Source organism: Bradyrhizobium sp. HKCCYLS3070, from assembly GCF_051167575.1.
Lineage (GTDB): Bacteria > Pseudomonadota > Alphaproteobacteria > Rhizobiales > Xanthobacteraceae > Bradyrhizobium.
Window position 1 is genome coordinate 169,367 of the sequence record NZ_JBNPTI010000007.1, and the last position, 55,205, is coordinate 224,571.

General features: G+C 66.3%; 54 protein-coding genes (1 of these 54 cut by a window edge). 32 read left to right on the forward strand and 22 right to left on the reverse strand.

All coding sequences use genetic code 11. The features are described from left to right. From ACQR03_RS22160 to pdeM, 4 genes are all read left to right on the forward strand, one after another. On the forward strand, positions 1-696 hold the 3' portion of the coding sequence (locus ACQR03_RS22160) for a class I SAM-dependent DNA methyltransferase (RefSeq protein WP_316187871.1). It extends 231 nt beyond the left edge of the window; 696 of the gene's 927 nt are visible here — the last part of the coding sequence; the start codon falls outside the window, past its left edge; the stop codon is at positions 694-696. A 108-nt stretch (positions 697-804) separates the two neighbouring features. Next, positions 805-2,034 carry an ABC transporter substrate-binding protein gene (locus ACQR03_RS22165; protein WP_315717947.1) on the forward strand — a complete coding sequence of 410 codons (1,230 nt, stop codon included), beginning with the start codon at positions 805-807 and terminating at the stop codon, positions 2,032-2,034. A gap of 294 nt (positions 2,035-2,328) precedes the next feature. Next, on the forward strand, positions 2,329-5,061 hold the full coding sequence (locus ACQR03_RS22170) for a ligase-associated DNA damage response DEXH box helicase (RefSeq protein WP_315751270.1): 2,733 nt from the start codon (positions 2,329-2,331) through the stop codon (positions 5,059-5,061). Positions 5,062-5,110: 49 nt separating this feature from the next. Next, positions 5,111-5,764 carry a ligase-associated DNA damage response endonuclease PdeM gene (gene pdeM / locus ACQR03_RS22175; protein ID WP_316187201.1) on the forward strand — a complete coding sequence of 218 codons (654 nt, stop codon included), beginning with the start codon at positions 5,111-5,113 and terminating at the stop codon, positions 5,762-5,764. 246 nt (positions 5,765-6,010) lie between these two features. Here the strand turns inward: pdeM and ACQR03_RS22180 are convergent, their stop codons facing one another. Then, positions 6,011-6,877 (reverse strand): LysR family transcriptional regulator, encoded by an 867-nt coding sequence (locus ACQR03_RS22180; protein ID WP_316187868.1) that lies wholly within the window; start codon positions 6,875-6,877, stop codon positions 6,011-6,013. Positions 6,878-6,974: 97 nt separating this feature from the next. Here ACQR03_RS22180 and ACQR03_RS22185 point away from each other — a divergent pair, with 97 nt between their 5' ends. Next, entirely contained in the window at positions 6,975-7,895 is a 921-nt protein-coding gene (locus ACQR03_RS22185) for a DMT family transporter (protein ID WP_316187867.1), read from the forward strand. Next, positions 7,892-8,671 carry an MBL fold metallo-hydrolase gene (locus ACQR03_RS22190; RefSeq protein WP_315751272.1) on the forward strand — a complete coding sequence of 260 codons (780 nt, stop codon included), beginning with the start codon at positions 7,892-7,894 and terminating at the stop codon, positions 8,669-8,671. Before ACQR03_RS22185 ends, ACQR03_RS22190 begins: the two co-directional genes overlap by 4 nt. 11 nt (positions 8,672-8,682) lie before the next feature. Here the strand turns inward: ACQR03_RS22190 and ACQR03_RS22195 are convergent, their stop codons facing one another. The 5 genes from ACQR03_RS22195 to ACQR03_RS22215 all read right to left on the reverse strand — a co-directional run bounded on the left by ACQR03_RS22195 (position 8,683) and on the right by ACQR03_RS22215 (position 15,832). After that, positions 8,683-9,462 carry a TIGR02186 family protein gene (locus ACQR03_RS22195; protein ID WP_315717942.1) on the reverse strand — a complete coding sequence of 260 codons (780 nt, stop codon included), beginning with the start codon at positions 9,460-9,462 and terminating at the stop codon, positions 8,683-8,685. Further along, positions 9,459-10,385 carry a sulfite exporter TauE/SafE family protein gene (locus tag ACQR03_RS22200; RefSeq protein ID WP_315717941.1) on the reverse strand — a complete coding sequence of 309 codons (927 nt, stop codon included), beginning with the start codon at positions 10,383-10,385 and terminating at the stop codon, positions 9,459-9,461. The genes ACQR03_RS22195 and ACQR03_RS22200 overlap by 4 nt, the downstream gene beginning before the upstream one ends. Before the next feature lie 159 nt (positions 10,386-10,544). Continuing rightward, positions 10,545-11,378, reverse strand: a complete 834-nt coding sequence (locus ACQR03_RS22205; protein ID WP_316226709.1) for a hypothetical protein — start codon at positions 11,376-11,378, stop codon at positions 10,545-10,547. Between the two features lie 156 nt (positions 11,379-11,534). Beyond that, positions 11,535-15,056, reverse strand: a complete 3,522-nt coding sequence (locus tag ACQR03_RS22210) for a hypothetical protein (protein ID WP_434841884.1) — start codon at positions 15,054-15,056, stop codon at positions 11,535-11,537. A gap of 188 nt (positions 15,057-15,244) precedes the next feature. Further along, complete coding sequence (locus ACQR03_RS22215; RefSeq protein ID WP_315717938.1) at positions 15,245-15,832, reverse strand: PadR family transcriptional regulator; 588 nt, start codon at positions 15,830-15,832, stop codon at positions 15,245-15,247. A 137-nt stretch (positions 15,833-15,969) separates the two neighbouring features. On the opposite strand from ACQR03_RS22215, the gene ACQR03_RS22220 reads away from it, so the two are divergent. The 4 genes from ACQR03_RS22220 (at position 15,970) to ACQR03_RS22235 (ending at position 21,961) form a co-directional block, all read left to right on the forward strand. Then, positions 15,970-16,368 (forward strand): nuclear transport factor 2 family protein, encoded by a 399-nt coding sequence (locus tag ACQR03_RS22220; RefSeq protein WP_315717936.1) that lies wholly within the window; start codon positions 15,970-15,972, stop codon positions 16,366-16,368. Positions 16,369-16,497: 129 nt separating this feature from the next. Next, positions 16,498-18,288: an acyl-CoA dehydrogenase C-terminal domain-containing protein gene (locus ACQR03_RS22225; protein ID WP_315717935.1), complete on the forward strand. Its 1,791-nt coding sequence runs from the start codon at positions 16,498-16,500 to the stop codon at positions 18,286-18,288. Positions 18,289-18,371: 83 nt separating this feature from the next. Beyond that, positions 18,372-19,580, forward strand: a complete 1,209-nt coding sequence (locus ACQR03_RS22230; RefSeq protein WP_315717934.1) for an acetyl-CoA C-acetyltransferase — start codon at positions 18,372-18,374, stop codon at positions 19,578-19,580. A 167-nt stretch (positions 19,581-19,747) separates the two neighbouring features. Beyond that, a complete protein-coding gene (locus tag ACQR03_RS22235) occupies positions 19,748-21,961 on the forward strand; it encodes a 3-hydroxyacyl-CoA dehydrogenase NAD-binding domain-containing protein (protein WP_434841885.1) in 2,214 nt (737 codons plus the stop codon). A gap of 188 nt (positions 21,962-22,149) precedes the next feature. Here the strand turns inward: ACQR03_RS22235 and gstA are convergent, their stop codons facing one another. After that, positions 22,150-22,764 (reverse strand): glutathione transferase GstA, encoded by a 615-nt coding sequence (gene gstA, locus ACQR03_RS22240; protein WP_434841886.1) that lies wholly within the window; start codon positions 22,762-22,764, stop codon positions 22,150-22,152. 147 nt (positions 22,765-22,911) lie between these two features. Here gstA and ACQR03_RS22245 point away from each other — a divergent pair, with 147 nt between their 5' ends. The 3 genes from ACQR03_RS22245 to ACQR03_RS22255 all read left to right on the forward strand — a co-directional run bounded on the left by ACQR03_RS22245 (position 22,912) and on the right by ACQR03_RS22255 (position 25,768). Further along, on the forward strand, positions 22,912-23,400 hold the full coding sequence (locus ACQR03_RS22245; RefSeq protein ID WP_315717931.1) for a MarR family winged helix-turn-helix transcriptional regulator: 489 nt from the start codon (positions 22,912-22,914) through the stop codon (positions 23,398-23,400). A gap of 96 nt (positions 23,401-23,496) precedes the next feature. Next, entirely contained in the window at positions 23,497-24,867 is a 1,371-nt protein-coding gene (locus tag ACQR03_RS22250; RefSeq protein WP_316165580.1) for a glutamate--cysteine ligase, read from the forward strand. 250 nt (positions 24,868-25,117) lie between these two features. Then, entirely contained in the window at positions 25,118-25,768 is a 651-nt protein-coding gene (locus ACQR03_RS22255) for a PAN domain-containing protein (RefSeq protein WP_315828023.1), read from the forward strand. Between the two features lie 269 nt (positions 25,769-26,037). Here the strand turns inward: ACQR03_RS22255 and ACQR03_RS22260 are convergent, their stop codons facing one another. The 4 genes from ACQR03_RS22260 to tldD all read right to left on the reverse strand — a co-directional run bounded on the left by ACQR03_RS22260 (position 26,038) and on the right by tldD (position 29,257). Further along, positions 26,038-26,607, reverse strand: coding sequence for a nucleotidyltransferase family protein (locus tag ACQR03_RS22260; protein WP_434841906.1), 570 nt, complete (start codon positions 26,605-26,607; stop codon positions 26,038-26,040). A 76-nt stretch (positions 26,608-26,683) separates the two neighbouring features. Continuing rightward, positions 26,684-27,022 (reverse strand): MmcQ/YjbR family DNA-binding protein, encoded by a 339-nt coding sequence (locus ACQR03_RS22265; protein WP_316165579.1) that lies wholly within the window; start codon positions 27,020-27,022, stop codon positions 26,684-26,686. 10 nt (positions 27,023-27,032) lie between these two features. After that, complete coding sequence (gene lepB / locus ACQR03_RS22270) at positions 27,033-27,821, reverse strand: signal peptidase I (RefSeq protein WP_316204550.1); 789 nt, start codon at positions 27,819-27,821, stop codon at positions 27,033-27,035. Between the two features lie 11 nt (positions 27,822-27,832). After that, a complete protein-coding gene (gene tldD, locus ACQR03_RS22275; protein WP_316170721.1) occupies positions 27,833-29,257 on the reverse strand; it encodes a metalloprotease TldD in 1,425 nt (474 codons plus the stop codon). A gap of 84 nt (positions 29,258-29,341) precedes the next feature. On the opposite strand from tldD, the gene ACQR03_RS22280 reads away from it, so the two are divergent. After that, positions 29,342-29,842: a GNAT family N-acetyltransferase gene (locus ACQR03_RS22280; RefSeq protein ID WP_315751517.1), complete on the forward strand. Its 501-nt coding sequence runs from the start codon at positions 29,342-29,344 to the stop codon at positions 29,840-29,842. 84 nt (positions 29,843-29,926) lie between these two features. Here ACQR03_RS22280 and ACQR03_RS22285 read toward each other — a convergent pair whose 3' ends face one another. Then, positions 29,927-30,553 (reverse strand): invasion associated locus B family protein, encoded by a 627-nt coding sequence (locus tag ACQR03_RS22285; protein WP_315717926.1) that lies wholly within the window; start codon positions 30,551-30,553, stop codon positions 29,927-29,929. A 480-nt stretch (positions 30,554-31,033) separates the two neighbouring features. Between ACQR03_RS22285 and coxB the strand changes: the two genes are divergently transcribed. The 10 genes from coxB to ACQR03_RS22335 all read left to right on the forward strand — a co-directional run bounded on the left by coxB (position 31,034) and on the right by ACQR03_RS22335 (position 38,876). Further along, positions 31,034-31,870, forward strand: a complete 837-nt coding sequence (coxB, locus tag ACQR03_RS22290) for a cytochrome c oxidase subunit II (protein WP_315717925.1) — start codon at positions 31,034-31,036, stop codon at positions 31,868-31,870. A 67-nt stretch (positions 31,871-31,937) separates the two neighbouring features. Beyond that, positions 31,938-33,551: a cytochrome c oxidase subunit I gene (gene ctaD / locus ACQR03_RS22295; RefSeq protein WP_315717924.1), complete on the forward strand. Its 1,614-nt coding sequence runs from the start codon at positions 31,938-31,940 to the stop codon at positions 33,549-33,551. Between the two features lie 146 nt (positions 33,552-33,697). Further along, positions 33,698-34,636: a heme o synthase gene (locus ACQR03_RS22300; protein ID WP_315751287.1), complete on the forward strand. Its 939-nt coding sequence runs from the start codon at positions 33,698-33,700 to the stop codon at positions 34,634-34,636. A gap of 20 nt (positions 34,637-34,656) precedes the next feature. Further along, positions 34,657-34,833 (forward strand): CoxF protein, encoded by a 177-nt coding sequence (locus ACQR03_RS22305; protein ID WP_315717922.1) that lies wholly within the window; start codon positions 34,657-34,659, stop codon positions 34,831-34,833. A gap of 8 nt (positions 34,834-34,841) precedes the next feature. Further along, positions 34,842-35,501, forward strand: coding sequence for a cytochrome c oxidase assembly protein (locus ACQR03_RS22310; protein ID WP_409998642.1), 660 nt, complete (start codon positions 34,842-34,844; stop codon positions 35,499-35,501). 87 nt (positions 35,502-35,588) lie between these two features. Further along, complete coding sequence (locus ACQR03_RS22315; RefSeq protein WP_315751289.1) at positions 35,589-36,446, forward strand: cytochrome c oxidase subunit 3; 858 nt, start codon at positions 35,589-35,591, stop codon at positions 36,444-36,446. Positions 36,447-36,612: 166 nt separating this feature from the next. Next, entirely contained in the window at positions 36,613-37,002 is a 390-nt protein-coding gene (locus tag ACQR03_RS22320) for a DUF983 domain-containing protein (RefSeq protein WP_315717920.1), read from the forward strand. 205 nt (positions 37,003-37,207) lie between these two features. Then, on the forward strand, positions 37,208-37,969 hold the full coding sequence (locus ACQR03_RS22325; RefSeq protein WP_316170723.1) for an SURF1 family protein: 762 nt from the start codon (positions 37,208-37,210) through the stop codon (positions 37,967-37,969). Positions 37,970-38,053: 84 nt separating this feature from the next. Further along, a complete protein-coding gene (locus tag ACQR03_RS22330) occupies positions 38,054-38,533 on the forward strand; it encodes a MerR family transcriptional regulator (protein ID WP_316170724.1) in 480 nt (159 codons plus the stop codon). Next, entirely contained in the window at positions 38,472-38,876 is a 405-nt protein-coding gene (locus ACQR03_RS22335) for a carboxymuconolactone decarboxylase family protein (RefSeq protein ID WP_315827985.1), read from the forward strand. The genes ACQR03_RS22330 and ACQR03_RS22335 overlap by 62 nt, the downstream gene beginning before the upstream one ends. Before the next feature lie 25 nt (positions 38,877-38,901). On the opposite strand, the gene ACQR03_RS22340 is transcribed toward ACQR03_RS22335, so the two are convergent. The 4 genes from ACQR03_RS22340 to ACQR03_RS22355 all read right to left on the reverse strand — a co-directional run bounded on the left by ACQR03_RS22340 (position 38,902) and on the right by ACQR03_RS22355 (position 41,224). After that, positions 38,902-39,489 (reverse strand): NADPH-dependent FMN reductase, encoded by a 588-nt coding sequence (locus ACQR03_RS22340; RefSeq protein ID WP_315828026.1) that lies wholly within the window; start codon positions 39,487-39,489, stop codon positions 38,902-38,904. 86 nt (positions 39,490-39,575) lie between these two features. After that, the gene (locus ACQR03_RS22345) at positions 39,576-40,409 is read right to left on the reverse strand and encodes a PhzF family phenazine biosynthesis protein (RefSeq protein WP_315751522.1); all 834 of its coding nucleotides are present in this window, start codon (positions 40,407-40,409) and stop codon (positions 39,576-39,578) included. Positions 40,410-40,676: 267 nt separating this feature from the next. Next, positions 40,677-40,904 (reverse strand): hypothetical protein, encoded by a 228-nt coding sequence (locus ACQR03_RS22350; protein WP_315717916.1) that lies wholly within the window; start codon positions 40,902-40,904, stop codon positions 40,677-40,679. After that, positions 40,901-41,224: a heavy metal-binding domain-containing protein gene (locus tag ACQR03_RS22355; RefSeq protein ID WP_315717915.1), complete on the reverse strand. Its 324-nt coding sequence runs from the start codon at positions 41,222-41,224 to the stop codon at positions 40,901-40,903. The genes ACQR03_RS22350 and ACQR03_RS22355 overlap by 4 nt, the downstream gene beginning before the upstream one ends. 1,587 nt (positions 41,225-42,811) lie before the next feature. Here ACQR03_RS22355 and thrC point away from each other — a divergent pair. The 4 genes from thrC to ACQR03_RS22375 all read left to right on the forward strand — a co-directional run bounded on the left by thrC (position 42,812) and on the right by ACQR03_RS22375 (position 46,978). Then, a complete protein-coding gene (gene thrC, locus ACQR03_RS22360; RefSeq protein WP_315827987.1) occupies positions 42,812-44,227 on the forward strand; it encodes a threonine synthase in 1,416 nt (471 codons plus the stop codon). Continuing rightward, entirely contained in the window at positions 44,227-45,516 is a 1,290-nt protein-coding gene (locus tag ACQR03_RS22365) for a M16 family metallopeptidase (protein ID WP_315751523.1), read from the forward strand. The genes thrC and ACQR03_RS22365 overlap by 1 nt, the downstream gene beginning before the upstream one ends. Before the next feature lie 114 nt (positions 45,517-45,630). Then, positions 45,631-46,218, forward strand: a complete 588-nt coding sequence (locus tag ACQR03_RS22370) for a GNAT family N-acetyltransferase (protein ID WP_315717912.1) — start codon at positions 45,631-45,633, stop codon at positions 46,216-46,218. A gap of 142 nt (positions 46,219-46,360) precedes the next feature. Beyond that, positions 46,361-46,978, forward strand: a complete 618-nt coding sequence (locus tag ACQR03_RS22375) for a hypothetical protein (RefSeq protein ID WP_315717956.1) — start codon at positions 46,361-46,363, stop codon at positions 46,976-46,978. A gap of 107 nt (positions 46,979-47,085) precedes the next feature. Here the strand turns inward: ACQR03_RS22375 and ACQR03_RS22380 are convergent, their stop codons facing one another. From ACQR03_RS22380 to ACQR03_RS22400, 5 genes are all read right to left on the reverse strand, one after another. Further along, on the reverse strand, positions 47,086-47,577 hold the full coding sequence (locus ACQR03_RS22380) for a F0F1 ATP synthase subunit B family protein (RefSeq protein WP_434841887.1): 492 nt from the start codon (positions 47,575-47,577) through the stop codon (positions 47,086-47,088). Beyond that, positions 47,577-48,152, reverse strand: coding sequence for a F0F1 ATP synthase subunit B family protein (locus ACQR03_RS22385; RefSeq protein WP_315717910.1), 576 nt, complete (start codon positions 48,150-48,152; stop codon positions 47,577-47,579). The genes ACQR03_RS22380 and ACQR03_RS22385 overlap by 1 nt, the downstream gene beginning before the upstream one ends. Positions 48,153-48,180: 28 nt before the next feature. Beyond that, positions 48,181-48,408, reverse strand: a complete 228-nt coding sequence (locus tag ACQR03_RS22390) for a F0F1 ATP synthase subunit C (RefSeq protein ID WP_006615622.1) — start codon at positions 48,406-48,408, stop codon at positions 48,181-48,183. Positions 48,409-48,448: 40 nt separating this feature from the next. Further along, positions 48,449-49,192, reverse strand: coding sequence for a F0F1 ATP synthase subunit A (locus ACQR03_RS22395; RefSeq protein ID WP_315735910.1), 744 nt, complete (start codon positions 49,190-49,192; stop codon positions 48,449-48,451). A gap of 87 nt (positions 49,193-49,279) precedes the next feature. Beyond that, the gene (locus ACQR03_RS22400) at positions 49,280-49,657 is read right to left on the reverse strand and encodes an AtpZ/AtpI family protein (protein WP_315717908.1); all 378 of its coding nucleotides are present in this window, start codon (positions 49,655-49,657) and stop codon (positions 49,280-49,282) included. Between the two features lie 284 nt (positions 49,658-49,941). Here ACQR03_RS22400 and ACQR03_RS22405 point away from each other — a divergent pair, with 284 nt between their 5' ends. The 3 genes from ACQR03_RS22405 to ACQR03_RS22415 all read left to right on the forward strand — a co-directional run bounded on the left by ACQR03_RS22405 (position 49,942) and on the right by ACQR03_RS22415 (position 51,726). Next, complete coding sequence (locus ACQR03_RS22405) at positions 49,942-50,565, forward strand: 2-hydroxychromene-2-carboxylate isomerase (RefSeq protein WP_434841888.1); 624 nt, start codon at positions 49,942-49,944, stop codon at positions 50,563-50,565. Between the two features lie 102 nt (positions 50,566-50,667). Continuing rightward, positions 50,668-51,234: a hypothetical protein gene (locus tag ACQR03_RS22410; RefSeq protein ID WP_315717906.1), complete on the forward strand. Its 567-nt coding sequence runs from the start codon at positions 50,668-50,670 to the stop codon at positions 51,232-51,234. A gap of 24 nt (positions 51,235-51,258) precedes the next feature. Next, the gene (locus ACQR03_RS22415; protein WP_315751306.1) at positions 51,259-51,726 is read left to right on the forward strand and encodes a secondary thiamine-phosphate synthase enzyme YjbQ; all 468 of its coding nucleotides are present in this window, start codon (positions 51,259-51,261) and stop codon (positions 51,724-51,726) included. Between the two features lie 108 nt (positions 51,727-51,834). Here the strand turns inward: ACQR03_RS22415 and ACQR03_RS22420 are convergent, their stop codons facing one another. Then, positions 51,835-53,505: an MFS transporter gene (locus tag ACQR03_RS22420; RefSeq protein WP_315717904.1), complete on the reverse strand. Its 1,671-nt coding sequence runs from the start codon at positions 53,503-53,505 to the stop codon at positions 51,835-51,837. Positions 53,506-53,857: 352 nt separating this feature from the next. On the opposite strand from ACQR03_RS22420, the gene ACQR03_RS22425 reads away from it, so the two are divergent. Continuing rightward, a complete protein-coding gene (locus tag ACQR03_RS22425; RefSeq protein WP_315717903.1) occupies positions 53,858-54,532 on the forward strand; it encodes a response regulator transcription factor in 675 nt (224 codons plus the stop codon). Positions 54,533-55,205 lie beyond the last annotated feature (673 nt).

The window sequence follows — 55,205 nt, forward strand, 5'->3', positions numbered from 1 at the left end:
GATCCGGATGATCGTCACGGCGCCGCCGTGCATCTGATGCAGCTCGGCGCCGCGCCGCTGTCGGACATGCCCAAGGCCTATGTGCAGTCGCTGTTCGATCAGTATGCGCCGCGCTTCGAGGCCGAGCTGACCGAGCGGCTCAACTACCGCGCGCCGGCGATCCTGTTCAAGGCGGTGCTCGCGGTGCGCGCGGCCGAGCGCAAGCCGGCCTACTTCAAGCGCGCGATCGATCTCGGCTGCGGCACCGGGCTGGGCGCGGCGGCGTTCGCCAAGAACGTCGACAGCATCATCGGCATCGACCTGTCGGCCGGCATGATCGCGGAAGCGCGCGCCACCGGGCTCTATGCCGGGCTCGAGGTCGACGACATGACCGCAGGGCTGCAGCGCCAGGACGATGCGTCTGCGGATCTCATTCTTGCTGCCGATGCGATGGTCTATGTCGGCGACCTCGGCCCGGTGTTGCGCGAGGCGCAACGTGTGCTGAGGCCGGGCGGACTGCTGGCCTTGACCGTCGAGACCCATGACGGCGACGGTGTCATCATGGGCAAGGGGCTGCGCTATGCCCATGGCGCGGAATATGTCCGTGGCGTGATCGCAGCCGCGGGATTGAAGCTGGCCCATCTCGCGCCGGCGTCGCCGCGGACCGAGGAGCAGTTGCCGGTGCGCGGGCTGGCCGTGGTCGCGGCCAGGACTTGAGTCTAGACGCTATTGAATGCGCTGCACGCGGCGTCCAATGCGGCAACTTCGCTCTTGCCGCAGCTCTCCCGATGCCAAAAAATGTCGGCAGTCTAGGGAGAGACAAAAATGAAAAAACATCTGACGCGGCGCGATTTCTGCGCCACCGCGCTTGCGACCATCGGCGCCTCGACGATCGCTTCGCCCTATGTCTGGGCCGCCGAGAAGAAATATGATGCCGGCGCCAGCGATACCGAGATCAAGATCGGCCAGACCATTCCGCATTCCGGCCCCGGTTCGCTGTATGGCGTGCTCGGCCGTGTCGGCGAGGCCTATTTCCAGATGCTCAACGAGCAGGGCGGCATCAACGGGCGCAAGGTCAAGTTCCTGACGATGGACGATGCCTATAGCGCGCCGAAATGCGTCGAGGCGACGCGGCGGCTGGTCGAGCAGGACGAGGTGCTGGCGCTGTACGGCTCGCTCGGCACCGCGCCGCAGACCGCCGTGCACAAATACCTCAACTCCAAGGGCGTGCCGCAGCTCCTGCTCAACACCGGCGCCTCGAAGTGGAACGACCCCAAGAACTACAAATGGACCATGGCCGGCCTGCCGCTGTATCCGACGGAGGCGCGCATTCTCGCCAAGCATGTGCTGAGCGTGAAGCCGGAAGCCAAGATCGGCATCCTCTATCAGAACGACGATTTCGGCCGTGACTTCCTGGGGCCGTTCAAGAAGGTGCTGGCCGACGCCGGCGGCAAGGCGCAGGTCATCATGGAGCAGACCTATGATCTCACCGAGCCGACGGTGGACTCGCAGCTGATCAACCTGTCGAAGTCGGGCGCCGACGTGTTCTACAACATCAGCACGGGCAAGGCCTCGTCGCAGTCGATCCGCAAGGTGGCCGAGCTCGGCTGGAAGCCGCTGCAGCTGCTGTCGGCGGGCTCGACCGGCCGTTCGATCCTGTCTGCCGCCGGCCTCGAGAATGCCAAGGACATCGTCGCGATCCGCTATTCCAAGGACGCCGGCGTGCCGCAATGGAAGGACGATCCCGACGTCAAGGGCTTCGAGGCGCTGCGCGCCAAGTACCTGCCCAACATCGATCCCGACAACACCATCGCCTATGCCGGCTACGGCCAGGCGGTGTCGATGGGTGAGATCCTGCGCCGCTGCGGCGACACGCTGACCCGCGAGAACGTGCTCAAGCACGCCACGACACTCGCCGGCTTCCACTCGCCCTTCTTCCTCGATGGCGTCAATTACGCCTACACGCCGGACGACTACACGCCGATGAAGACGCTCTACATCTCGATCTTCGACGGCAAGGACTGGAGCATCTCCGAGAAGCCGATGACGGAGTAGGCGTGGCGCTGCGTCTCAGTCGTCGTTGCGAGCGAAGCGACGCAATCCAGACTTCCTTCGCGGACGCAGTCTGGATTGCCTCGTCGCTTCGTTCCTCGCAAAGACGATGGTGTCAGGGATGCAGCCCGAACCTCTGCTGTCGTCCCTGCGAACGCATAGCCACCGGCTCGGGTGGGACGATGACCGGCAGTTGCGTCTCACCGACCGATCCCGCTGCATGGGTCGCCGCGCTCGCCGGGACGACAGCAGAGGGCGGGGAGGCAGGCCGGTGCAAGTACTGCGGCCCTCGACGAAATGCGCGGGACTGCATACCTGTCTCTGGTGCCGCCCCGTACCTCACCAGCCTCGAATGAGCCCAGCGCCCCGCTGCCCGACCATTTCACCGAATGGTTCGCGGCGCGCGGCTGGGCGCCGCGCGCGCATCAGCTGGCGCTGCTGGAGAAGGCTCGCGCGCAACGCTCGGCGCTGCTGATCGCCCCGACCGGCGCCGGCAAGACGCTCGCCGGGTTCCTGCCGACCCTGGTGGAGCTCGGCTCCGCCGTCGCGCCGAAGCATCGTTCTGTTCTTGCCAAGACATCCGCTCTCTCCACTCCCGCTCCCCTTGTGGGGGAACGGCGGGGAGGGGGGCCTCCGGCGGCGGTGTCGATGGTGACACCCGGCACCGAGCCGAATGCACTGGTCGAACTCGCGAACACGGAAAAGAGCAAGCAGACGGCGAACCGCATCCCGCGACCCGCCGGCCTGCACACGCTCTACATCTCCCCGCTCAAGGCGCTCGCGGTCGACATCGCGCGCAATCTCGAGGCGCCGATCTCCGAGATGGGCCTGCCGATCAAGGTCGAGACCCGCACCGGCGACACGCCGGTGTCCCGCCGGCAGCGGCAGCGCCGCTATCCGCCGGACATCCTGCTGACCACGCCGGAGCAGATGGCGCTGCTGCTGTCGTCCGACGATGCGCCGTTCCTGTTTTCCTCGCTGAAGCGCGTCGTGCTCGACGAGCTGCATGCGCTGGTCACCTCCAAGCGCGGCGATCTCTTGTCGCTCGCGCTGGCGCGGCTGTGGCGGCTTGCGCCGGACATGCGCATGATCGGCCTGTCGGCGACCGTCGCCGAGCCGGAGCAGCTCGCGCGCTTCCTGGTGCCGCAGCCGTGCGGCGGCATATCCGCGGCCGACGTCGTGGTCGCCGGCGGCGCCGCGCCGCCGGTGGTCGAGATGCTCGATACGCAGGAGCGGCTGCCGTGGGCCGGCCACAGCGCGCGCCATGCGCTGGCCGAGATGTACGAGCTGATCAAGCGAAACAAGACCACGCTCGTGTTCGTCAACACCCGCAGCCAGGCCGAGATGCTGTTCCAGGAGTTCTGGCGCATCAACGACGACAATCTCGCCATCGCCCTGCATCACGGCTCGCTCGACGTCGCGCAGCGCCGCAAGGTCGAGGATGCGATGTCGGCCGGCAGGCTGCGCGGCGTCGTCTGCACCTCCTCGCTCGATCTCGGCGTCGATTGGGGCGACGTCGATCTCGTGATCAATGTCGGCGCGCCCAAGGGCTGCTCGCGGCTGATGCAGCGCATCGGCCGTGCCAATCACCGGCTCGACGAGGCTTCGCGGGCGGTGCTGGTGCCGGCCAACCGCTTCGAGGTGCTGGAATGCTCGGTCGCGATCGATGCCATCGCCGACAATGCGCAGGACACGCCGCCTTTGCGTACCGGCGCGCTCGACGTGCTGGCGCAGCACGTGCTCGGCTGCGCCTGCGCCGAGCCGTTTCTCAGCGACGAGCTCTATGTGGAGGTCATCACGGCGGCCCCCTATGCGTCGCTGTCGCGCGCTGATTTCGACGATGTCGTCGACTTCGTCGCCACCGGCGGCTATGCGCTGAAGACTTATGAGCGGTTCGCCCGCATCAAGCAGGATGCGAGGGGGCGCTGGCGCGTCGCCAATCCCAAGGTGCGGCAGAGCTATCGCCTGAACGTCGGCACCATTGTCGAGGAGGCGATGCTGAAGGTGCGGCTGGTGCGCTCGCGCGGCGGGGCCAAGGGCACGACCGGCGCGATCGCGCGCGGCGGACGGCTGCTCGGCGAGATCGAGGAGGCGTTCATCGAAGGCCTCACCCTCGGCGATACGTTCGTGTTCAGCGGCGAGATCGTGCGCTACGAGGCGCTGGCCGAGGACCAGGTCTATGTGTCGCGCGCCAATGATTCCGATCCGAAGGTGCCGTCCTACATGGGCGGCAAGTTTCCGCTGTCGACCTATCTCGCCGAGCGCGTGCGCGGCCTGCTCGACGACCGCACCGCCTGGAGCGCGTTGCCGGAGCAGGTGCGCGACTGGCTGTCCTTGCAGAAGGACGTGTCGCGCATCCCGGCCCGGCGCGAGCTTTTGGTCGAGACCTTCCCGCGCTCCAACAAGCACTACATCGTCTGCTATCCGTTCGAGGGCCGCCTCGCGCATCAGACGCTCGGCATGCTGCTGACGCGCCGGCTCGAGCGGGCGCGCGCCCGGCCGCTCGGCTTCGTCGCCAACGAATATGCGCTTGCGGTGTGGGGGCTCGGCGACATGTCGCTGATGGTCAAACAGGGGCGGCTCGATCTCGCCGCGTTGTTCGACCCGGATATGCTTGGCGACGATCTCGAGGCGTGGCTCGCCGAATCCGCGCTGATGAAGCGCACGTTCCGCTCGTGCGCCATCATCTCCGGCCTGATCGCGCGGCGGTCGACGACCGAGGAGAAGACGCGCCGCCAGGTGCTGTTCTCGACCGATCTGGTCTATGACGTCCTGCGCCGGCATCAGCCCGATCACATGCTGTTGCGCGCGGCGCGCGCCGATGCCGCCACCGGCCTGCTCGATCTGAAGCGGCTCGGTGATATGCTCCAGCGCATCGAGGGACGAATCACCCATCGGGAACTCGATCGCGTCTCGCCGCTGGCGGTGCCGGTGATGCTGGAAATCGGCCGCGAATCCGTCTATGGCGAGGCCGCCGACGAGCTCCTGGCCGAGGCTGCCGAGGAACTCGTGAAGGAAGCGATGGGGTAGATCGAGAAGCGAGGCGGACTTGCGGGGGACTTTCTGCGCATCGGGCATGATGGACGTCGCCGGCACCGCGCTGCGCGTCGATCTCTCCGGCGCGCTGGTGTGGGACGAGCAGCGTCTGCTCGTCGTCTCCGATCTGCATCTGGAAAAGGGCTCGAGCTACGCGTCGCGCGGCACCTTGCTGCCGCCGTTCGATACCGTTGCGACTCTCAATCGCCTCACAGCCGTGATCGCCCACTACAATCCGCGCGTCGTGATCGCGCTTGGCGACAGCTTTCACGATCGCGATGCGCATACGCGTCTCACCGGCGACGACCGCGCCTGCATCGCCAACCTGCAGGTCGGCCGCGACTGGGTCTGGATCACCGGCAACCACGATCCGGCCCCGCGCGGCATCGGCGGCGAACTGGCCGACGCGGTCACGCTCGGCGCGGTGACGTTCCGTCACGAGCCCTCCGGCGCGCGCGGCGAGATCGCCGGCCATCTGCATCCGAAGGCGCGCGTCGCGACACGAGCGCGCACGCTGGAGCGGCGCTGCTTCGTCTGCGATGGCGAGCGCGCCGTGATGCCGGCGTTCGGCGCCTATGCCGGGGGCCTGAGCGTGCGCGACGCGGTCTTCGCCAAGCTGTTTCCGAAGCGCGCCTTCATCGCGCATGTGCTGGGAGATAGGCGTCTGCACAGCATCGCCGCGGCGCGGTGCTATTAGTTGGATGATGGAAATTCATTAGTTGGATGAGTGATCAGAGGTCGAACGGATCATTCGAAGTTGGACTGATCATGCCCGCCGCGCGCACCGCTGTGCCCTCTCCCCCGGTTGCGGGGGAGAGTTGGAGAGGGGGCGCCAAGCGCACCGCCGTCGGAGCGGCCCCTCCCTAGCCCTCCCCCGCAAGCGGGAGAGGGAACGAAGCGTCCTCGTGGCGTCATGGTCGCCGGAGCCGCGGACGAATGCCCGTCAGGCCGCCTTCGCCTGCACCTTCTCGCAGAACTCGGCCAGCCGGTCGGCCAGGCGCAACGTCGCCGGGCTGGCGTCGGGCGAGGCGAGCAGCGCGACCTCCGTGCGCTCGATCGGCGCAAAGCCCTCGCGGGCCGTCAGCACGCGGTGCTCCGCCTGCACCGACATCTCGGACAGGATGCTCAGTCCCATGCCGGCGGCGACCGCGGCCTGGATGCCGGCGAGGCTCGACGATGTGTAGGCCATGTGCCAGGCGCGTCCCTCGCTCTCCAGCGCATGGATCGCGCGGGTGCGATAGATGCAGCCGAGCGGGAAGCCGATCAGCGGCAGCGAGCGGGCCTCGAGGTTGACCGGATGGCTCTTGCTGGTCACCCAATAGACCTGCTCCGGCCATGCCGCGATCGCTGCGTGTGCATCGTCGGCACCGCGCTTGAGCAGCGCCAGATCGAGATCGCCGCGCTCGATGTCGCGCTTGAGGTTGAGGCTCTGGTCGGCGCGCACGTCGAGCCGCAGATCGGGGTGGGCGCGCGAGAACGCGGCGAGCAGCTTGGCGAGCCGGTAGGCCGCGAAATCCTCGGGGATGCCGAGCTTCACCGCGCCGTCGGGTCCGGGCCGCGCCACGACGTCGCGGGCCTCCTCGGCGAGCGCGAGCAGGCGGCGGGCATAGGACAACAGCCGTTCGCCGGCCTCGGTCGGCGTGACCTCGCGGCCGTCGCGGTTGAGCAGCGTTTGGCCGAGGTCGTCCTCCAGCCGGCGAATCTGCTGGCTGATCGTCGACTGCGTGCGGTGGACGCGCTCGCTCGCGCGGGTGAAGCCGCCCGCCTCGACCACCGAGACGAAGCTGCGCAACAGGTCCAGATCGAGCATGCCGGGCCTCCATTTGAAAAACCACTGAGTGTCAGTCTATCATTTAATTTCCAAATGGGAAAGAACAGCCCTACACCGGCGGCGAAGGAGACCTCCGATGTCGTCCGTATCCTCCGTTGCCGTGAGCCCCGTGAAGTCCAACCTGCTGCCGCTCGAAATCGGCCTGTTCTGCCTGTTGTGGAGCTTTGCCTTCGTTGCCGGCAAGATCGGGGTGACCTATTGTCCGCCGCTGCTGCTGCTCGCGGCGCGGTTCTCGCTCGCCGGTGTCCTCATTCTTGTGGTGCCGGCGGTCCGGGGCGAGCTGCGCATGAGCTGGCGCGATGCGGCCGTGTTCGCGATCATCGGCATCGCCAACAACGCGCTGTATCTCGGTCTCGGCTACACCGGGCTGCAGACGGTGTCGGCGGGGCTCGGCGGCCTGATCGTCTCGGCCAATCCGGTGTTCACCGCGGTGCTCGCGGCGCTGCTGCTGGGCGAGCCGCTGACCCTGCGCAAAATCTCGGGCCTCGCGCTCGGCACCATCGGCGTCGCCATGATCGTCTGGCACCGTATGTCCGTCGGCACCGACCAGCTCGAAGGCATTCTCTATACGCTGGCGGCGCTGGCCTCGATCGTCACCGGCACCATCCTGTTCAAGCAGCTCGCCCCGCAGGGCAGCCTGTGGGTCGGCAACGGCATCCAGAACCTCTCAGCCGGGCTGGTGTTATGGCCGGTCGCGCTCGGCGTGTCGCACGTGGGCGAGATCGTGCCGAATGCGCAACTGATCGGCGCGTTCGCCTTCCTCGTGCTCGGCGGCTCGATCCTGGCCTATGTGCTCTGGTTCCATCTCTTGAAAGTATGCGGCGCGACCGCGGCCAGCGCCTATCATTTCGTGATGCCGCCGCTCGCGATGATCTTCGCCTTCCTGGTGCTCGGCGAGCACGTGGCGCTGCAGGACCTGCTCGGCGTCGTTCCCGTCGCGCTTGGGATCTATCTGGTCACGCGGGCGCCGGCCCGTATCATTGGAGCATCGTCATGAGTGTTGCGATCACCCTGATCGGCGGCCCGACCGCCCTTATCGAAATCGATGGCTTCCGCCTGCTGACCGATCCCACATTCGATGCTCCCGGCCGCTATGAATTGCCGCATGTCGTACTGGAGAAGCTCACTGGACCAGCGATGACCGCTGAGGCGATCGGGGAGGTCGATGCGGTGCTGCTGAGCCATGATCAGCACTCCGACAATCTCGACCATGGCGGCCGCGCCTTCCTGAGACGCGCACCGCGCGTGCTCACGACGGAAGTCGGCGCAAGCAGGCTCGGTGCGCTGGCGGAAGGATTGGCGCCGTGGCAGACGACGCAGCTCAGCAAAGGCGGCAGGACATTGACGGTCGCGGCGACGCCGGCGCGCCATGGTCCCGCCGGCATCGAGCCGCTCGCGGGCGATGTGATCGGCTTCGTCCTGATCCCGCAGCACGGCGCGCCCGTCTATGTCAGTGGCGACACGGTGTTCTATGACGGCGTGGCGGAGGTGGCGCGGCGTTTCAAGCCTGGCGTCGTGATGCCTTTTGCCGGAGCGGCGCAGACACGCGGGCCGTTCCACCTCACCATGGACACCAACGACACGATCGAGACCGCGCGCGTGTTTGCCGAGGCCGCCATCGTTCCGGTTCACACGGATGGCTGGGCGCATTTCCGCCAGAGCGCGCAGGACCTGCGCAAGACCTTCGATGCGCTCGGGTTCGGTGCGCGGCTGAAGCTTCTGGAGCCCGGTGTGCGGACGGTGATCGCCTCGCCACCCAGCTCCTCTCACTGACGAGAAAAAGATCAATCCCGGCGGAACACGATCGACGCCATCCATCCCGTCATCAGCGCCATCGCGGCGGTGACGAGGCCGTAGACGAAGCCGCTCTGCCGCGCCGAGTTCGCGACGAACTGCTCGAAGCCGACCTTGACGATCTCGAACGCGGTCTCCGTCTTGGTGACCAGCGCGCCGTCGGCGAGCAGCTTGATCTCGACCTCGTAGGTGCCGATCGGCACCGCAGCGGGGAGCGGAATGCCGGTGCGGAACAGCGTTGGCGTGAGGAAGGTCACCGCGGACGTATCCTCGCGGTACAGACCGTGCTGCGATTGCAGCCGCACGAAGGCGCTGCGGAACGCGTCGTTCGGGACCACGTCGGCATAGTCGGGACCGACGCGCTGGGTCAGCAGCACGTTGTTGAGTCCGAGCTGCTGCCGGCGCAGCACCTCGGGCGCGGCCATCGCGTCGAACTGGCGGTTGGCGAACAGCGCCAGATAGCCGGGCACCTTGAGGAACTGGCGCGAGTCGGTGTTGATCCAGATGCCGAACTTGCGCTCCTTGCGCCGCGTCACCATGTCGGCCCGCGGGCCCCGGACGGTGACGACGAGGTCATAGGCGGTGCGACCCGGCGGGGTCTGGGTGTCCTTCTCGACCGAGCCGAACAGCACCAGCTCCTCCCCGGAATAGTTCGGCGTCACCGTCACGCGATGGTTGGAGACCGAGACGATCAGCCGCTCGGCGCGCGCCGATGCGGCGCCGGCAAGCAGCAGCATGAAGGTGAGGCTGGCGAGGCGGAGCGGCGTCATCTGCTGATCTCGGTCTCGCGGATCGTGAACAGGTCGTCGGGCTTGATCACGAGCTCGATCGCGAACCGGATGCCGACGGCGAGGATCAGCAGGCCGAGCAGCAGCCGCAGCTGCTCGCCGCGGATCATCTGGCCGGCGCGGGCCCCGAACTGCGCGCCGGTGACGCCGCCGACCATCAGGATCAGCGCCAGCACGGCGTCGACCAGATGATTGCTCATCGCGTGCAGCATGGTCGCGATCATCATGGTCGCGAGCGTCAGGACCATCGAGGTGCCGATGACGGTCGAGGTCGGCACGCGCAGCAGGTAGATCAGCAGGGGCACCAGAATGAAGCCGCCGCCGATGCCCATCACGGCGCCGAGGAAGCCGATGATGAGGCCGATGGCGATCACCGGAATGACGGAGACATAGATCTTCGAGCGCTTGAAGCGCATCTTCAGCGGCAGGCCATGGATCCAGACATGGCTGCCCGGACGCCGCACGGTCGCGACCGCGCCCTGGCGCGCGCGCATCATCGCCCGCAGACCCTCCCAGAACATCGTGCCGCCGACGCTCGTCAGCAGGACGACATAGGACAGCGCGATCATCAGATCGAGCTGGCCGAGCGACCGCAACAGGGTGAAGGTGGCGACGCCGAGTCCGGTGCCGAGCGCGCCGCCGATCATCAACACCGCGGCCAGCGAGGGATCGATGGCGCGCCGTCGCCAATAGGACAGCGCCCCGGAGAACGAGGAGGCGGCGATGTGGCTGGAGACCGAGGCGACCGCGACCGCGGGGGTGATGCCGACGAAGATCAGGAGCGGCGTCATCAGGAACCCGCCGCCGATGCCGAACATGCCGGAGACGAAGCCGACGGCCGCGCCCATCGCCAGCAACAGGAAGATGTTGACCGGGATGTCGGCGATCGGAAGATAAATCTGCATCCGCGCGGCCTCTGCGATCCTTCGAGCGAGCATCCCGCGCATGCGACGCAGGATGCCAAGCTCCTGCATAACCGAAAATGGCAGCGAAGGGATCAGTCATTCCCGCCCGAAGTCGACGTCACATCCACCGACGCCGAACGTGGGGGTCTGGGCGCTCCGTCAAAGGGCCTTGAGCGGCGCGGTCACCAGCCTCATGGCCTCGGCATCGCCCGGATCGAGCCAGCGGATGTCGCGGGTCTGCGACATCGCCTCGATGACCTGCGACGATACGCCCATGCGCGTCATGTAGCCGAGGATGGCGCCGGTGACGCGCTGGGTGTCGGCGACCGCGTCGGCGCCACGGGCCTCCGACGTGAAGCGGTGCACGCCGAGCGCCGAACCATCGAGGCCGTAGCGGGTCTGCCCGCCGGCGAAGGCGAACACGCAGGCGCTGGCGCAGAAGCCCGGACGGATGCGGCCGGCATTGTCGGCCACGCCGACGGCGGTAGCGAGTCCATGGGCGCGGATGATCTCGCCCATCAGCACCCCCTGGTCGAGGTTGCCGCCGGGCGAGGACAGCAGGATCACGTCGCCCGGCTTGAGACGGGCCTCGCTGATCCGCTCGCGCAGCCAGCCGGCCGCCGCTGGCCCGATGGGGCCGCTGACGGCGAGCACGGTGCGCCTGCCGCCCAGCCCGGCAAGCGCGGGGTCGGCGACCAGCGCCGCCGACAGACTCGGCGAGATGTACTGATCCTTCCAGAACGACCAGGCGTCGGGTCGCGACAGGTCGCGGTAGGCGCGAATGCCTCCGCCGAGCACGATTGCAACGAAGAAGATGACGGAAGCCAGCCGGCGCCATCGGAACGCCGCAGGATAGCCGTCGGTCACTTGCTGCATTCGTTGGCGAGGAGGCGGAGCAGCGGCGACGTTCGCCGTAGTCCGCGGCGGCACGCGGGGGCCCGTCGGCGACTGCAGGAAGCGCGCGCCGTCCTGTTGTTCGTTCCCCGCTGACACCCGTCGATGCTCCCTCGCGGCGCTCGTGATGATCCGCCGCGACAACCTATATCGATCGACCGCGCGACACTATGGCGGCGCGATCGCAAGCCGGGAGGATTTTTCAGGCTGTGCGCGGACGCTCGTCCATGTCGAAAGAGGGGCGCTATGCCCGTGTCAGCGCGGCGCCGTCGCAGCCGCGCGCTTCGCCAGCGCCGCCTTGGCCGCGGCTGCCTTGGCGATCGCCTGCGTGCCATCCCAGCCTCCGACGGGCGCCGGCACGTTCACGGCGTCGTCGGGCTGCGGTTCGACCGTGAAGGTCTGGATCGCGAGCTTGGCCGCGGCGAGCGACTGGACATCGAGCCGCTTGGCGACATCGTCGCGCTTGCGCCCCGCGTCGACGTCACCCTGCGCTGCGGCCAGGGTGAACCATTTGTAGGATTCGGCGAGGTTCTGTTCGACGCCGATGCCACGGGCATAGAGGATGCCGAGGTTGAACTGGCTATCGGCGACGCCGCGCTCGGCGGCCTTGCGGAACCATTGCGAGGCGCTCTTGTAGTTCGCGCCCTTGCCGCCGCCGTCGGCGTCCAGCACGGCGAGATTGTGCATCGCCTTGGCGTTGCCGCGCTCGGCGGCGACCACGTAGTAGCGGCGGGCGATGTCGGCGTCCTTCTTCACGCCGAGACCCTTCTCGTAGAAGGTGCCGAGACGGAAGACCGCCGGGATCAGCCCCGCCTGCGCGGCGCGGTCATACCACTTCGCGGCTTCCTCATAGTTCGCCGCGACGCCCTTGCCCTCGGCAAAGCGCACGCCGACTTCGTAGGCGGCGGTCGGATCACCCTTCAGGGCGGCATTGCGCAGCGCCAGTCCGCCGATGGCATCGGGCAGCTTCTCGGAGGCGGGCACCTGCACCAAGCCGAGCTTCTGGCCGTTGGCAGCGGTTGGGATCGTGCCGGTGATATCAGTGGGGACGGCAGCAGGTAATGTGGCTGGCTTTTCGACGTCCTGCGGGATCGCGAGCATTGCGATCGTCTCCGCTTCGCTCGGCATGGCCCGATTGTAGGACTGACGGTCGATCGGCGTCGGCGACGTCAACGATGGCACGCTCTGGTCGGGCGTCGTCGGCCGCGGCGACAGGCTCGGCGAGGCCGACGGCATCTGCGCGCGCGGCGCCTCGCCCTGGGTTTCCATCGGCGAGATCGGTGGCGGCGTGCTGCCGCTGTCGAGCAGCGACATCGCGAATTTGAAAGTGCCGAGCACGATCACGACGACGCTGGCCCCGACCAGGAGCGAGCGGATCTTCGACCCGATGGTCGAGACTTCCTCGTCACCCTCGGCGGTGAGAGCGAACGTCGGCTTGTCCTTGGGTTTGGTCTTGGGCTTGACAGCGTCGCTGGCGACGTCCTTGGGGAGGTCTTTCGGCGGTTCCTTGGCCTTCTCCTTCGGCTTGTCCTTCTTCGCCTTCTTGGCGTCCACGGGCTGTGCAGCCGCCGCGGCCTGCGCCGCGCGGCGCGCAGCCGCGATGAAGCTCGACGTCGACACCGGCTCCCGCTTGCCGGCGGGAAGCTCGCTCAGCGCATCCTCGGACGCGGCGATCCGCTCGGCGGGCGATGCGGTCCGGCCAGGCGGACGGGTGCCGGGTTCGAGCGGATGATCCGGCGGCAGCTCGGGGACGATGACGGTCGGGCGGGGCGCCTGTGCTGTGTGCGGCTCGAGGATGTCGGCGATCGCCTTCGGCGGAATCGGCGGCGGCATGGTGGCCGCCGTCGCCTGCGCGGCGTGGAAGTCGCGCGAGGCGGCCGCGAACGCCTGTTGACCCGCGGCCGGAGCGACAATCTGTCCCGCTGGCTGCTCGGCCGCCGGATTGGGCAGCTCAGGCCGGTAGGCGGGCTCTGGCCTGGCCGGCTCGGCAAAGGCCTGGGGCGCCGGCGCGCGTGCGGCCGGCATCGGCGACTCGATTGGCGGTGCCAGCGGCGGCAGCGCGGCCGGCGGGCTCGCGGTGGCGCGCACATTGCGCAGGTCGCCTTCGATCATGGCGAGGCGGTCGACGACGTGCCCCAGCGTGTTGTGGACGGCCTCGAGCGAGTCCTGGGTGTTGCGGTCGGTCTCGGTCTGGCTGAAGCGGATGTCGGACAGCTCGCGCTTGACCATGTCGATCAGGCCGCCGTCCTGCGACGTTTCGCGCTGCGACCGGCTCTCCGCCAGCGCTGCGAAGGTCGCCTGCTGCCGTTCGAGATAGCGCAGGATGTCCTGCAGGCCGTCCTCGACGCGGGTCATGTTGCCGCCGCGCGGGTCGTTGGCGGCCTCGAGCCGCTCCAGCAGATAGCTGATCCGCTGTTCGAGATGGGTGATCGCCGATGAGCCGTCGTTGCCGACCTGCAGGCGGTCGATGCGGTCGGACAGGCCGCGCAGCGCGTCCTCGATCTGGGCAGTGTGGTCGGGCGCGGCCGCCGGCGGCTCGCGGCTTTCCAGGGTCGAGGTCAGCGCGGCAATGCGCTGTTCGAGCGCCGCAAACGACTCGTGGAACGAGTCGTGATTGTCGCGCGCCTGTGTGACCTGGTCGACCTTCGACGACAGCTGGCGGAGATCGTCCGACAGTCGTTCCAGCGCGTCGTTTGAGGCGACATTGGCGACGATCGCACGCAGCGCCGCGATGGCGCTTTCGAGCTGCTGCACGGTGCCAGGGTCGTCATTGGCGCGCAGGATCAGGTCGAGCTTGGCGCCGAGATTGCGGATCGCCTCGTCATAGACGGCGAGCTGCTCGGCAGGCTTCAGCGAGCCGACGACCTCGCGGATGTCGGTCAGCGCGCGCTCGATCCCGGCCAGTGCGTGGCCGTCGACGCCGGTGTTGCGGTTCTCGTCGATACGGCGCGACAGCGAGCGAATCTCGTTCTCGATCGATTCGATCGCCCGGCGCGGCATCGCCTCGGTGATGGCGTGACGAATCTCGGAGAGCTCGTTGCGGAAGCCGGCGATCGACTGCTCGATGCCGTCGTCGGGGCGATGCAGCGCCTCGATCTGGCTCGTGATCTTCAGCAGATGGCGTTCGAGCAGCGAGAAATCGGGAGTGGGGGCTGCCGGTTGCGGCGGCGTCAGCGGCGCGCTGATCGGAGTCATCAGCGGCGCTGCTGCGGATGCCATGGCAGGCGCGGTCGGCGGTGCCTGGTGCGGCGGCAGCGGGCGCGCATTGTCGAGCTCGCTCTGGCGGGCGCTGATCTCGGCCACGGCCACGTCGAACGAACCCGCGCTGAGCGGCTGGGCGGGCCGGTAGAGCTGCGCAGCGGCGCGCTCGACGCCGTCAGGACCACGATAGCGGTCCTCGGTGTCCGGCTTGCGCAGCGGCGTCGAGATCTGCGACAGGCGGGCGTCGAGCCGCGAGATCGCGTCGTTTAGCTGACGCGCGACGCCCTGCTCGTCGCGTGGCCCATCCTTGCGCGCGACGGGGCGCGACATTTGCTCGATCTGCCGTGCGATGGAGTCGAGCCGCTGATGGATGTCGGTCACCTCGCGGGCATCGCGGCTGACGGTCGGCGTGCTGCGTGGCGCGGGGCTGCCGCGGAAATCGGGCGGGGTCGATGCGCCGAGCGTGGAGTTGATCCAGTCGTTCAGCGTCATTCCGGCGCGTTGCGCCGCGGCCTCGGCCCTCTCGCGGACGGACGGGTCGATGCCTTCATTACTCCACGGTACGCGCGAATTCATGTCTCGTCCGGTTCCGCTTCCAGCGCTCCACCAAGCGCCTCCAGCCTCCCCACGCGTCCCGGACATGAACATGAACGGGTCCGCGCAGATCGTCTGCTCCAGGTCCCGACTTTTGACTTTTACGGTAAATAACGCGTTAAGTTTACCGCCGGCGCGGCCAGAAGTTTTGCCCTATCAAACGGCGGGTATCAGCCGGCATTTTCACGCGATGATGGATCGAGCGGCCGCACGCTGCTCGCGCCGGATATCGTCGACAGCGCGGTGATCGCTTCCTCGCACCATTCCGCCACCATGCGTTCGTGGCGCAGGCCGAGACGCAGGTTGAGGAGCTTGCCCATATCGGCCGGGGCCACGTTGCCGTCCGCATAATGCTTCTTGAGGATGCGATCGTAGCGCTCGGCGCGGTCGCGATGATGCTCGAGCCGCGCCATCAGGTCGGCCCGGATCGGCCCGATGTCGGCGGCGCCCAGTGCATAGAGCCGGACGAGAAGATCGTCCTTCGTCGAGGCCGGCGTGCTCGGCCGCGCCGCCCAGCTGCGAAACGCCGCGCGGCCCTCCGCGGTCAATGTGTAGACCAGCTTGTTGGGCTTGCCGGTCTGCACCACCTCGCGCCCCTGGATGTAGCCGCGGTCGCGCAGCCGCGACAGCTCGCGGTAGATCTGCTGGTGGTCCGTCTTCCAGAAGAAGCCGATCGAGGAGTCGAACGTCTTGGCGAGCTCGTAGCCCGTCATCGGATGTTCGGTGAGGCAGGCGAGGATGGCGTCGCCGAGGGCCATGGCCGGAAACTGCTCCCGTTTTTCTGATCGTGTTCTGCCCCGCTCCACGCTTGACATTATGCACACTAGCGCATATGCGTCAATGTGCATATGGGGTGGTTGTGGTGCTGGCCTGTTCCGCCCCGAGGAGACGCCCAATGACAATGACCGGCCTCGATGGATGGTACGGCTACATGAGGTCTCACGATCTCGGCGCTTTGCGGGAGCTGCTGCATCCCGACGCCGTGTTCGAAAGTCCCGTCGTGCACACGCCGCAACGCGGCCGCGACATTACCTTCAAATATCTCGCGAGTGCTGAGAAAGTCTTAGGCGGTCCCGGATTCAAGTATGTCGGGGAGTGGCGTAACGCCACGGGCGCCGTGCTCGAATTCGAGAACGAGATCGAAGGGATCAAGCTCAACGGCGTCGATATCATCAGCTTCGACGACGCCGGTCTGATCACACATTTCAAGGTCATGGTGCGCCCGCTCAAGGCGATCAATTTGCTGCACCGCCTGATGGGCGAACAGCTCGCCGCCATGAGCAAGCCGTCGTGACGCGACCGACAGTCGCAAACTAACGGCTGCCGCAAGCCTTGAGAAATCGCTACAGTCCGCGGCCTGCATTGCCTGCCGCGTCCGTGGAATTCCCCGTCTGAAACTTCAGCCTTCCTGCCGGAGACGCCAATGCCGATCTACAAAGCCCCCGTGGAAGATGTCACCTTCCTGCTCAACGACGTGTTCCAGATCGACCGCTACGACAATCTGCCGGGATTCTCCGATGCTTCGGCGGATGTCCGCGAGGCGATCCTCGGCGAAGCCGCCAAGCTCGCCGAAGAGGTGCTGCATCCGCTGAATCGCGTGGGTGATCTCGAAGGCTGCAAGCGCCATGACGACGGCAGCGTGACCACGCCGAAAGGCTTCAAGGACGCCTACAAGCAGATCGTCGAGGGCGGCTGGCTCGGCCTGTCGGCGCCAACCGAATATGGCGGGCAGGGCCTGCCGGTGACGCTCAGCCAGACCGTCAACGAATTCCAGTGCTCCGCCAACATGGCGTTCTCGATGTATGGCGGCCTCACCATGGGCGCCACCGCGGCACTCATCGTGCATGGCAGCGAGGAGCAGAAGAAGACCTACGTGCCGAAGATGGTCGCCGGCGAGTGGACCGGCACCATGAACCTCACCGAGCCGCATTGCGGCACCGACCTCGGCCTGCTCCGCACCAAGGCGGTGCGCCAGGCCGACGGCAGCTTCAGGATTTCCGGCACCAAGATCTTCATCTCGGCCGGCGAGCATGACTTGGCTCCCAACATCATCCACCTCGTGCTCGCCCGCATCGAGGGCGCGCCGGCCGGCATCAAGGGCGTGTCGCTGTTCGTGGTGCCCAAGTTCATGGTCAACCCCGACGGCACGGTGGGTGCGCGCAACGGCGTCACCTGTGGCTCGATCGAGCACAAGATGGGCATCCACGGCAATTCGACCTGTGTGATGAACTACGACAACGCCACCGGCTGGCTGATCGGCGAAGAGAACAAGGGCATGCAGGGCATGTTCGTGATGATGAACGAGGCCCGGCTCGGCGTCGCCGTGCAGGGTCTCGCGCAGTCCGAGGTGGCCTATCAGAACGCGGTCGCCTATGCGCGCGAGCGCATCCAGGGCCGCTCGCTGACTGGGCCCAAGGCGCCCGACAAGGCCGCCGATCCGATCATCGTGCATCCCGACGTGCGCCGGACCCTGCTGTCGATCCGCGCCTTCAACGAGGCTGCGCGCGCCATGGTGGTGTGGACCTCGCTGAAGAGCGACGTCGCGCACCGCTCGCAGGACCCGAAGGACCGCCAGGCCGCCGACGACCACATGGGCCTGATGACCCCGGTCATGAAGGGCTACATGACCGACATGGGCTTCGCCAACGCGGTCCAGGCGCAGCAGATGTATGGCGGCCACGGCTACATCGCCGAGTGGGGCATGGAGCAGTTCGTGCGCGATGCGCGCATCGCCATGATCTACGAAGGCGCCAACGGCATCCAGGCGCTGGATCTCGTCGGCCGCAAGCTGCCGCGCGACGGCGGCCGCGCCGTGATGGCCTTCTTCAACGAGGTCGGCTCGTTCGCCAAGGAGCAGGGCGGCAACGATGCGATGAAGCCGTTCGTAGCCCCGTTGTCGACCGCGCTCGGCCATCTGCAGCAGGCCACCACGTGGCTGATGCAGAACGCGATGACCAAGCCGGACAATGCCGGCGCCGCCGCGACCGACTACATGCATCTCTTTGCGCTGGTCACCTTCGGCTACATGTGGGCGAAGATGGCGAAGGTGGCGCAGGACAAGATTGCGGCCGGCGACGGCTCGACCTATCTCACCACCAAGCTGGTGACGGGCCGCTTCTTCATGGAGCGCGTGCTGCCCGAAACGGCGGCGCATCTCGCCCGCCTCCAGGCCGGTTGTGCGACCGTGATGGAACTGCCGGCGGAAGCCTTCTGAGGATCAGACGAGAGCCGGTGCGCGCCGCGCGCCGGCACCGTCGTCAATGCGAACAACAAATCTGACCAGATGAGGAGGGCGTGATGCCTGAGGCCTTTATCTACGACCACGTACGGACTCCCCGCGGCCGCGGCAAGGCCGACGGCAGCCTGCATGAGGTGACCGCGCTCGCGCTCGCCACCGTGCCTTTGAAGGCGCTGAAGGACCGCAACAACATCCCCGAGGACGCGGTCGACGACGTCGTGCTCGGCGTGGTCGATCCGGTCGGCGAGGCCGGCTCCGACATCGCGCGCTTCGCCGCGCTGAATGCGGGTCTCGGCGATGCCGTTCCGGGCATTCAGATCAGCCGCTTCTGCGCCTCCGGCCTCGACGCCGTGAACTTCGCCGCGGCGCAGATCATGAGCGGCCAGCATGAGCTGGTCATCGGTGGTGGTGCGGAATCGATGAGCCGCGTCGGCATCGGTGCGTCCGGCGGCGCCTGGCCGATGGATCCGTCGATGGCGGTGCCGTCCTACTTCATGCCGCAGGGCGTCTCGGCGGACCTGATCGCGACCAAATACGGCTTCTCCCGCGACGACGTCGACGCCTATGCGGTGCAGAGCCAGCAGCGCGCGGCGAAGTCCTGGGAGGAAGGCCGCTTCGACAAGTCGGTGGTGCCGGTCAAGGATATCAACGGCCTGACCATCCTCGCCAAGGACGAGCACATGCGTCCCTCGACGACCATGCAGTCGCTGGCGCAGTTGCAGCCGTCGTTCGTGCAGATGGCGCAGATGGGCGGCTTCGATGCGGTGGCGATCCAGTCGCATCCGGAGATCGAGCGCGTCAACTACGTGCATCACGCCGGCAACTCCTCGGGCATCGTCGACGGCGCCGGTGCGGTGCTGCTCGGCAGCAAGGAGGCAGGCGCGAAGTACGGCATGAAGCCGCGCGCGAAAATCCGCGCCTTCGCCAATATCGGCTCGGAGCCCGCGATGATGCTGACGGGCCCGGTTGACGTTACCGAGAAGCTGTTCGAGCGCTCGGGCATGAAGAAATCCGACATCGATCTGTTCGAGCTCAACGAGGCGTTCGCCTCGGTCGTGCTGCGCTACATGCAGGCGTTCGAGATCGACAAGGACAAGATCAACGTCAATGGCGGCGCGATCGCGCTCGGCCATCCGCTGGGCGCCACCGGCGCGATGATCCTCGGCACCGTGCTCGACGAGCTCGAGCGCACCGGCAAGGCGACCGCGCTGGTGACGCTGTGCATCGGCGGCGGAATGGGCACCGCGACCATCATCGAGCGGGTGTGACGGTGTGCTCCCTCCCCCCTTGCGGGGGAGGGTCGGGGAGGGGGTGCCACGCGCTCCACTGCCCGTGAGGACCCCCACCCCCGACCCCTCCCCGCAAGGGGGAGGGGAGACGAAACATCGGGGCTGACGCAGCACAGACGCGCCCCTGCCAAATCTGGGAGCACCACATGGCCTTCAAGAACTTCAAACTCGAAACCGATGCCGACGGCATTGCGCTGATCACCTGGGACATTCCGGGCCGTTCGATGAACGTGCTCGACGAGACCTCGGCGATCGAGCTCGAGACCATCGTCAAGGAGACGACCGCCGACGCTGCCATCAAGGGCGTCGTCATCACCTCGGCCAAGGAGGCGTTCTGCGCCGGCGCCGATCTGTCCATGCTGGAAGGCATGAACCGCACCTATCTGGACGTGCTGAAGAGCAAGGGCGAGGAAGCCGCCAACCAGATGCTGTTCGACAACAGCCGGCGCTTCTCGCAGATCTACCGGGCGATGGAAACGTCGGGCAAGCCGTGGGTCGCCGCCATCAATGGCCTCGCGCTCGGCGGCGGCTTCGAGCTGACCCTGGCCTGCCACCATCGTGTCGCGGCCGAGAACCCGAAGACCCGGCTCGGCCTGCCCGAGATCAAGGTCGGCCTGTTCCCGGGCGCCGGCGGCACCCAGCGCGTGCCGCGCATCGTGCAGCCGCAGGACGCGATGAACCTGCTGTTGAAGGGCGAGGCGCTGACGCTCGACAAGGCCAAGGCCATGAAGCTGGTCGATGCGATCGTGCCGGCGGCCGACCTCATCAAGGCCGCGAAGGATTGGATCAAGGGCGGTGGCAAGGCCGTCGCACCGTGGGACGAGAAGGGCTTCAAGCTGCCCGGCGGCCCGGTGTTCTCGAAGAACGGCATGATGATGTTCCCGGCCGGCAACGCCATCTATCGCCGCGAGACCTACGACAACTACCCGGCCGCGCGCGCGATCATGAGCTGCGTCTATGAAGGCCTGCAGCTGCCGATCGATGCCGCGCTGCGCGTCGAATCGCGCTACTTCACCAAGATCCTGCGCTCGAAGGAAGCGGCGGCGATGATCCGCAGCCTGTTCCTGTCGATGCAGGAATTGAACAAGGGCGCGCGTCGCCCCGCGAACGTGCCGGCGACCAAGATCAAGAAGATCGCCGTGATCGGCGCCGGCTTCATGGGCGCCAGCGTCGGCTACGTCTCGGCCCGCGGCGGCCTCGAGGTCGTGCTGATCGACCGCGATCAGGAGAGCGCCGACAAGGGCAAGGCGCATGCGCAGAGCGTGATCGACGGCCTGGTCAAGAAGGGCCGCGCCAAGCCGGGCGAGGCCGAGGCGATCATGGGCCGCATCACTGCGACCGCGGACTACGCGGCGCTGAAGGAATGCGATCTCGTCATCGAGGCCGTGTTCGAGGACCGCAAGGTCAAGGCCGAGACCTACGCCAAGGCGCAGGCCTATCTGAAGGACGGCGCGATCTTCGCGTCGAACACCTCGACCCTGCCGATCACCTCGCTGGCCGAAGAGTTCAAGGACCAGGGCCGCTTCATCGGCATCCACTTCTTCTCGCCGGTCGAGAAGATGATGCTGGTCGAGATCATCATGGGCAAGAACACCGGCGACGTCGCGCTGGCGACCGCGCTCGACTACGTCCGCGCCATCGGCAAGACGCCGATCGTGGTCAACGACTCCCGCGGCTTCTTCGCCAATCGCTGCGTGATGCGCTACATCGCCGAGGGCAACGAGATGTTCCTCGAAGGCGTGCCGCCGGCGATGATCGAGAACGCCGCCAAGATGGCCGGCATGCCGGTCGGCCCGTTGTCGCTGTCTGATGAGGTCGCGCTCGACCTCGGCCTCAAGATCATGAAGGCGACCGAGCATGATCTCGGGCCCAACGCGATCAACCAGGACCACAAGAAGCTGATGGTCGAGCTGGTCGAGAAGCAGGGCCGCTTCGGCCGCAAGAACGCCAAGGGCTTCTACGACTATCCCGAGAAGGGCAAGGGTCAGAAGAGCCTCTGGCCCGATCTCGCCAAGCTGCAGCCGAAGCATCTCGATCCCGACACGCTGGATGTCGAGGAGCTGAAGCAGCGCTTCCTGGTGGTGCAGGCGGTGGAAGCCGCGCGCACCGTCGAGGATCACGTCATCACCGACGTGCGCGAGGCCGATGTCGGCTCGATCTTAGGGTTCGGCTTCGCGCCGTTCACCGGCGGCACGCTGTCCTACATCGACTTCATGGGGACGAAGAAGTTCGTCGAGCTGTGCCACAAGTTCACGGCGAAGTACGGCTCGCGCTTCGCCCCGCCGAAGCTCCTGGAGGAGATGGCCGCCAAGGGCGAAACCTTCTACGGCCGCTTCCCGCCGAAGAAGGCGGCGGCTTGAGACCGGAATGATGGACGGAAGCGAGCCGCGCTTGCTGTCCATTCCCTCCCCCCTTGTGGGGGAGGATTAGGGAGGGGGGTAGCCACAGGCACCAGCGCTTGTGGCTACCCCCCTCTCTATCTCTCCCCCACAAGGGGGGAGAGAACAGACTGCCCGAGAAGCAACAGCGAGTCCTTTCAAGATCTCGCTTACCCCGCCTTCATCAGCCCTTCCTTGGTCAGCGCCTCCTGCACCTTCGGCCGTGCGGCGACGCGGTTCTTGTAGGCCACGAGATTCGGCATCGCCGACAGGTCGAACTTCATCCGGTCCGCCCAGGTCAGGATGGTGAACAAATAGCCGTCGGCCACCGTGAATTGCTGGCCCATCAGGTAGTCGCGGCCGGAGAGCTGGCTGTCGATGTATTTGAACTTGCCCATCACGCGGTCCTTGAAGAACGCCTTGGCGTCGTCGGCGAGCACCGGTGAGAACATCGGGCCGAAATTCTTGTGCAGCTCGGAGGTGATGAAGTTCAGCCACTCCAGCAGCTTGTAGCGCTCGCCGCTGTCGCGCGCCGGGGCGAGGTTCTTGGTCGCCGCCTGGTCGGCGATCATCTGGACGATCACCGGGCCTTCGGTCACGATCTCCCCGCTCGGCAACCCCAGCGCCGGCACCTGGCCCTTCGGATTGATCTTCAGGTAATCGTCACCATTTTCCAGGGTCTTGGTGCGCAGATCGACCTTGACCAGGTCGTAGGGCAGGCCGGCCTCGAGCAGGGCGATATGGGGCGAGAGCGAGCAGGCGCCGGGTGAATAATAAAGCTTCATCTTGTATTCCCTCCGTGAGACCGTTTTTGTCCTTGGAACCTATCGAGCGGTCACACCCGCCCTTACATGCAGGTGCATGGAATAGTCAAGATTGATGCAGCTGCATCGAATGCGCTAGACTGCGCATCCGAGGATACGAGCCGGCCCATGAAACGCAAACCATCGACCGAGGCGACCGCCGCCTGGATCCGCCTGATGCGGGTCCAGAGCCGGGTGCTGGACTGCGTCGAGCAGGAGCTGAAGAAGGCCGGTTTTCCGCCGCTCGCCTGGTATGATGCGCTGTTGGAGCTGTCCCGGGCGCCCGCGGGCGAGCTGCGCCCGGTCGAGCTGGAGCGGCAGATGCTGATCCCGCAATATTCCACCTCCCGGCTGATCGACCGGCTGGTCGACGAAGGTCTGGTCGTCCGGCGCGAATGCAAGATGGACAAGCGCGGCCAGTTCGTCGAGATCACCGAGGCCGGACGCGAGCTGCAGAAGCGGATGTGGTCGGCCTATTCGGCCGCGATCGAGAAGCATGTCGGCTCCAAGCTGTCGGATACCGACGCTGCCAAGCTTTGCATGCTGCTGGATCGCCTTGGCTGCTCCTGTGGTCAGGCCGCTCCGTTGGCGGCCGGAGAGGGCGCGGCGACCCGATGAAGCATCCGTTCCCATTCACATCCGCGGCCCCCTGGGGTCCGCGGCCCTTCCTGTCACCACGCGCGACCCTCGAAGCGCTTCTGAACCGAGACTCCCATGGCGCGTGACCAGATCGATATGACCCCGCTGCAGTCGCGCGACGAACTGGTGGCGTGGCTCGCGGCCGGCGTGAAGCCGCCGTCCGCCTTCCGCATCGGGACCGAGCACGAGAAGACGCCGTTCACGCTCGACGGTCACCGCCCCGTACCCTACGAGGGCGCGCGCGGCATCGGCGCGCTGCTCGAAGGCATGAAGCTTCTGCTCGGCTGGGAGCCGATCATGGAGCGCGGCAACATCATCGGGCTCTATGACGTGACCGGCGGCGGCGCCATCTCGCTGGAGCCGGGCGGGCAGTTCGAGCTGTCCGGCGCGCCGGTCGAGACCGTGCACCAGACGCATGCGGAACTGATGGCGCATCTGGCGCAGGTCCGCGAGATCGCGACTCCGCTCGGCATCGGCTTTCTCGGCCTGGGCATGACGCCGTCCTGGTCGCGCGCCGAAATACCCCTGATGCCCAAGGGCCGTTACAAGATCATGACCAGCTACATGCCGAAGGTCGGCCGCTATGGCCTCGACATGATGTACCGGACCTGCACCGTGCAGACCAATCTCGACTTCTCTTCCGAAGCCGACATGGTCAAGAAGCTCAGGGTCTCGGTGGCGCTGCAGCCGATCGCGACCGCACTGTTCGCCAATTCGCCGTTCACCGAAGGCAAGCCGAACGGCTTCCTGTCGTTCCGCTCCGAGATCTGGCGCGACACGGACAATCAGCGCTCGGGCATGATCCCGTGGGCGTTCGAGGATGGCATGGGTTTCGAGCGCTGGGTGGACTACGCGCTCGATGTTCCCATGTATTTCGTGAAACGCGAGGAGACCTATATCGACGTCTCCGGCACCTCGTTCCGCGACTTCTTCGCAGGCAAGAACCCGGCGATGCCGGGCGAGCGTCCGACGCTGTCGGACTGGGCCAATCACCTCTCGACGATCTTCCCGGAGGTGCGCCTGAAGCGCTACCTGGAAATGCGCGGTGCCGACGGTGTGCCATGGGGCCGGCTGCCGGCGCTGCCGGCGTTCTGGGTCGGCCTGCTCTACGACGACGTCAGCCTCGACGCGGCCTGGGACCTTGTCAAGACCTGGTCCGCGTTCGAGCGCCAGAACCTGCGCGACGACGTGCCGCGCCTCGGCTTCAAGGCGCGTGTTCGCAATCGCTACGTGTTCGAGATCGCCAAGGAATGCCTGACCCTGGCGCATCTGGGCCTGCGCCGGCGCAGTCGCATCGACCATCTCGGCCGCGACGAGAGCCGCTTTCTCGAGCCGCTCGATCAGATCATCGATTGCGGCCGCTCGCCGGCCGAGGAGATGCTGGAGAAGTTCGATGGCCCGTGGGGCGGTTCGGTCGAGCCGGCCTACGACGAATATGCGTTCTGATCGGAACGGCCGAGCCTGCAGCCATCGCAGGTTCGCTGCGTCGCCTGTTCCGCGTTGAGGCGGTTGGCGGCTCGGGTCCGCTGTTTTTTGTTGCGATTTGTGTCCCAGGTTCGATTCAGCGCCTGGGCGCCGCTGCTTTGCCTTCCGCAGCTCCCACCGGTCCGGGCCGTTCATCCGCCATACAGGTTCGTGGCGATCAAATGACTGCCTAAAAACTCGTAAGAAAACTCGAACATTAACAATGGGTCGGATGGTTCAGCGGCGGCGCGTGGGGCGCTTCATCGGGGCATGGCTGAGGGTACTGGCGTGCCTGTTCGCGGCCGCGTGCCTGACGCCGGCTTCAGCCCAGACCTATTCCGATCGTCCCGGCGGCGACTACATGAGCGCGCCGATCGCCTCCGGCGACCCGGCCGATTGCGCGCTGTTGTGCGAGCACGACCGGCGCTGCCGCGCCTGGAGCTTCAACTATCCGACTGTGATGGAAGCGGGCGCGGTGTGCTGGCTGAAGAACAGCGTGCCGGCGCGCGTGCCGGACAATTGCTGCGTTTCCGGCGTGCGCGGCGCGGGCGTCGTCGAGATCCGCAATGATGCGGTCGAGACGTCGATCGACCGTCCCGGCGGCGACTACCGCAGCTTCGACATCAAGACCACCGATCTGAAGGGCGGCGAGAAGGCCGAGAAGGCCGCTGACAAGGGCAGCGACAAGGCCGCGGACAAGAAGGAAGAGAAGGCCGCCGACGCCGAGGACATCTGCAAGGCCGCCTGCACCGGCGACAACAAATGCCGCGCCTGGACCTTTGCGCGGCCCGGCTACGCCGGCAAGGAAGCGCATTGCTTTCTGAAGAAGGAAATCAAGCCGCCGCGCCGGCGGGCGGGGTTCACGTCAGGCGTCGTGCGATAGCGCGGGGCGATGAGTCTCGCTCCTTCTTGTCGATCGTCAGAGCCACCGTTATTGCGAGCTCTCGCAATGATGCCAACTGAAGATGCGATGTCGAAGAAGCATTGTGCACCGGTGGCGCGCCAAACTCAGTCGTCATTCCGGGACGTGGCGCGCAGCGGCACGGGCCCGGAATCCATAATCACGATGGTGGTTATGGATTCCGGGCTCGCGCTGCGCGCGCCCCGGAATGACGGATGAGAGAGGGGGCTCCCGATCCTGTCTGGTCGCGCTCAATCCGCCGCGGCTATCACTGTGATCTCCGGCCATAGCGTCTTCCAGCGCGTCGCCTTGGCCGCATAGTTCGTCGCCGAGAAGTTGGCCGTGTAGTTCGGCCGCACGATCATCTGCGCGATGTCAGCGAGGCCCTTGGGGGCATAGAGCTCGTAGCCGGCAACAGTCGGGCGAAGGCCGACCTGCGTGTTCACGGTGAGGAAGCGATCGATGCCGTCGGTGGAGCGTGTCACGGCAGGGTAGGGCCGGCCGTGCTTGGTCGGATACCAGAGATGGACGCGGGCTTGGTTGCGCACCTCCACCTTGGCTTCGATGTCATGGAGGTAGGATGCGATGCGCCGGATGACGGCGTCCTCAGCATCCCACGACGTATCCGGATCGAAATAGAAGATGTCGTAGTCGTTGATGCCGTGATCGACCGGACGGCCGGTGCGCACGTTCCAGACGGTCTGAGTCAGGCAGCCGGCGACGACCCAGGCATCGGGCACGGCCGTTTCACGCAGCACGCGCATGATCGCGGTGTTGACGGGGTTGCGCAGCGCGGCTGCGATGAAATCGTCCTTGGTCATGATGGTCGAAGGCATCAGAACATGGGTGCCGTCGACACGTTCAATACACGAGATGGAGGACGGCGTGCAGCCCGTTTCAGCTGCGATCGAACACGGCGAGCGCCTTCTTCGAGGCCAATGCCCGCCACTGCCGGCGCAACAGCGGCTCTGCGTCGGCGCGCCTCGCCTTCGACAGGCGCAGCAGCACGATCGGATAGTCGCGGTAGTGATCGGTGACGTAGAACAGCTTCGGCCGGCTTTCCACCAGCATCGCGCGTTCGTCCGGCGGCACGCCCGGAAGGACGAGACTGTCCCCGTCCTCCTTCAGGCGCGCCAGCATCTCCTTGCGCACCTTCAGCGCGGGTGTCCCATAGGACGTGCCGGCCTCGACTTCCGGCCATGCCAGCGCAAGCGCCCTGACATCGTCGAAGGTCATCGGCGTTCGCTCAGCGCACCGCGGTGAAGAAGCGATCGAGCCGGAAGCCGGACAGCCAGGCCCAAACCGGCTGGTTCTTGAAGCCGAGGTCCCAGGAGCCGACCACGGCATCGGCGCGGCCGACGAGGTTGTCGATCGGCAGCAGGCCGACGCCGCCGTCGCGCAAGGCCACGCGGCTGTCGGCGGAGTTGTCTCTGTTATCGCCGAGCACGAACAGCTTGCCGGGCGGCACCGTCACCTCCGGCGTGTTGTCGAGCCGGCCGTTGTCGCGCATCTTGAAGATCAGGTGCGACACGCCATTCGGCAGCGTCTCGACGTAGCGATAGGCCGGCTCGTTGCGGCCAGTGTCGTCCTCGGCATCGCCGATGCCGTCGGGCTTGAGCGCCGCGGCCTGGCCGTTGATGTAGAGCTGGCCCTGGCGCATCTGGATGCGGTCGCCGGGCAGGCCGACGACGCGCTTGACCCAGGCCTGCGAGTTGTCGCCCGGCCAGCGGAACACGACGACGTCGCCGCGCTTCGGCGTCTCGCCGAACAGGCGTCCCGTCTCCGGCAGCGTGATCTGCATCGGCAGCGACGAGGTGCCGTAGCCATAGGGGAATTTCGACGCCAGCAGGGCGTCGCCGATCATCAGGGTCGGCTCCATCGAGCCCGACGGCACGTAGAACGGCTCGGCGATGGCGCCCTTGGCGACGAACACCACCATGACGACCGCGACGAGCTGCGCGAGCTGGCCGCCCCAGGTGCTTTCCTTGCGGACGCTGCCCGTGCGCGTCGCCTTGGTGGTCTTGTCCGTGGACATCTTCTCAAGGCTCATCGGCCCGTGCCTCCCACCGTAATGCGATCCATGCGAAGCGTCGGCTGACCGACGCCGACCGGCACGCCCTGGCCGTTCTTGCCGCAGGTGCCGATGCCGGTATCGAGCGACAGATCGTTGCCGATCATGCTGATGCGGTTCAAATCCGTCGGGCCGTTGCCGATCAGCATCGCGCCCTTCACCGGCGCACCGACCTTGCCGTTCTCGATCCTGTAGGCCTCGGTGCACTGGAAGACGTATTTGCCCGAGGTGATGTCGACCTGGCCGCCGCCGAAATTGACGGCATAGATGCCGTTCTTGACCGAGGCGATGATCTCGGCCGGATCGCGCTCGCCGGCCAGCATGTAGGTGTTGGTCATGCGCGGCATCGGCACGTGCGCGTAGCCCTGACGGCGGCCGTTGCCGGTCGGCGCCATGTTCATCAGCCGCGCGTTCTGCCGGTCCTGCATGTAGCCGACCAGGATGCCGTCCTCGATCAGCACGGTCCGGCTGGTCGGCGTGCCCTCGTCGTCGATCGACAGCGAGCCGCGGCGCGAGGCCATGGTGCCGTCATCGACCACGGTGACGCCTTTGGCGGCGACCGGCTTGCCCATCAGCCCGGCGAAGGCCGAGGTCTTCTTGCGGTTGAAGTCACCCTCGAGGCCGTGACCGACGGCCTCGTGCAGCATCACGCCGGGCCAGCCGGCGCCGAGCACGACGTCCATCTCGCCGGCGGGAGCGGGGACCGATTCCAGATTGACCAGGGCCTCGCGCAGTGCGCCGTCGGCGGCCTCGCGCCACGCCTTGGTCTCGATGAAGCGGGCATAGGCCTCGCGGCCGCCATAACCCTTGCTGCCGGTCTCCTGGCGATCACCCTGGCCGGCGACCACCGAGACGTTCACGCGCACCAGCGGGCGGATGTCGCGATAGCTCTCGCCGTCGGGCCGCAGGATCTCCACGACCTGCCAGGTCGCGCCGAGGCTCACGGTCACCTGGCGCACGCGCGGATCCTTGTCGCGCAAGTAAGCGTCGATCTCGCCGAGCAGCTTGACCTTGCTTTCGAATCCGGGAGCGTCCAGCGGATTATCGTCGCCATAGAGCCGGACGTTGGTGTGCGGCGGCGGGCTCGCGAACGTGCCGGAATAGCCGCCGCGCACGGCGCTGACGGCATCGGCGGCGCGCATCAGCGCCGGCAGCGAGACGTCGGAGGAATGGGCATAGCCGACTGCATCGTCCTTCACCGCGCGCAGGCCGAATCCCTGGCTGGTGTCATAGGTCGCCTGCTTCAGCCGGCCATTGTCGAAGGTCAGCGCTTCGGTCTGGCTGTATTCGAAGAACAATTCGCCGTCATCGGCGCCGGCCAGGCCACGCGCGACCTCGCTCCGGACCGTATCACGGTCCAGATTGGCGCGTTCGAGCAGGGAAGTGGTGGGAGCAGTCATGGGTCAATCCGTTGTCGGAGCGTTCATTCCAAGATAGTTGTTTTGACGCCGGGGCGCGAGGGGCTGGATGATTACCGAACTGACATGGTTGAGATCGTTCCCATCACGTCCGCTCACATCGAGAGCTTCCACCGCACGCTCGATTACGTCGCGCGCGAACGGCGCTATCTGTCGTTCGTGCAGGCGCCGCCGCTGGAGTCGACGCGCGCCTTCATTCTGAACAACATCCACGAGGGATATCCGCAATTCGTTGCTCTCTCGGCCGGGGAGGTGGTCGGCTGGTGCGATGTGACGCCCAAATCGGGGCCAATCGATGCCCGGATCGGGGTGCTCGGCATGGGCCTAATGCCGCAGTTCCGGCACCAGGGCCTGGGCAGACGACTGATGGCGGCGGCGCTCGAGGCGGCGCGGGTGGCCGGCTTCTCGCGTGTCGAGCTCACGGTTTACCGCAGCAACACCAACGCCATCAGGCTGTACCAGAAGGCCGGATTCCTGCTCAAGGCGGTGCAGCCGCGGGAGCCCGGCGATGACGGGTTCGACAAGACCTTGCTGGTGATGGCGCTGGCGCTCGACGGGCGGCGCTGAGGCCGCTGGCGCGCATTCAGACGCGCGAACTCACGGCTCGATCACGGCATCGTGCTGCGAAGGGTCTGTCAATCGCCGCCGACGTCAGGGCAGCTTGTCGAAGCCTTCGGCGAGGCCGTTGAGGCTCAGCGGGAAGCCGATGCCTTCCTCCGGCGTCTCGAAGATGATGAAGGTCGCGGTCTTCGCCGTCTTGAGCTGGCCGAGCAGCTTGTCCTCCAGCACCACCTCGGCGACGCAGCCATTGGGCAGGCAGCGCACGAAGCCGGCGCGGCCGACATCCTGGTTGTCGAGCTTCAGGCCGAGGCCGGACGGCAGCAGCACGCCGAGCGGCGCCACCACGCGCATCAGCCGGCTCTTCTGGTCGGCGGTCTTCAGCATGATCACGGTGAGGCCGGCATTGGAACGGTCCTCGGCCACGACGCTCTGGATCAGCGCGCACTGCTCGCTCTGCGCGCCGGGCGGCGTGTCGCAGCGGATCTGCCAGTCGCCATGCACCGAGCGCACCGCGCCCTGCGCCAACGCCGCGTGCGGCGCGCCGATCACCGTCGCAGCGATCATCGCGACCGCGGTCGCCGCGGAGGTCATCGCGGCAACACGCGCGAGTCGCGCACGCACCGCGCTGAATCGGTACAAACGGCGCGAGTCATTCGCAGCTGGGGTCGACATGTCAGCTGTCCTGTCCGTTGAAACCCTGATCCGGGTCGGTGCCATGACAATTTCCTGTGGGTGATCTGCGCGTCCGACGCCATGATACGGCAATGATGGCGTCTTGAGGACAGCGTCACCGGCGTACGGCACGAAACGATACCAAATATGGCCGCACCCTGGTGGGCGCTGCCGCTGCGCCTCGCCGAATCAGCCTCGCAAACGGCCGTGTCCCGTTTGCCTACATCGCGCCGCACGCCTGTCAAGCGCCCGTTGCCCGCGAAATCACGGCATGCGGCAATCTCCCGGAAAATACGCTTGTCGCGACGAACAGCGCCGCGCGCGATATCCGGCGCAAGACTGCATTGCGATAGATCAAGAATTATGGTTTGAGAAGAAAGATTTCGTCATTCCAGTGAACTGGCCCAGGTGCTTTTCTATGCATCCGCCCGAAGGCCATTTGTCAGGAGAGCGGATCGAACGGCGCGCCGCTGCGTGAAGCGGGCGGTGCGCCGAGGGGGAAAGTTCTGAAGGGAGCGCGACGGCATGAAGATGTCGAGAGGCCAATTGAGCGCCTTGCTGGGGTTGGCTGTAACGGGCATGACGCTCGTGTCGGGTGGAGCGGCGTTTGCTGAAACGGGCCAGCCGGCGCCATGGGAAGTCAAGCTGCAGGAGGCTGCGACGCCGGTGATGGAGAACATCACCTGGTTCCACGGCCTGCTGCTGACGATCATCACCATCATCACGCTGTTCGTGCTGGCGCTGCTGGTCGCCGTGGTGGTCAAGTTCAACGCGCGCGCCAACCCGGTGCCGTCGCGGACGACGCACAACACGCTGATCGAGGTGGCTTGGACGCTGATCCCGGTGCTGATCCTGGTCATGATCGCGGTGCCGTCGTTCCGGCTGCTGTTCCTCGAGCTGGATGTGCCGAAGGCTGATATGACCATCAAGGCCACCGGCAAGCAGTGGTACTGGAGCTACGCCTATCCCGACAACGGCAAGTTCGAGTTCGACTCGCTGCTGGCGCAGGACAAGCAGCCGCGCCTGCTCGCCGTCGACAACGAAATGGTCGTGCCGGTCAACAAGGTGATTCGCGTCCAGACCACCGGCGCCGACGTGATCCACTCCTGGGCGATCCCGTCGTTCGGCGTCAAGATCGACGCCATTCCCGGCCGCCTCAACGAGACCTGGTTCAAGGCGACCAAGGTCGGCATGTATTACGGCCAGTGCTCGGAGCTGTGCGGCAAGGACCACGCCTACATGCCGATCGCGGTGCGCGTCGTGAGCGACCAGGAATTCACCGCCTGGGTCGAGGACGCCAAGAAGAAGTACGCCAGCGCGCCCACGAGCACCTATGCGTCGGCTGCGGGCGTGTCGCAGTAGCCGAGCGGGATGAACGCTGAGATTGAGGGCCGCCTTGGCGGTCCACGGGGACACTGAGGATTGGACAATGGCGACGAACGCGACGACCCTGACCGGCCATGACGATCACGCGCACGACCATCCGACCGGATGGCGGCGCTGGATCTATTCGACCAACCACAAAGACATCGGCACGATGTATCTGATCTTCGCGGTGTGCGCCGGCATCATCGGCCTCGCCATGTCGGTCGCGATCCGCATCGAGCTGATGTATCCGGGTGTGCAGCTGTTCCACGAGAACCACACCTACAACGTGTTCGTGACCTCGCACGGCCTGATCATGATCTTCTTCATGGTCATGCCGGCGATGATCGGCGGCTTCGGCAACTGGATGGTGCCGCTGATGATCGGCGCGCCGGACATGGCGTTCCCGCGCATGAACAACATCTCGTTCTGGCTGCTGCCCGCCTCGTTCGCGCTGCTTTTGACCTCGACCTTCGTCGAGGGCGAGCCCGGCGCCAACGGCGTCGGCGCCGGCTGGACGATGTATGTGCCGCTGTCGACCTCGGGCCATCCCGGACCGGCGGTGGATTTCGCGATCCTGTCGCTGCACCTTGCCGGTGCGTCGTCGATCCTCGGCTCGATCAACTTCATCACCACCATCTTCAACATGCGCGCGCCGGGCATGACCCTGCACAAGATGCCGCTGTTCGTGTGGTCGATCCTGGTGACGGTGTTCCTGCTGCTGCTGTCGCTGCCGGTGCTCGCCGGCGCCATCACGATGATGCTGACCGACCGCAATTTCGGCACCACCTTCTTCGATCCGGCCGGCGGCGGTGACCCGGTGCTGTTCCAGCACCTGTTCTGGTTCTTCGGCCATCCGGAAGTGTATATCCTGATCCTGCCCGGCTTCGGCATGATCAGCCAGATCGTGTCGACCTTCTCGCGCAAGCCGGTGTTCGGCTATCTCGGCATGGCCTACGCCATGGTCGCGATCGGCGGCATCGGCTTCGTGGTGTGGGCGCACCACATGTACACGGTCGGCATGTCCTCGGCGACGCAGGCCTATTTCGTCGCCGCCACCATGGTGATCGCGGTGCCGACCGGCGTGAAGATCTTCTCCTGGATCGCCACGATGTGGGGCGGCTCGATCGAGTTCCGCGCGCCGATGCTGTGGGCGGTGGGCTTCATCTTCCTGTTCACGGTCGGCGGCGTCACCGGCGTCGTGCTGGCGAACGCCGGCGTCGACCGTGTGCTGCAGGACACCTACTACGTCGTCGCGCACTTCCACTACGTGCTGTCGCTCGGCGCCGTGTTCGCCATCTTCGCCGGCTGGTACTACTGGTTCCCGAAGATGTTCGGCTACATGTACAACGAGACGATCGCGAAGGCGCACTTCTGGGTCACCTTCGTCGGCGTCAACCTGGTGTTCTTCCCGCAGCACTTCCTCGGCCTGTCGGGCATGCCGCGCCGCTACATCGACTATCCCGATGCCTATGCGGGCTGGAACCTGGTCTCGTCGATCGGCTCCTACATCTCGGCCTTCGGCGTCCTGATCTTCATCTATGGGGTGGTCGACGCCTTCATGCGCAAGCAGCAGGCCGCGAACAATCCGTGGGGACCGGGTGCGACGACGCTGGAATGGACCCTGTCCTCACCGCCGCCGTTCCACCAGTTCGAGGTGCTGCCGAAGGTGCAGTGAACCTGATCTCTCCGACGCGGCGCCATCCGGCGCCGCGTCGATCTCTGCCGGTGGCGCGCCTGGTGCCGCGCCGGAAGCGCGGTTCTGGCACTCCCTGTCCCAGAACCTTTTGAATTGAAGTCTGTGAATTGAAGTCTGGATTCGCCGTGTCGGTCATCGATCAGAACGCCATTGCCGTCGGCCCGCGGATTTCCGAGGCCGATGTCGGCGATTATCTCGCGCTCCTGAAGCCGCGGGTGATGTCGCTCGTGATCTTCACGGCGCTGATCGGCCTGCTGATCGCTCCGGGCCATTTCCACCCGGTGCTCGCCATCACCTCACTGCTGTGTATTGCGGTCGGGGCCGGCGCCTCCGGCGCGCTCAACATGGCGCTGGAAGGCGACATCGACTCGCTGATGTCGCGCACCGCCAACCGCCCGATTCCGCGCGGCCGCGTCACCCGCCAGGAGGCGCTCGCCTTCGGCATCACGCTGTCGTTCTTCTCGGTGCTAACGCTCGGCATCCTCGTCAACTGGTTCGCCGGTGCGCTGCTCGCCTTCACCATCTTCTTCTACGTCGTCATCTACACGCTGTGGCTGAAGCGCTGGACTGCGCAGAACATCGTCATCGGCGGCGCCGCCGGCGCCTTGCCGCCGGTGGTCGCCTGGGTGTCCGCCACCGGCTCGATCGCGCCGGAGCCGCTCTGGCTGTTCCTGATCATCTTCTTCTGGACCCCGCCGCATTTCTGGGCGCTGGCGCTGTTCCGCAGCGATGATTACGCCCGCGCCGGCGTGCCGATGCTGCCGGTGGTCGCCGGCCCCGATGCGACCCGGCTGCAGATCCTGCTCTACACCATCGTCCTGGTGGCGATCGCCGCCGCGCCGTGGCCGCTCGGCTATTTCGATGCCGTCTACGGTGTCGTCTCGCTGGCGCTCGGCACGGGCATGCTGTGGCTCGCGGTCGAGGTGTTCCGCAAGCGCGAGCGCAGCGCCTCGCTACGCGCCAACCGCAAGCTGTTCGCCTTCTCGATCCTTTATCTGTTCGTGCTGTTCGCTACGCTCGGACTCGAAGCGGTCGCGCGCATGATCGCGCCGCTGATCTGGTAAGAGGCGCGAGACTGGAAAACATGGCGACCACGATGGCAGATCCGAACGAGCAAGAGGGCATCGTCCTCACCGAGGCGCAGCTGCGCAGCCGCCGTCGCCGCTCGATCGCGATTGCGCTCGCGCTCGGCGTGCTGGTGGTGCTGTTCTTCGCGGTGACCATGGTGAAGGGTCCCGCGGTGCTGAATCGGCCGATGTAGAAGACGTGATGCAGGACGGGACGAAGCAGACCGCGATGGAGACAACCGACCAGATCGTTTCGGCGACCGCGCCGGCCGCGCCGCGCCGCGGCCTCAGCCGCGATGCGCTAGTCGGCGGCATCTGCGGCGCCGTCGTGGTGCTGATGGTCGGCGCGTCCTATGCCGCCGTGCCGTTCTACAACTGGTTCTGCCGCGCCACCGGCTTCAACGGCACCACGCAGGTCGCGACATCAGCGCCATCCTCGGCGCCGCTGGCGCGCCGGATCTCCGTGCGCTTCGATTCCAATGTCGCCGGCGGTTTGCCCTGGAAGTTCGAGCCGGAGAAGACCGAGATCGAGGTCGCGATCGGCGAGGTGGTCACGGTCTACTACACCGTCACCAACCAGTCGGCGCGCACCACCATGGCGCAGGCGGCCTACAATGTGTCGCCGCTGACATCGGGCGCCTACTTCCAGAAGATCAACTGCTTCTGCTTTACCGAGCAGACCATGGCGCCGGGCGAGACCCGCGAGATGCCGGTGGTGTTCTACGTCGACCCGGCGATAACAGCCGATCACGAGAACGACAGTTTGAAGACGATCACGCTGTCTTACACCTTCTATCCCGTCCGCGACGCACCGAAGCCGGTCGCGGCGGGCGAGCCGGACAAACCGCGGGGCAGCCTATGACCGCGCGGACGTCCGATATTCGGGGACCATCGCCGTTGAACGACACCGTGCCGGCGCGACCGGCATCGATCTGGGGAGAGACTTGCCATGGCTGAGGCGCACGCCAAGCATCACGACTACCATCTCGTCGATCCGAGCCCTTGGCCGTTCGTCGGCTCGGTTTCGGCCTTCATCATGGCGTTCGGTGCGATCGGCTGGATGCACAAGATGTTCGGCGCCGCGCCGATCGTGTTCGGCATCGGCACCATCGGCGTGCTCTACACCATGGCGAGCTGGTGGGGCGACGTCATCAAGGAAGCGCAATACAAGGGCGACCACACCCGCGTGGTGCAGCTCCATCACCGCTACGGCATGATCCTGTTCATCGCCTCCGAGGTGATGTTCTTCGTCGCCTGGTTCTGGGCCTATTTCAATGCCGCGCTGTATCCGAACTTCGAGGTGCAGGCCACCCGCGAGGCCCTGTTCGGCGGCGTCTGGCCGCCCAAGGGCATCGAGACCTTCGATCCCTGGCACCTGCCGCTGCTCAACACGCTGATCCTGCTGACCTCGGGCACCACGGTGACCTGGGCGCACCACGCGCTGCTCGAGGGCGACCGCAAGGGCCTGAAATATGGCCTGATCCTCACCATCCTCCTGGGTGCCACCTTCACCTGCGTGCAGGCCTATGAGTACAGCCACGCAACGTTCTCGTTCGCCGGCCACGTCTACGGCTCGACCTTCTTCATGGCGACCGGCTTCCACGGCTTCCACGTCCTGGTCGGCACGATCTTCCTGACCGTCTGCCTGGCGCGCGCCTATGCCGGCCACTTCACGCCCAAGCAGCATCTCGGCTTCGAGTTCGCCGCCTGGTACTGGCACTTCGTCGACGTGGTCTGGCTGTTCCTGTTCATCTGCATCTACGTCTGGGGCCACGGCGCCGAGGCGATGGCCCACGGCGCGCACTGAAGCCGGCGCGCACCGGTTCCGTCGAACGTGCTAAGAAGGGGCGGCCGTCGGGCCGCCCTTTCTCGTTGCAGCGGCGCCCGGCGGTTGATCGAAATGTGATCCGCTCTCGTCGCCTCCGGTTGTATCACCATGAGGCGTCGCGCGGCCGCCCAGGGGGCAAGACACCATGACCACCCATCCGCCCGTCACTTTGGCCCAGACCGTCCTGCGCGGGCTCGCCTGCCGCTGCCCGCGCTGTGGCCAGGGCAAGCTGTTCGACGGCTTCCTCAACCTGCGCAAGCGCTGCGAAGCCTGCGATCTCGACTACGCCTTCATCGACACCGGCGACGGTCCGGCGATCTTCATCATGATGCTCGCCGGCGCCATCGTGGTCGGCGCCGCGCTGATCGTCGAGGTGAAGTATCAGCCGCCGTTCTGGGTCCATGCCGCGCTCTGGGGACCGCTGATCCTGGTGACGACGCTGCTGCCGTTGCGCGCGATGAAGTCGCTGCTGATCGCCCTGCAATTCCACCACAAGGCCGCCCCCGGCCGCCTGGTGGACAAGACGCCGCGATGAGCTGGCGCCTGCGCGTGCGAGTCGCACATCTGAGCGGCGCCGAAGGTGTGCTCCCTCCCCCCTTGTGGGGGAGGGCCGGGGAGGGGGGTAGCCCCAGCGGCAGTCTTTGTTGGGCCACCCCCACCCCCAACCCCTCCCCGCAAGGGGGAGGGGAGCGCACCGTTCGCTCCGGCAAAGCGTTCACCTCGCCGCGGACATCTGCGCAATGACGAGTGCGCCCAGCCGCAAAACGTCCTCCCGCGCCTTCGCCGCCTTCACCGTCGTCATGGTCGCGCTGTTCGCAGGCCTCGGCATCTGGCAATTGCAGCGCCGTGCGGAAAAGCACGCGCTGATCGCAGCGCTCACCGATCGCGTTGCTGCTGCGCCCGCACCGCTGCCGCCACAAGACGAGTGGCGTATGCTCACTCCGGAACGCGACGAATTCCGTCGCGTCAGCTTCACCGCCACCTACGCCGGACTGCCCGATGCGATGGTCTACAGCGCCGGCTCCGCCGTGCGCGAGGACGTCTCCGGGCCGGGCACCTGGGCGTTCCTCCCTGCGCGCTTGCCGTCCGGCGAGACCGTCGTGATCGACGCCGGCTTCGTCGCCAACACGATGCAGGAACGCGCGGTGCAGGACCGCGCCACCGCCAAGCTCGTCACCGGCGAGCCCGTGACCCTGACCGGCTATCTGCGCTTTCCCGAGGCTGCCGGTTTGCTCACCGCGGCCGAGAGCCGCGAAAAGCGGCTGTGGTTCACGCGCGACCATCGCGCGATGGCCAAGACGCTCGGCTGGGGCGAGGTCGCGCCGTTCTACATCGATCTGGAATCGCCGGTGCCCGACAATGGCATTCCCAAGCCCGGCCCGCTGTCGCCGCATCTGCGCGACGAGCACATGCAATACGCGATCACGTGGTTCTCTCTGGCCGCCGCGTTGATCGTCGCGTTCGCGGTGTGGGCGCGGGGTCGGCGCGCAGCGAACCGATGAGCCCGTAGCCCGCGAAACGTCGCTTGACTTAGAGCGCACTCGAACCCGTAGCCTGCGTGGCGTCGTGAATGGAGATAGGGGCGCATGAAGATCGGCGAGCTGGCCAGGCAGTCGGGGCTGACGCCCCATACGATCCGCTACTACGAGCGGATCGGGCTGCTGCCCAGGGCCGATCGCGATCATGCCCGCCAGCGGGACTACGACGCATCGATCCTGACCTGGATCGAATTCCTCGGCCGGATGAAGGCCACGGGAATGCCGATCCGGGACATGCTGCGCTACGCCGAGCTGCGTGCGGGCGGCGCTGCCACGGAGCCGGAACGACGCCGGCTCCTGGAGCGGCATCGCGACGCGGTCCGGGCGCGCGTCGCCAGCCTGCAGGACAGCCTTCTCGTTCTCGACGGCAAGATCGCCGGCTATGCCGGCAGCAGCGAGAGGACGAACGATGATGACGCGATCCACGCCCAACCAGGCCACGACGACGAGCCCGATGCCGGGCGGCATGCCATCCGGCGCCAACAACGATCAGGATCGGCTGGCGCGCGGCCGGCGCGCGCTCGATAGCATCGACGGCGAGGCCGGCCGCAATGTGATCGCGGCGCTCGCCGACATCGCGCCGGATTTCGCGACCTACGTGATCGAGTTTCCGTTCGGCGACATCTATTCGCGCCCCGGCCTCGATCTGCGCAGCCGCGAGATCGCGACCATCGCGTCCCTGACCGCGCTCGGCAATGCCACCCCTCAGCTCAAGGTGCACATCCATGCGGGCCTCAATGTCGGCCTCAGCCGCGCGGAAATCACCGAGGTGATCATGCAGATGGCGGTCTATGCCGGCTTCCCCGCCGCGCTCAACGGCCTGTTCGCGGCCAAGGCGGTGTTCGCGGAAGCGGACGCGAAGCCCGCATGAATTCGGGCGCCCGCGGTGAGCACAGTCATGACGATGGCTGTGTGTTCTCATCGCCTGCGGACGCGGCCAAGGCCAGTGCGGCGATCGCATCCGCGATGGCCGCACGCATGTCGGGGGCCGCGATGCGACCATCTGCGGTCATTGCCGTCGGCGGCACCGGTACGGCGACGCAAGCCTCATCGACGATCGTCGCGCCCGCGCGCTCCAGCACCCTGCGCAGGTCGGCATGGGCGTCGTGCGCGCCACCATGGGCCGAGCAGTTGATCCAGCCGATCGGCCGTCGATAGAGGCTGCCGGCACTGACGGTCCAATCGATCATGTTCTTGAAGCTGCCCGGCAGCGAGCCCGCATATTCCGGGGTCGACAGCATGACGGCGCGGGCGTCGCCGAGCAGCTTGCGCAAGCGAATGACCGGCTCGGGCAAGGGATCGCAATCGTGGTCGGGATTGAAGTGCGGCAGCTCGCTCAGCCCGACGTAGATCGCCGGCGTGACATCCGCTGGCGCCAGCTCGGCCGCGGCGACGATCGCTGCACGGCAGGCCGAGCGGGCGCGCAGGCTGCCGCTGATCAGAACGATGAGCGATGTGTCCTGCTGCATCTCGGTCGACATCATCACGGCGTGCTCCGCTGGCGAACGAAGCGCTCGTTCTTGCAGCCCGCGCACTATGGCGGCCAGGCGCCCCGGGATTTCAAATCAAATCACGCGTGAATCAGCCGGGCTCGCCCGGACACCCGGACCGGCGCGCCTGGAGGGCCGTCGAGATCGACCTGCAGGCAGCAGGGCACGCCCATGTCCTCGCCCTGGCGGATCACGATCGGCCGCTCGGTCGCCCAGGCGAGCTCGCGCAGATAGCCGGCCAGCGCCGCGGCCGCCGCGCCCGTCGCCGGGTCCTCGTAGACCCCGCCGAACGGAAACGGGTTGCGGGCGTGAAACAGCTGCGGCGTCTCGGCGTGTACGAGGGCGAAGGTGCAGAAGCGCTCACGCTGTGCCAGCACCTGGCCTCGAGCGAAGTCGTAGCTGATGGCAGCCAGGCGGCTGCGGTCGCGCAGGGCAATCACTGGATGATCCATGCCGGCGTGAGCGATCACCGGCGGGATCCGCTCGTCGAGTTCGTCTTGCGACAGCCCGAACAGCGTCAGGATCTTGTCGAGCGCCGCAGATGGCAGGGCCCGGGTCAGCGTCGGCGGCGATCGAAACGCCGCGCTCCAGTCGGTCGCCGAATGATGCCCGTCGACAGTGATTTCGGCATGGTTGAGCGTCAGTGCGAACGTGCCGGAGCGCTCGTGCCTCGCCAGCGCCGCGCCGAGCGCAATCGTCGCGTGGCCGCAGAAATCCACCTCGGCCTGCGGCGCGAAATAGCGCACCCGCCATTTGTCGCCGATGGGCGCCGCGAACGCCGTCTCCGAATAGCCGATCTCCGCCGCCGTCGCCTGCATGGTGGCGGCCTCGGGCAGCGCCTCGCAGATGACGACCCCGGCCGGATTGCCGCCGCGTGGGCCGTCGGTGAAGGCTGCGATGTGCTGGATGATCATGGAGGTCTCGCGCTCGATCTCTGTGTTGGCGATGCTAGGCTTTCAGCGCTCGCAAGTGAAGATGTACAAGACGTGACTCCACGCACCGCTGTCGTCCCTGCGAACGCAGGGACCCATACCGCGGAATCTATCGGTGAAGCGCAACTGCCAGTCGTCGTCCCACCGAAGCCGGTGGTTATGGGTCCCTGCGTTCGCAGGGACGACGGCGGAATGTGACGCGGCTTCCCTGTGTCGTCGGTGCGATGGTCTCCCGCGTTCGACCGCGGTCTACACGGATCGGCCCGCCCTCACATACGCCCGCTCGCCGGTCCGCGGATGAAACCACACGTCCAGCGTCTCGCCGCTGGTGGGATCGACGAAGCGCTCCTCGGTCTTGATCCAGTCCGGGCCTGGCGGCGCCGCCAGCGCATCGCGCTTGTAGCCTCCCTGGCGGAAGACGAACCACACCAGGACGACCGCTGATATGACCGCGAGCCAGAGCACGAGATCGATCACGGCGCGGGTTCGATGACGGCGGCGGTGCCATAGGCGACGATCTCGCTCATGGTCTGGCCGATCTCGGCGCTATCGAAACGCATCATCAGAATGGCGTTGGCGCCCATCGACGTGGCGTTGGAGACGAGCCGGTCGAGCGCATGGCGCCGCGCCTCCTCCAGCATCTGCGTGTACTCGTGGATCTCGCCGCCGACGATCGAGCGCAGGCTGGCCACCAGATTGCCCCCGAGCCCGCGGCTGCGCACCACCACCCCAAAACACTGCCCCAGCATCCGCACCGTGCGGTGGCCGGTCACGTTTTCCGTCGTTACGACGATCATGGAAGGCTCCTGTTGTGGTCCTATTTGGTCCGAGCGAGCGCTCCTGAGGTTCGAAGTCGCCAAGGTCCGGGCGAGTCCTAACGTTCCGTTGTCGCCCTCCCTCGGCCAAATTCATCGAATCTTACCCCCAGATAGGCTCTGATGATGCGGTGGGGTACCGAGCGTCCGCGTGGGCAGTATCGTCGGGTGAAATCGTGCGCTTTCGAATCTTGCTGAACGGCAAGGACTTCGTTGTTCTGATGGATGGGAAGCCGACCAGGTGCGGCTTCTTCACGACGTGTGTCCTGAATGCGCCGACAGCGGACGTGGCAACCGAACGAGCGATCCGCCGTGTCATGGCCGATCATCGCTGGCGTGATCCTGGTCGAGTTGGAACGGTCGCCGTCCAAGACGTGTATCCGGTCGGTTGGTTCTATCGACGCTTCAATCCGCCATTCGGATACACATTCTATCTCCCAGACGATTCTGGTGGTTGATGTGAAGAGGCCCGTGCTGCGCTCAAGCGGGGCGCGGCATCGAGGTGGCGGCCCTCAAGATCCTGATCCGAGTCGCCCGACGGGCTGTTCGCGGCAGCATGCGCGCGCGCCGGAAGATCGGCATTCGGTTGCGCCGAGAGACTAATTTCGTGAGCCCGCGCAACACGATCACCCGTGTAGTATGGTCTCACGGACATTTTTCTATTTCATTTTTTCCGAAATCATGCTTGTCTATCGCCATCCCGCCTCGTTGCGAGGGGCGTACGCGTCGTCACGGACGTGAGGTGGGGTGCGATGGACGGGTCGGCTGCAACTGACGAGTGCGGCCGGCACGGACGGTGAAGTCGCGTGGTCCTGATACCCCGACGCTGGTATCAAGTTGGCGCTGGTGCCCATGCATCGCGTCGATGACGGTGGCCAAAAAGCCCGGTGCACCGAGGAGATCGCGTATAAGTCGTAAGCCATCGCGCAGGGAAGGCCGGGTCGCTCTGGCTGAACCTGTGGTTCCTGCCCCGTGCATTCTTGTTCGCACGGGGGCCGCGGGTGCCAGCCGGCATCCGGTCTTCCCTGCGCCCTCCGATTCGGAGGGAGGTATGCTTGCAAAGCTCGGGCGCTCATCGCGCCGCGAGAACGCTTCTCCACGCACCGCCGTCATTCCGGGGCGCCCGCAGGGCGAGCCCGGAATCCATACTCCCGGTCGTGGTTATGGATTCCGGGCTCGCGCTCCGCGCGCCCCGGAATGACGAGGTGGAGAGATCGTGCCGATATCCCATGGTTCGTTCGCGTGTTCGAAGTACCCGGCCGGAAGCCGACGGCACCGCCGTCATCCCCGCGAAGGCGCCCGGTTAACCGGGCGATGACAGCGGTGGGCCGGATGGTCCGCTGGACCGGCCCGGGTCAGCCGTTGCGACCCCAGTCCCGTAACCGATGCCCCCTGACCCATGCTCCGTAACGCCGCCGTAACCCGCAGCCGTGACCATCGCTGCGGCAACAACCGGTTTCGCAACAAGGTCAAAACCATTATGGTGCCGGACCATGTTGCCGCCGGGCGGTTCCGATTTCGAATTCAATCAACGGGTTATGGCCTGGTGACGCAGGTCAGGAGAGCGGTTTGACGCGCTATGTTTCGACCCGCGGGGAAGCCCCCGCGCTCACCTTCTGCGATGTGATGCTGACCGGGCTCGCCCGTGACGGCGGCCTGTACGTGCCCGAGACCTGGCCGCAGCTGACGCCCGCGACGATCGCGTCGTTTTTCGGCCGGCCCTATTGGGAGGTCGCCGTCGAGGTCATCAAGCCGTTCGTCGCCGGCGAGATTTCCGACGAAGAGCTCGGCCGCATGGCCAACGAGGCCTATGCGACGTTCCGTCACCCCGCCGTGGTGCCGCTCGACCAGATCGCGCCGCATCAGTTCGTGCTGGAGCTGTTCCACGGCCCGACCTTGGCGTTCAAGGACGTGGCGATGCAGCTGATCTCGCGGCTGATGGACCACGTGCTGGCCAAGCGCGGCGAGCGCACCACCATCGTCGTGGCGACATCAGGCGATACGGGTGGCGCGGCGGTCGAGGCCTTCGCCGGCCGCGACAATGCCGACCTCATCGTGCTGTTCCCGCATGGCCGCATCTCCGAGGTGCAGCGGCGGATGATGACGACGTCGGGCGCGGCCAACGTCCATGCGCTGGCGATCGAAGGTCATTTCGATGACTGCCAGGCGATCGTGAAGGGCCTGTTCAACCATCACGGCTTCCGCGATTCGGTCAGGCTGTCGGGCGTCAACTCGATCAACTGGGCGCGCGTCGTCGCCCAGGTGGTCTACTACTTCACCTCGGCGGTCGCGATCGGGGCACCCCACCGCGCCGTCGACTTCACCGTGCCCACCGGCAATTTCGGCGACGTCTTCGCCGGCTATGTCGCCAAGCGCATGGGCCTGCCGGTGCGCACGTTGCGCGTCGCGACCAACGTCAACGACATCCTCGCCCGGACGCTGACGACCGGCATCTACGAGGTGCGCGAAGTGCATGCGACGGCTTCGCCCTCGATGGACATCCAGGTGTCGTCGAATTTCGAGCGGCTGTTGTTCGAAGCCGGCGGCCGCGACGCCGGCACCGTGCGGCGGCTGATGGACAGCCTCAAGCAGTCCGGCCGCTTCGTGCTGCCGGATGCCATGCTGGCGGCGATCCGCGCCGATTTCGACGCCGGCCGCGCTGACGAGATCGAAACCGCGGCCGCGATCCGCGCCGCCTTCCGCGAGGCCGGCGATCTCGTCGATCCGCACACGGCGGTGGCGCTGGCGGTGGCCGATCGCGACGGCACCGATCTGTCGGTGCCGAACATCGTTCTGTCGACCGCGCATCCCGCCAAATTCCCCGATGCGGTCGAGGCCGCCTGCGGGATGCGGCCGCATTTGCCGGTGTGGCTCGAAGGGCTGATGAGCAGGCGCGAGGACATCAGGATCATGCGGAACGACCAGGCCGAGGTGGAGAAGTTCATCCGCTCGGTCAGCCGGGCCGCCAAGCAGGGAATTGCATGATGGGCGTGGAAGTCACCAAGCTGCCGACGGGGTTGACGGTCGTCACCGACACGATGCCGCATCTGGAGACGGCGGCGCTCGGGGTCTGGGCCGGCGTCGGCGGCCGCGACGAGAAGCCGGACGAGCACGGCATCTCGCATCTGCTCGAGCACATGGCGTTCAAGGGCACGACCACGCGCAGCGCGCGCGAGATCGTCGAGACCGTCGAGGCCGTCGGCGGCGATCTCAATGCCGGCACCTCGACCGAGACCACGGCGTACTACGCCCGCGTGCTGAAGGCCGACGTGCCGATGGCGCTCGACGTGCTCTCCGACATTCTCGCCAATCCGTCGTTCGTGCCGGAGGAGCTGGAGCGCGAGAAGAACGTGATCGTGCAGGAGATCGGCGCGGCGCAGGACACGCCCGACGACGTCGTGTTCGAGCATCTCAACGAGCTATGCTTTCCGGACCAGCCGATGGGCCGCTCGCTGCTCGGCACCGCCAAGACGCTGGAGGCGTTCGATCGCGACAAGCTGCACGGCTATCTGTCGACGCATTATCGCGGGCCGGACATGGTGGTCGCCGCGGCCGGCGCCGTCGATCATCAGCGCGTGGTCGAAGACGTGACGAAACGATTTGCCAGCTTCAATGGCGGGCCGGCGCCGAAGCCGCTGCCGGCGGCATTCGGCAAGGGCGGCTCGCGCGTCGTGCATCGCGATCTCGAGCAGGCGCATCTGACGCTCGCGCTCGAAGGCGTGCCGCAGGCCGACCCGTCGCTGTTCTCGCTGCAGGTGTTCACCAACATCCTCGGCGGCGGCATGTCGTCCCGGCTGTTTCAGGAGGTGCGCGAAAACCGGGGGCTCTGCTACTCCGTCTACACGTTCCACGCGCCCTATAGCGACACGGGATTCTTCGGCCTCTACACCGGGACCGATCCCGCCGACGCGCCCGAGATGATGGAGGTCGTGGTCGACATCATCGGCAACGCGGTGGAGACCTTGAGCGAGGCCGAGGTCGCCCGCGCCAAGGCGCAGATGAAGGCCGGGCTGTTGATGGCGCTCGAGAGCTGCAGTGCCCGTGCCGAGCAATTGGCGCGGCATATCCTGGCCTATGGCCGGCCGCAGACGTTGCAGGAGATGGTCGCCAAGATCGAGGCGGTCAGCGTCGAGAGCACGCGCGATGCGGCGCGGGCGCTGCTCGCACGCAGCAAGCCGGCGGTCGTCGCGCTCGGCACCGGCAGGGGTCTGGACACGGCGGTCACTTTCGCCGAAGGTCTGACCGGTTCGAGATCGAAAGCCCAACTGCACTGAACGTGGTGCGGCTCGGTGCGGTCCGCGCATTGCAATCCGCCAGCGCTCGGCATCGGAGATCTGGGGTGGGTCGGAGCAGGCTTCGACCCGGAAAGAGCAGGGGGAGCATCACAGATGGCCCTGTTTCGCTTGCCATCCAACGGACCGGCTGCGCTGGCTCCGCGCGGCCAGGGCCTGCTGTTGCGCGCGCCGCAGATGGCCGATTATGCGCAATGGGCGCGGCTGCGCGAGATCAGCCGCGACTATCTCACGCCCTGGGAGCCGATCTGGCCATCCGATGACCTGACGCGCTCCGGCTTCCGCCGCCGGCTGCGCCGCTATGCCGAGGACATCTCGGCCGACCGCTCCTATCCGTTCATCGTCTTCCGCGAGCAGGACGGCGCCATGCTCGGCGGCATCACGCTCGCCAATGTCCGCCGCGGCATCGTTCAGGCCGGCACCATCGGCTATTGGATGGGGCAGCCGTTCGCGCATCATGGCTACATGACGGCGGCGCTGCGGCTGCTGCTGCCGACCCTGTTCGGCGAGCTCAATCTGCACCGGGTCGAGGCGGCCTGCATCCCGACCAATACGCCGTCGATTCGCGTGCTGGAGAAATGCGGCTTCACCCGCGAGGGCCTGGCGCGTCGCTACCTCTGCATCAACGGGGTCTGGCAGGACCATTACCTCTACGGCCTGTTGCACGAGGATTTCCGGGGGTAGCAATCGTGATCGGGATCGCCGCGGGAGTGGCCGATCGGGGCTGGTTCCGGCCTCTGAAATGGGTATAGACGCCTGGGCTGGGCGACCGAGTTGCCGGGGATATCAGACGATGCGAGAGACGAGCGTGATCAGGGCTGGAACGTTGGCAGCCGTGCTGCTGGCCTTGGGAGCCGCCGGCGCGGCGCCGCCGGCAGCCGCCCAATCGCTGACCGACCGCTTCAAGAGCCTGTTCGGCGGGGGCTCCGACAACAAGGGGCAGGAGAACCTGCCCGCCAGCGGCGGACCGCCGGTCGATCCGACCGAGGGCCTGACCTGTCCGCCGGTCAGCATTCGCGCCGGCGCCTCGACCTACGCCGTGGCCGCGCCCGGCAAGCAGGCCGTTGGCAACGACGTCCGGTTCCAGGCGTCGATCACCAAGACCGCGCGCGAATGCAGTCTCAACGGGGCCGAAATCACCGCCAAGATCGGCATCCAGGGCCGCATCGTTGCCGGCCCCGCGGGCGCGCCGGCGAGCGTCGACATTCCGATGCGCATCGCCGTGGTCCAGGGCGGCATCGGCGAGAAGGTGATCGCGACCAAGTCGTATCGCACCACGGTGCAGATGACCGAGGACGGCAGCGTGCCGTTCACGATCGTCGCCGAGGACATGGTCTATCCGGTGCCGCCGCCCGGCGCCAATGCCGACAATTACGTCTTCTACATCGGCTTCGACCCGCAGGCGCTGACCCCGGAGCGGCCGCACGGCAAGAAGCGGCGGTGACGATTGCCGTAGCGCGAGGCGCTCGCCGGAGAGCGTGAACAGCAAAAGGCCGGTGCGATGGGATCGCACCGGCCTTTTGAAGTTGATGGATGGAGACGGACTGCCGCTCAGTTCAGCTTGCGGCCGACTTCCGCGATGCCTTTGGCGACGAGGTCTTCGCCAAGAGCGCCCTTGACCGACTGCGACAGCACGGTCGCGGCGGCCTGGACGGCGGCCTCCGCCGCAGCGGACCTGACGTCGGCGAGAGCCTGGGCCTCGGCGAGGGCGATCTTGCCCTCGGCGGCCTTGGTGCGACGGGCGACGAAGTCTTCCATCTTGGCCTTGGCCTCCGCCGCGATGCGCTCGGCTTCCGCCTTCGCGCTGGTGACGATCTCCTCGGCCTCGCGTTCGGCGCTGGCGCGGCGGGACTTGTAATCGGCGAGCACTTTGGCCGCCTCTTCCTTGAGCCGCTTGGCCTCCACCAGCTCGGATCTGATGCGCTCGGAGCGATTGTCGAGCGCCTTCAGGACCGTGCGATGGACACCGAGATAGGCGAACAGGCCCATCAGGATCACGAAGGCAATCGCAACCCAGGTTTCCGGATCAGCGAGCAAATGCATCAGGCTGTTCCCTTCAACGATGCATCGACCGCAGCCTCGACCGTCTTGGCCGCGGGGGCCTTGCCGGTGAGCTGCTTCACGATCGCGCTGGCTGCGTCTGCGGCGATGCCGCGGACATTGCTCATTGCGGTCGTGCGCGTGGTGGCGATGGACTTCTCAGCCGCCGCGAGCTTGGCCGCGAGGCTGTCTTCCAGCGCCTTGCGCTCGGCGTCCGAAGAAGCCGCGAGCTTCTCGCGGGTCTCCGCTCCGATCGCCTGGGCACGGGCACGAGCCGTCGCCAGCTCGCTCTCATACGCCTTCATCGCGGCTTCGGATTCATCCTTCAGCCGCTGCGCTTCAGCCAGATCGCCGTCGATCGACTTCTGGCGGGCGTCGATGACGGCCCCGACCTTCGGCAGCGCCACACGCGAAACGATCACGTACAGCGCCACGAAGGCGATCACCAGGGAGACGATCTGGGAGGGAAAGGTTTCCTTCTGGAAGGGAGGGAAACCATGCCCGCCATCGGCCTCAGTATGGGCGCTTGCGGTGCCCTTGGCCTCGCCGCCCTTGGCCTCGCCATGACTTTCAGCCACGGGCTTCTCCTGTCCGGCTCAGGCCGTCTTAGACGGCGTACAGCAGGAGCAGGGCGATCAGCAGCGAGAAGATGCCGAGCGCTTCGGTCACCGCGAAGCCGAAAATCAGGTTGCCGAACTGGCCCTGAGCGGCCGACGGATTGCGCAGAGCGGCCGACAGGTAGTTGCCGAAGATGATGCCGATGCCGGCACCCGCGCCACCCATGCCGATGCAGGCAATGCCCGCGCCAATGTACTTCGCTGCAACCGGATCCATGAAACGAACTCCTTTGAGGGGTTTGGTAGAGAGGGCCGGATCAGTGGCCCGGATGGATAGCATCGTTGAGATAGATGCAGGTGAGGATCGTGAACACGTAGGCCTGGAGGAACGCGACCATCAGCTCGAGGCCGGTCAGCGCGACCGTGAGGCCGAGCGGCAGCAGCGCGCCGACCTTGCCGACGAAGCCGAGCGCGCCGAGCATGGTCACGAAGCTCGCGAACACCTTCAGGGTGACGTGGCCGGCCAGCATGTTGGCGAACAGACGGACGCTGTGCGAGATCGGGCGGGAGAAGAAAGAGATGATTTCGATCACGACCACCAGCGGCAGGATCACCGCGGGGATGCCGGACGGCACGAACAGCTTAAAGAACTTCAGGCCGTTCTTGTAGAAGCCGTAGATGATGACCGTCAGGAACACCAAGAGCGCCAGCGAGAAGGTGACGATGATGTGGCTGGAGACGGTGAAGGTGTAGGGGATGATGCCGACGATGTTCGAGACGAAGATGAACATGAACAGCGAGAACACCAGCGGGAAGAACGTCATGCCGTGCGAGCCGGCGCTGGTTCTGATGGTGTTGGCGACGAATTCGTAGGACAGCTCGACCACCGACTGGAACCGGCCCGGCACGAGCGCGCGCCCGGCGGCCATCATCATGACGGCGATCAGCACGACCGCGAGCAGCATGTACGCGGACGAGTTGGTGAAGGTGATCTCCTGATTGCCGATATGGCCGATCGTGAAGATCTTGTTGAGGTGGAATTGATGGATCGGATCGATCATCCGCGTGGCGTCTCATTGTTCACCGGCCACGCCGGCGCTTTGCAATTCACTCGTTGGTCTTCCGCGCCGAGGTCTTCCGCGCATGCCTCACTGGCGGGGCCTGTCGGGAGCTATGCCTGCGGATCTCACCACGTTCAACACGCCGGCGGCGAAGCCGAGCAGGAAAAACACGATGAATCCGAAGGGCGATGTCGACAGCAAGCGGTCGAAGCCCCATCCAAGCACCGCGCCGACGAGGACACCGGCAATCAACTCGGACGACAGTCGCAGGCCACGCGCCATGGCCGAAGCCCTGGCTGCAGTGTCACCGCTGCCGATTCCAGGTTGATCAGTCCCGATCGAGCGGCCGTCGCGAATTTCGGACAACCGTTGGTCGAGACTTCCGAGCCTTGCGGAAAGCGCAACCTCATCGGGCGACTTGTCGCGATCCTTGTGTCCGCTGCTCTCGTTCGTGTCATCCGCCATGTGCCATCCGCCACGTGTGGAGACCCGACCCGGCCGCGAGTTTCAGGAATTAGCGCCCCATCGCCCTTTAAAGCCGGGCGGACCATACTGACCGCATCCCCCCAAGTCAAGATTGCGTGTTGAACTGTTAGATGCCTGAATTTACACGTTTTCTCGGCTTTTTCGTCAGATCGGTCGCGCGTGTCACCGCGCCGCATCAACAGTGTTGTGTGCGGCTGCGATCTTGCACCTGTCAGTGCCCTCTGATCCGATGTCGCTGACCTCCAACCGGCACGGGAACCCGCATGTCGCGCCAGATCGATTACTATTTCTCGCTGCAGTCGCCATGGGCCTATATCGGCCACCGGCTGTTCCGCGACATCGCCGCGAGCCACGGCGCGTCCGTCAACCTCAAACCGGTCATGCTGGTGGATCTGTTCGCCGAGACCGGCGGGCTTCCGCTGGCCAAGCGCCATCCGGCGCGGCAGCGCTATCGCATCGTCGAGCTGAAGCGGTGGCGCGACAAGCGCGGTCTCGATTTCCACATCCAGCCGAGCAACTGGCCCTTCAACGCCCGGCTCGCCGACGGCGTCGTCATCGCGGCGCAGCAGGCCAGCCTGGATCCCGAGCCCTATCTGCGGCGCGCCTTCCCGGCCATCTGGGAGCAGCAGCTCAATCTTGCGGATGCCGAGGTGATCGCCGGCTTGGCCGATGCAGCCGGGCTGCCGGGCCGCGATCTCGTGACGCAGGCGGCGACGGACGTGGTCGGGGCGGCCTACGAGCAGAACCGGCAGGACGCGATCGCGGCCGACGTGTTCGGCTCGCCGGCCTATGTGCTGGACGGCGAGATCTTCTGGGGGCAGGACCGCCTCGAGCTGCTGGCGGACGCGTTGAAATCCGGTCGCTCCGCCTATACGTCCGAAACATAGGTGCGGCCTGTGGCAGGGGATCGCACCTGAGGCAACGTCATGGCCGCGACACAATGTCGGCGTGCATGGCGGCGGTTGCGAATGCGCCTGGGAGAGCCAGCCATGAGTCTCACGAAGCCGTACCGGCCGTCCCTCCTCGCGCTGCTGGCGTTGAGCTGCCTCGGCGGAGAGGCGTTTGCGGTCGAGGACACCGCGCCTGACGGCGACAAGGGACGCTATACGATGTCGACGACATCGGACGGCGTGATCCGGCTCGATACCAAGACCGGTGCGGTCTCGATGTGCAACAACAGCAGTGGATCGGGCTTTGCCTGTTACGCGGTGCCTGATGAGCGCGCCGCGCTGGACGCCGAGATCGGCCGTCTGCAGGCGGAGAATGAAAAGCTCAAGGGCCAGCTCGCGTCGCGCGATCAGAGCATCTCCGGCAAGATTGATGAGCCGCTGCCGAAAGATCAGGCGCTGCCCAAGTCCGATCAGTTGAGGAAAGCCGAACCCAAGACGGGGGACAAGCCGGGTGAATCGAAATCCTCCGATGGAACGCGCAAGCTCGAGATCCCGCTGCCCAGCGACCAGGACATGGACCGCATGATGGGGTTCCTCGAGCAGGCCTGGCGCCGGCTGCTCGACATGGCAACACGGGTGCAGAAGGACGTCTCGGGCAGGATCTGACCCCGGGGCGAGGAGGTCAGGCAGATGCCGGCAGCATCGATGTCGCGGACGGCGCCGTCGGCCGTCGCCGTCAACACGGTCGTGACGGCGGCCCTGACGGTGCAGACCTCCGGCCGCGGCTTCACCGACCTGACGCGCGAGGTCGCGGCGTTCCTGCGCGAGGTCCGTGCGAAGGAAGGGGTGGTGACCGCGTTCATCCGCCACACCTCGGCGTCGCTCACGATCCAGGAGAATGCCGATCCGACGGTGCTGCACGATCTCACCACGGCGCTGGCGCGGCTGGCGCCGGAGGATGCCGGCTGGATGCACGACACCGAGGGGCCGGACGACATGCCGGCACACGTCAAGACCATGCTGAGCGCGGTCTCGCTGCAGGTGCCGGTGCAGGACGGACGCATGATGCTCGGCACCTGGCAGGCGCTCTATCTGATCGAGCATCGTGCGCGTCCGCATCGGCGCGAGGTGGTATTGCAGTTCATCGGCGCGGCCTGAGGCCATAAAGAGAAAACCCGCGGGTCTGAAATGCGGAACGGCCGCGGAGTGATCCGCGGCCGCTCGTCGTTGGAGGCAGATGCGAGCGGGGTGCCGCTCGCCTCGTGATCAATTGGCCTGGATGTCGACGTCCTTGGTTTCCGGCAGGAACAGGAAGCCGACCACCGCAGTGATCACGGCGAAGAAGATCGGGTACCACAGGCCGGCATAGATATCGCCGGTCGAGGCCACGATCGCGAAGGCGGTTGCGGGCAGGAGGCCGCCGAACCAGCCGTTGCCGATGTGATACGGCAGCGACATCGAGGTGTAGCGGATCTTGGTCGGGAACAGCTCGACCAGCATCGCGGCGATCGGGCCGTACACCATGGTGACGAAGATCACCAGGATGAACAGCAGACCGATGATGGCGGCCACCTGCGGACGGAAGATGTCGAACGGATGCGCCATCTTGACGATCCCGGCGTCACCCGCCTTCGGATAGCCGGCCTCGCCGATCGCGGCCGTCAGCGCCGGGTTGCTGGTCTTCGCATCGGTGTAGGGCACTTCCTTGCCGTTGAAGGTGACCTTCACGCCGGAGCCGGCCGGGCCATAAACGGTCGAGTACCTGACCGAGGACTGGGCCAGGAAGGCGCGGGCGGTGTCGCAAGGCGCGGTGAAGACGCGGGTGCCGACCGGGTTGAACAGATCGCCGCAGCCGGCGGGATCAGCCACCACTTCCACCTTCGTCGCCTCGATCGCCTTCTCCAGCGCCGGATTGGCGTTGGTGGTGATCATCTTGAAGATCGGGAAGAAGGTCAGTGCCGCGATCAGGCAGCCGCCCATGATGATCGGCTTGCGGCCGATTTTGTCGGACAGCATGCCGAACACGATGAAGAAGCCGGTGCCGAGCAGCAGCGACCAGGCGATCAGCAGGTTGGCGGTGTAGCCATCGACCTTCAGGATCGATTGCAGGAAGAACAGCGCGTAGAACTGGCCGGTGTACCAGACCACGCCCTGGCCCATCGTGGCGCCGATCAGCGCCAGCAACACGATCTTGGCGTTGCCCCAGTTCGCGAACGCTTCCGTCAGCGGCGCCTTCGAGCTCTTGCCCTCGTCCTTCATCTTCTGGAACACGGGCGATTCGTTCAGGCGCAGACGGATCCAGACGGAGACGCCGAGCAGCAGCACGGAGACCAGGAACGGAATGCGCCAGCCCCATTTGGCGAAGTCGGCCTCGCCGATGATGGTGCGGGTGAACAGGATGACCAGCAGCGACAGGAACAGGCCCATCGTCGCCGTCGTCTGGATGAAGGAGGTGTAGTAGCCGCGCTTGCCCATCGGGGCGTGCTCGGCGACATAGGTCGCGGCGCCGCCATACTCGCCGCCGAGCGCGAGGCCCTGCAGCAGGCGCAGGCCGATCAGGATCACCGGTGCCGCGAAGCCGATGGTCTCGGCGTTCGGCAGCAGGCCGACGATGAAGGTCGACAGGCCCATGATCAGGATCGTGACCAGGAAGGTGTATTTGCGGCCGACGATGTCGCCGATGCGGCCGAACACGATCGCGCCGAACGGGCGGACCAGGAAGCCGGCGGCGAACGCGAGCAGTGCGAAAATGTCGCGGGTGGCTGCCGGATAGCCGCTGAAGAACTGCGCGCCGATGATCGAGGCCAGCGACCCGTAAAGATAGAAGTCGTACCACTCGAAGACGGTGCCGAGAGAGGAGGCCAGAATGACGAAGCGTTCGTCCTTCGTCATGCCTCCCGATCTCGCTTGTGTGGCTACCATTGTTGACATCGGCATTCGCTCCCCATGATTGTTGTGATGATGGCTTTCGCCTCCGCATGCCGGACTTGGACGGCGCAGGTCGCGGAGACCTTGCTCTTCAGTAACATTGCAGTGAAACCCGCCCCAATACGACTTTCGGCTCTGCCCTCTGCGGCGCGCGGGAAAGATGGGGACATTGCGCCGGATCAAGTTCGGTGAGCGGCCGTCGCGCTACCGATGTTGCGTTGCACAAGGTTCGGATTAACCGCCTTCCCTGCAAGTGGAATTGGACGCTTGCATGCAACCGGTGGCCGGGCGAGTATTTCCGGAAAACCGGGCGCGTGCAGTTGCAGCACGTCGTCGGTCTCGCAAGGTCAAGTCTGGATTCATGGCGGCTGCCAGCACCCATCTCGTCATTGCCGATGATCACCCGCTGTTCCGCAACGCTTTGCGGCAGGCGGTCGCGAGCGTGCTCGCGGAGGCCGTGGTCGACGAGGCCGGTTCGTTCGAGGACCTCACCGCGCTGCTGGAAAAGGATTCCGAGGTCGATCTCGTACTTCTCGACCTCACCATGCCCGGCATCTCCGGCTTCTCGGGCCTGATCTATCTGCGCGCGCAATATCCGGCGATCCCGGTCGTCATCGTGTCGGCGAGCGACGATGGCGCGACGATCCGCCGCTCGCTCGATTTCGGCGCCTCCGGCTTCATCCCGAAGCGGTTCGGCGTCGACACGCTGCGCGATGCCATCAAGAAGGTGATGGACGGCGACGTCTGGGTGCCGCCCGACACGGACTTGGCGGCCGGCGCCGATCCGGAGATGACCAGGCTGCGCGACCGTCTGGTGACGCTGACCCCGCAGCAGGTGCGGGTGCTGATGATGCTGTCGCAGGGGCTGCTCAACAAGCAGATCGCCTACGAGCTCGGTGTCTCCGAGGCGACCATCAAGGCGCATGTGTCGGCCATCCTGCAGAAGCTCGGTGTCGAGAGCCGGACGCAGGCGGTGATTGCGGCGGCGAAGATCGCGGGCAGCGCCTGGCGGCAGGACGCGCCGACGGGGAAGTAAGCGACGGGAAAATCTGGATGAGTCGTCATTCCGGGTTCGGCTCTGCGAGCCGCCCCGGAATGACGACACCCCGCAGCTGTCTGCCGGAGGCGCCATTGGCCGGCGCTTGATGCCGTCTTGCAGTGTATGTGGACAGCGTCCATTCCGCACGCCTTCTGCTTCACTCGCGACACACCTTCACGGCCTCGCGGCGCATCGCGCGTCCGAGCTTTGCCGATCATCCACCCTCTTGAACAGAGGGCGCAGGGAAGGCCGGGCGCTGGCCGCGCCCGTGGCCCGCCTGCAGAAAAAAGCAGGCGGCAGTCACCACAGGTCTGGCCGAACACACCCGGCCCTCCCTGCGCGATGGTTTTGACGGCTGCTCCGAGCTCTCCCCGGGGACCGGCGTTCTTGCCCCCGTCGTCGGCAACATCGTCGTCACCGACTTGGCATCAGCACCGGGATGCCAGGACCACACGGCTTGACCGTGCGCGCCGGATCGTTCGTCGGCAGGACCAAGCCCGCTGCGACCCGACGCGCCCACCGCATCCCGCGCCCCACGTTCGTGACGATCGCGAAGCGCCCCTCATGGCGGGCACGGGACGACTCAAGGGGTAGCACGATTTCGGGGAAAAAGAAAGTCTGTATCTAGGGGGACGCAGAGCAAGGTGCGCAAGCTTCGCTTAGGCCCATC

Excerpts from the sequence above, each read along its gene's own strand:
- ACQR03_RS22165 (WP_315717947.1), top strand. The coding sequence starts at position 805 with ATGAAAAAACATCTGACGCGGCGCGATTTCTGCGCCACCGCGCTTGCG.
- ACQR03_RS22170 (WP_315751270.1), top strand. The coding sequence starts at position 2,329 with ATGCGCGGGACTGCATACCTGTCTCTGGTGCCGCCCCGTACCTCACCA.
- pdeM (WP_316187201.1), top strand. The coding sequence starts at position 5,111 with ATGGACGTCGCCGGCACCGCGCTGCGCGTCGATCTCTCCGGCGCGCTG.
- ACQR03_RS22180 (WP_316187868.1), bottom strand. The coding sequence starts at position 6,877 with ATGCTCGATCTGGACCTGTTGCGCAGCTTCGTCTCGGTGGTCGAGGCG.
- ACQR03_RS22185 (WP_316187867.1), top strand. The coding sequence starts at position 6,975 with ATGTCGTCCGTATCCTCCGTTGCCGTGAGCCCCGTGAAGTCCAACCTG.
- ACQR03_RS22190 (WP_315751272.1), top strand. The coding sequence starts at position 7,892 with ATGAGTGTTGCGATCACCCTGATCGGCGGCCCGACCGCCCTTATCGAA.
- ACQR03_RS22195 (WP_315717942.1), bottom strand. The coding sequence starts at position 9,462 with ATGACGCCGCTCCGCCTCGCCAGCCTCACCTTCATGCTGCTGCTTGCC.
- ACQR03_RS22200 (WP_315717941.1), bottom strand. The coding sequence starts at position 10,385 with ATGCAGATTTATCTTCCGATCGCCGACATCCCGGTCAACATCTTCCTG.
- ACQR03_RS22210 (WP_434841884.1), bottom strand. The coding sequence starts at position 15,056 with ATGAATTCGCGCGTACCGTGGAGTAATGAAGGCATCGACCCGTCCGTC.
- ACQR03_RS22215 (WP_315717938.1), bottom strand. The coding sequence starts at position 15,832 with ATGGCCCTCGGCGACGCCATCCTCGCCTGCCTCACCGAACATCCGATG.
- ACQR03_RS22220 (WP_315717936.1), top strand. The coding sequence starts at position 15,970 with ATGACAATGACCGGCCTCGATGGATGGTACGGCTACATGAGGTCTCAC.
- ACQR03_RS22225 (WP_315717935.1), top strand. The coding sequence starts at position 16,498 with ATGCCGATCTACAAAGCCCCCGTGGAAGATGTCACCTTCCTGCTCAAC.
- ACQR03_RS22230 (WP_315717934.1), top strand. The coding sequence starts at position 18,372 with ATGCCTGAGGCCTTTATCTACGACCACGTACGGACTCCCCGCGGCCGC.
- ACQR03_RS22235 (WP_434841885.1), top strand. The coding sequence starts at position 19,748 with ATGGCCTTCAAGAACTTCAAACTCGAAACCGATGCCGACGGCATTGCG.
- gstA (WP_434841886.1), bottom strand. The coding sequence starts at position 22,764 with ATGAAGCTTTATTATTCACCCGGCGCCTGCTCGCTCTCGCCCCATATC.
- ACQR03_RS22245 (WP_315717931.1), top strand. The coding sequence starts at position 22,912 with ATGAAACGCAAACCATCGACCGAGGCGACCGCCGCCTGGATCCGCCTG.
- ACQR03_RS22250 (WP_316165580.1), top strand. The coding sequence starts at position 23,497 with ATGGCGCGTGACCAGATCGATATGACCCCGCTGCAGTCGCGCGACGAA.
- ACQR03_RS22255 (WP_315828023.1), top strand. The coding sequence starts at position 25,118 with ATGGTTCAGCGGCGGCGCGTGGGGCGCTTCATCGGGGCATGGCTGAGG.
- ACQR03_RS22260 (WP_434841906.1), bottom strand. The coding sequence starts at position 26,607 with ATGACCAAGGACGATTTCATCGCAGCCGCGCTGCGCAACCCCGTCAAC.
- ACQR03_RS22265 (WP_316165579.1), bottom strand. The coding sequence starts at position 27,022 with ATGACCTTCGACGATGTCAGGGCGCTTGCGCTGGCATGGCCGGAAGTC.
- lepB (WP_316204550.1), bottom strand. The coding sequence starts at position 27,821 with ATGTCCACGGACAAGACCACCAAGGCGACGCGCACGGGCAGCGTCCGC.
- tldD (WP_316170721.1), bottom strand. The coding sequence starts at position 29,257 with ATGACTGCTCCCACCACTTCCCTGCTCGAACGCGCCAATCTGGACCGT.
- ACQR03_RS22280 (WP_315751517.1), top strand. The coding sequence starts at position 29,342 with ATGGTTGAGATCGTTCCCATCACGTCCGCTCACATCGAGAGCTTCCAC.
- ACQR03_RS22285 (WP_315717926.1), bottom strand. The coding sequence starts at position 30,553 with ATGGCACCGACCCGGATCAGGGTTTCAACGGACAGGACAGCTGACATG.
- coxB (WP_315717925.1), top strand. The coding sequence starts at position 31,034 with ATGAAGATGTCGAGAGGCCAATTGAGCGCCTTGCTGGGGTTGGCTGTA.
- ctaD (WP_315717924.1), top strand. The coding sequence starts at position 31,938 with ATGGCGACGAACGCGACGACCCTGACCGGCCATGACGATCACGCGCAC.
- ACQR03_RS22305 (WP_315717922.1), top strand. The coding sequence starts at position 34,657 with ATGGCGACCACGATGGCAGATCCGAACGAGCAAGAGGGCATCGTCCTC.
- ACQR03_RS22310 (WP_409998642.1), top strand. The coding sequence starts at position 34,842 with ATGCAGGACGGGACGAAGCAGACCGCGATGGAGACAACCGACCAGATC.
- ACQR03_RS22315 (WP_315751289.1), top strand. The coding sequence starts at position 35,589 with ATGGCTGAGGCGCACGCCAAGCATCACGACTACCATCTCGTCGATCCG.
- ACQR03_RS22320 (WP_315717920.1), top strand. The coding sequence starts at position 36,613 with ATGACCACCCATCCGCCCGTCACTTTGGCCCAGACCGTCCTGCGCGGG.
- ACQR03_RS22325 (WP_316170723.1), top strand. The coding sequence starts at position 37,208 with ATGACGAGTGCGCCCAGCCGCAAAACGTCCTCCCGCGCCTTCGCCGCC.
- ACQR03_RS22330 (WP_316170724.1), top strand. The coding sequence starts at position 38,054 with ATGAAGATCGGCGAGCTGGCCAGGCAGTCGGGGCTGACGCCCCATACG.
- ACQR03_RS22335 (WP_315827985.1), top strand. The coding sequence starts at position 38,472 with ATGCCATCCGGCGCCAACAACGATCAGGATCGGCTGGCGCGCGGCCGG.
- ACQR03_RS22340 (WP_315828026.1), bottom strand. The coding sequence starts at position 39,489 with ATGATGTCGACCGAGATGCAGCAGGACACATCGCTCATCGTTCTGATC.
- ACQR03_RS22345 (WP_315751522.1), bottom strand. The coding sequence starts at position 40,409 with ATGATCATCCAGCACATCGCAGCCTTCACCGACGGCCCACGCGGCGGC.
- ACQR03_RS22355 (WP_315717915.1), bottom strand. The coding sequence starts at position 41,224 with ATGATCGTCGTAACGACGGAAAACGTGACCGGCCACCGCACGGTGCGG.
- ACQR03_RS22365 (WP_315751523.1), top strand. The coding sequence starts at position 44,227 with ATGGGCGTGGAAGTCACCAAGCTGCCGACGGGGTTGACGGTCGTCACC.
- ACQR03_RS22370 (WP_315717912.1), top strand. The coding sequence starts at position 45,631 with ATGGCCCTGTTTCGCTTGCCATCCAACGGACCGGCTGCGCTGGCTCCG.
- ACQR03_RS22380 (WP_434841887.1), bottom strand. The coding sequence starts at position 47,577 with ATGCATTTGCTCGCTGATCCGGAAACCTGGGTTGCGATTGCCTTCGTG.
- ACQR03_RS22390 (WP_006615622.1), bottom strand. The coding sequence starts at position 48,408 with ATGGATCCGGTTGCAGCGAAGTACATTGGCGCGGGCATTGCCTGCATC.
- ACQR03_RS22395 (WP_315735910.1), bottom strand. The coding sequence starts at position 49,192 with ATGATCGATCCGATCCATCAATTCCACCTCAACAAGATCTTCACGATC.
- ACQR03_RS22400 (WP_315717908.1), bottom strand. The coding sequence starts at position 49,657 with ATGGCGGATGACACGAACGAGAGCAGCGGACACAAGGATCGCGACAAG.
- ACQR03_RS22405 (WP_434841888.1), top strand. The coding sequence starts at position 49,942 with ATGTCGCGCCAGATCGATTACTATTTCTCGCTGCAGTCGCCATGGGCC.
- ACQR03_RS22410 (WP_315717906.1), top strand. The coding sequence starts at position 50,668 with ATGAGTCTCACGAAGCCGTACCGGCCGTCCCTCCTCGCGCTGCTGGCG.
- ACQR03_RS22415 (WP_315751306.1), top strand. The coding sequence starts at position 51,259 with ATGCCGGCAGCATCGATGTCGCGGACGGCGCCGTCGGCCGTCGCCGTC.
- ACQR03_RS22420 (WP_315717904.1), bottom strand. The coding sequence starts at position 53,505 with ATGCCGATGTCAACAATGGTAGCCACACAAGCGAGATCGGGAGGCATG.
- ACQR03_RS22425 (WP_315717903.1), top strand. The coding sequence starts at position 53,858 with ATGGCGGCTGCCAGCACCCATCTCGTCATTGCCGATGATCACCCGCTG.